Source organism: Pelagibius litoralis, assembly GCF_011683915.1.
In the GTDB taxonomy this organism is placed as follows: Bacteria; Pseudomonadota; Alphaproteobacteria; order Kiloniellales; family Kiloniellaceae; genus Pelagibius; species Pelagibius litoralis.
Map to the genome: position 1 here is coordinate 57,439 of NZ_JAAQPH010000021.1, position 45,324 is coordinate 102,762.

46 protein-coding genes and 1 pseudogene (1 of these 47 only partly in view) are annotated in these 45,324 nt (G+C 56.9%); 23 read left to right on the plus strand and 24 right to left on the minus strand.

The window, feature by feature from the left end; translation table 11 throughout:
• Window positions 1–872: the 5' portion of an aspartate:alanine exchanger family transporter gene (locus tag HBA54_RS22450; RefSeq protein WP_167228906.1), read on the minus strand. It extends 805 nt beyond the left edge of the window; only the first 872 of its 1,677 coding nucleotides appear in the window; it begins with the start codon at window positions 870–872; its stop codon lies beyond the left edge, outside the window.
• A gap of 250 nt (window positions 873–1,122) precedes the next feature.
• Complete coding sequence (locus HBA54_RS22455; RefSeq protein ID WP_167228908.1) at window positions 1,123–2,118, minus strand: hypothetical protein; 996 nt, start codon at window positions 2,116–2,118, stop codon at window positions 1,123–1,125.
• A gap of 285 nt (window positions 2,119–2,403) precedes the next feature.
• Between HBA54_RS22455 and HBA54_RS22460 the strand changes: the two are divergent.
• Window positions 2,404–2,786, plus strand: a pseudogene (locus tag HBA54_RS22460) (electron transfer flavoprotein subunit alpha/FixB family protein); the annotation flags it as partial.
• A 401-nt stretch (window positions 2,787–3,187) separates the two neighbouring features.
• Here the strand turns inward: HBA54_RS22460 and HBA54_RS22465 are convergent.
• Window positions 3,188–5,092, minus strand: coding sequence for a M2 family metallopeptidase (locus HBA54_RS22465; protein ID WP_167228910.1), 1,905 nt, complete (start codon window positions 5,090–5,092; stop codon window positions 3,188–3,190).
• A 970-nt stretch (window positions 5,093–6,062) separates the two neighbouring features.
• Here HBA54_RS22465 and HBA54_RS22470 point away from each other — a divergent pair.
• On the plus strand, window positions 6,063–6,569 hold the full coding sequence (locus HBA54_RS22470) for a hypothetical protein (RefSeq protein WP_167228913.1): 507 nt from the start codon (window positions 6,063–6,065) through the stop codon (window positions 6,567–6,569).
• Between the two features lie 1,008 nt (window positions 6,570–7,577).
• Here the strand turns inward: HBA54_RS22470 and HBA54_RS22475 are convergent.
• The 7 genes from HBA54_RS22475 to HBA54_RS28800 form a co-directional block, all read right to left on the minus strand.
• A complete protein-coding gene (locus HBA54_RS22475; protein WP_167228915.1) occupies window positions 7,578–8,309 on the minus strand; it encodes a 2OG-Fe(II) oxygenase in 732 nt (243 codons plus the stop codon).
• 83 nt (window positions 8,310–8,392) lie between these two features.
• On the minus strand, window positions 8,393–10,204 hold the full coding sequence (locus HBA54_RS22480; RefSeq protein WP_167228917.1) for an ABC transporter ATP-binding protein: 1,812 nt from the start codon (window positions 10,202–10,204) through the stop codon (window positions 8,393–8,395).
• Between the two features lie 3 nt (window positions 10,205–10,207).
• Window positions 10,208–11,512 (minus strand): glycosyltransferase family protein, encoded by a 1,305-nt coding sequence (locus tag HBA54_RS22485; protein ID WP_167228919.1) that lies wholly within the window; start codon window positions 11,510–11,512, stop codon window positions 10,208–10,210.
• A gap of 232 nt (window positions 11,513–11,744) precedes the next feature.
• The gene (locus tag HBA54_RS22490; protein ID WP_167228813.1) at window positions 11,745–12,314 is read right to left on the minus strand and encodes a glycine-rich domain-containing protein; all 570 of its coding nucleotides are present in this window, start codon (window positions 12,312–12,314) and stop codon (window positions 11,745–11,747) included.
• 127 nt (window positions 12,315–12,441) lie between these two features.
• Window positions 12,442–13,137 carry a GntR family transcriptional regulator gene (locus tag HBA54_RS22495; protein ID WP_167228921.1) on the minus strand — a complete coding sequence of 232 codons (696 nt, stop codon included), beginning with the start codon at window positions 13,135–13,137 and terminating at the stop codon, window positions 12,442–12,444.
• 592 nt (window positions 13,138–13,729) lie between these two features.
• A complete protein-coding gene (locus HBA54_RS28795) occupies window positions 13,730–14,068 on the minus strand; it encodes a nuclear transport factor 2 family protein (protein WP_205944841.1) in 339 nt (112 codons plus the stop codon).
• 138 nt (window positions 14,069–14,206) lie between these two features.
• On the minus strand, window positions 14,207–14,482 hold the full coding sequence (locus HBA54_RS28800; RefSeq protein WP_205944842.1) for a nuclear transport factor 2 family protein: 276 nt from the start codon (window positions 14,480–14,482) through the stop codon (window positions 14,207–14,209).
• A gap of 92 nt (window positions 14,483–14,574) precedes the next feature.
• On the opposite strand from HBA54_RS28800, the gene HBA54_RS22505 reads away from it, so the two are divergent.
• Window positions 14,575–14,940, plus strand: a complete 366-nt coding sequence (locus tag HBA54_RS22505; RefSeq protein WP_167228924.1) for a winged helix-turn-helix transcriptional regulator — start codon at window positions 14,575–14,577, stop codon at window positions 14,938–14,940.
• Here HBA54_RS22505 and HBA54_RS22510 read toward each other — a convergent pair.
• Window positions 14,937–15,800, minus strand: a complete 864-nt coding sequence (locus HBA54_RS22510) for an AraC family transcriptional regulator (protein WP_167228926.1) — start codon at window positions 15,798–15,800, stop codon at window positions 14,937–14,939. The two genes, HBA54_RS22505 and HBA54_RS22510, sit on opposite strands and share 4 nt — an antisense overlap.
• A 58-nt stretch (window positions 15,801–15,858) precedes the next feature.
• On the opposite strand from HBA54_RS22510, the gene HBA54_RS22515 reads away from it, so the two are divergent.
• The 12 genes from HBA54_RS22515 (at window position 15,859) to HBA54_RS22570 (ending at window position 27,071) form a co-directional block, all read left to right on the plus strand.
• Window positions 15,859–17,337 (plus strand): aldehyde dehydrogenase family protein, encoded by a 1,479-nt coding sequence (locus tag HBA54_RS22515; protein ID WP_205944843.1) that lies wholly within the window; start codon window positions 15,859–15,861, stop codon window positions 17,335–17,337.
• Between the two features lie 311 nt (window positions 17,338–17,648).
• On the plus strand, window positions 17,649–18,542 hold the full coding sequence (locus HBA54_RS22520; RefSeq protein WP_205944844.1) for a branched-chain amino acid ABC transporter permease: 894 nt from the start codon (window positions 17,649–17,651) through the stop codon (window positions 18,540–18,542).
• Between the two features lie 15 nt (window positions 18,543–18,557).
• Window positions 18,558–19,343, plus strand: a complete 786-nt coding sequence (locus HBA54_RS22525; protein ID WP_167228930.1) for a coniferyl-alcohol dehydrogenase — start codon at window positions 18,558–18,560, stop codon at window positions 19,341–19,343.
• A gap of 14 nt (window positions 19,344–19,357) precedes the next feature.
• Window positions 19,358–20,803: an aldehyde dehydrogenase gene (locus HBA54_RS22530; protein ID WP_167228932.1), complete on the plus strand. Its 1,446-nt coding sequence runs from the start codon at window positions 19,358–19,360 to the stop codon at window positions 20,801–20,803.
• Between the two features lie 8 nt (window positions 20,804–20,811).
• Window positions 20,812–21,195, plus strand: coding sequence for a nuclear transport factor 2 family protein (locus HBA54_RS22535; RefSeq protein ID WP_167228934.1), 384 nt, complete (start codon window positions 20,812–20,814; stop codon window positions 21,193–21,195).
• Between the two features lie 63 nt (window positions 21,196–21,258).
• Window positions 21,259–22,053, plus strand: coding sequence for an SDR family NAD(P)-dependent oxidoreductase (locus HBA54_RS22540; RefSeq protein WP_167228936.1), 795 nt, complete (start codon window positions 21,259–21,261; stop codon window positions 22,051–22,053).
• Window positions 22,054–22,126: 73 nt separating this feature from the next.
• The gene (gene pobA / locus HBA54_RS22545; protein ID WP_167228939.1) at window positions 22,127–23,296 is read left to right on the plus strand and encodes a 4-hydroxybenzoate 3-monooxygenase; all 1,170 of its coding nucleotides are present in this window, start codon (window positions 22,127–22,129) and stop codon (window positions 23,294–23,296) included.
• Between the two features lie 324 nt (window positions 23,297–23,620).
• On the plus strand, window positions 23,621–24,004 hold the full coding sequence (gene pcaC / locus HBA54_RS22550) for a 4-carboxymuconolactone decarboxylase (protein ID WP_167228941.1): 384 nt from the start codon (window positions 23,621–23,623) through the stop codon (window positions 24,002–24,004).
• On the plus strand, window positions 23,994–24,725 hold the full coding sequence (gene pcaH / locus HBA54_RS22555) for a protocatechuate 3,4-dioxygenase subunit beta (RefSeq protein ID WP_322096092.1): 732 nt from the start codon (window positions 23,994–23,996) through the stop codon (window positions 24,723–24,725). The genes pcaC and pcaH overlap by 11 nt, the downstream gene beginning before the upstream one ends.
• The gene (pcaG, locus tag HBA54_RS22560) at window positions 24,725–25,330 is read left to right on the plus strand and encodes a protocatechuate 3,4-dioxygenase subunit alpha (protein WP_167228943.1); all 606 of its coding nucleotides are present in this window, start codon (window positions 24,725–24,727) and stop codon (window positions 25,328–25,330) included. Before pcaH ends, pcaG begins: the two co-directional genes overlap by 1 nt.
• Window positions 25,323–26,177 (plus strand): 3-oxoadipate:acetyl-CoA acetyltransferase, encoded by an 855-nt coding sequence (locus HBA54_RS22565; protein WP_167228945.1) that lies wholly within the window; start codon window positions 25,323–25,325, stop codon window positions 26,175–26,177. The genes pcaG and HBA54_RS22565 overlap by 8 nt, the downstream gene beginning before the upstream one ends.
• A gap of 237 nt (window positions 26,178–26,414) precedes the next feature.
• Window positions 26,415–27,071, plus strand: a complete 657-nt coding sequence (locus tag HBA54_RS22570) for an IS6 family transposase (RefSeq protein ID WP_167228947.1) — start codon at window positions 26,415–26,417, stop codon at window positions 27,069–27,071.
• A 473-nt stretch (window positions 27,072–27,544) separates the two neighbouring features.
• Here the strand turns inward: HBA54_RS22570 and HBA54_RS22575 are convergent, their stop codons facing one another.
• Entirely contained in the window at window positions 27,545–28,180 is a 636-nt protein-coding gene (locus HBA54_RS22575; protein WP_167228949.1) for a TetR/AcrR family transcriptional regulator, read from the minus strand.
• 70 nt (window positions 28,181–28,250) lie between these two features.
• On the opposite strand from HBA54_RS22575, the gene HBA54_RS22580 reads away from it, so the two are divergent.
• From HBA54_RS22580 to HBA54_RS29940, 4 genes are read left to right on the plus strand one after another with little or no spacing between them, the layout of a single operon-like run.
• Window positions 28,251–28,787, plus strand: a complete 537-nt coding sequence (locus HBA54_RS22580; RefSeq protein WP_167228951.1) for a redoxin domain-containing protein — start codon at window positions 28,251–28,253, stop codon at window positions 28,785–28,787.
• A gap of 24 nt (window positions 28,788–28,811) precedes the next feature.
• Window positions 28,812–29,210, plus strand: coding sequence for a nuclear transport factor 2 family protein (locus HBA54_RS22585; RefSeq protein ID WP_167228953.1), 399 nt, complete (start codon window positions 28,812–28,814; stop codon window positions 29,208–29,210).
• 52 nt (window positions 29,211–29,262) lie between these two features.
• Window positions 29,263–29,712, plus strand: coding sequence for a YybH family protein (locus tag HBA54_RS22590; protein WP_167228955.1), 450 nt, complete (start codon window positions 29,263–29,265; stop codon window positions 29,710–29,712).
• A 30-nt stretch (window positions 29,713–29,742) separates the two neighbouring features.
• A complete protein-coding gene (locus tag HBA54_RS29940) occupies window positions 29,743–30,021 on the plus strand; it encodes a cytochrome b (RefSeq protein ID WP_367575719.1) in 279 nt (92 codons plus the stop codon).
• Here the strand turns inward: HBA54_RS29940 and HBA54_RS22600 are convergent.
• From HBA54_RS22600 to HBA54_RS22615, 4 genes are all read right to left on the minus strand, one after another.
• Window positions 29,995–30,399 (minus strand): hypothetical protein, encoded by a 405-nt coding sequence (locus tag HBA54_RS22600; RefSeq protein ID WP_167228960.1) that lies wholly within the window; start codon window positions 30,397–30,399, stop codon window positions 29,995–29,997. The two genes, HBA54_RS29940 and HBA54_RS22600, sit on opposite strands and share 27 nt — an antisense overlap.
• Window positions 30,400–30,437: 38 nt before the next feature.
• The gene (gene mscL / locus HBA54_RS22605) at window positions 30,438–30,881 is read right to left on the minus strand and encodes a large conductance mechanosensitive channel protein MscL (protein WP_167228962.1); all 444 of its coding nucleotides are present in this window, start codon (window positions 30,879–30,881) and stop codon (window positions 30,438–30,440) included.
• 124 nt (window positions 30,882–31,005) lie between these two features.
• A complete protein-coding gene (locus HBA54_RS22610; protein ID WP_205944845.1) occupies window positions 31,006–32,115 on the minus strand; it encodes a peptidoglycan-binding domain-containing protein in 1,110 nt (369 codons plus the stop codon).
• Window positions 32,116–32,170: 55 nt separating this feature from the next.
• The gene (locus HBA54_RS22615; protein WP_167228964.1) at window positions 32,171–32,578 is read right to left on the minus strand and encodes a DUF4332 domain-containing protein; all 408 of its coding nucleotides are present in this window, start codon (window positions 32,576–32,578) and stop codon (window positions 32,171–32,173) included.
• Between the two features lie 682 nt (window positions 32,579–33,260).
• Here HBA54_RS22615 and HBA54_RS22620 point away from each other — a divergent pair.
• On the plus strand, window positions 33,261–33,536 hold the full coding sequence (locus HBA54_RS22620; RefSeq protein WP_167228966.1) for a hypothetical protein: 276 nt from the start codon (window positions 33,261–33,263) through the stop codon (window positions 33,534–33,536).
• Window positions 33,537–33,614: 78 nt separating this feature from the next.
• Here HBA54_RS22620 and HBA54_RS22625 read toward each other — a convergent pair whose 3' ends face one another.
• From HBA54_RS22625 to HBA54_RS22650, 6 genes are all read right to left on the minus strand, one after another.
• Complete coding sequence (locus tag HBA54_RS22625) at window positions 33,615–35,045, minus strand: sigma-54-dependent transcriptional regulator (RefSeq protein WP_240932833.1); 1,431 nt, start codon at window positions 35,043–35,045, stop codon at window positions 33,615–33,617.
• A 23-nt stretch (window positions 35,046–35,068) separates the two neighbouring features.
• Entirely contained in the window at window positions 35,069–36,208 is a 1,140-nt protein-coding gene (locus HBA54_RS22630; protein ID WP_205944846.1) for a sensor histidine kinase, read from the minus strand.
• Between the two features lie 132 nt (window positions 36,209–36,340).
• Window positions 36,341–36,862 carry a Rab family GTPase gene (locus tag HBA54_RS22635; protein ID WP_167228970.1) on the minus strand — a complete coding sequence of 174 codons (522 nt, stop codon included), beginning with the start codon at window positions 36,860–36,862 and terminating at the stop codon, window positions 36,341–36,343.
• Window positions 36,863–36,869: 7 nt separating this feature from the next.
• Window positions 36,870–38,564: an OmpA family protein gene (locus HBA54_RS22640; protein WP_167228972.1), complete on the minus strand. Its 1,695-nt coding sequence runs from the start codon at window positions 38,562–38,564 to the stop codon at window positions 36,870–36,872.
• Window positions 38,551–39,129 (minus strand): hypothetical protein, encoded by a 579-nt coding sequence (locus HBA54_RS22645; protein ID WP_167228974.1) that lies wholly within the window; start codon window positions 39,127–39,129, stop codon window positions 38,551–38,553. The genes HBA54_RS22640 and HBA54_RS22645 overlap by 14 nt, the downstream gene beginning before the upstream one ends.
• 362 nt (window positions 39,130–39,491) lie before the next feature.
• Window positions 39,492–40,187: an IS6 family transposase gene (locus tag HBA54_RS22650; protein WP_167228976.1), complete on the minus strand. Its 696-nt coding sequence runs from the start codon at window positions 40,185–40,187 to the stop codon at window positions 39,492–39,494.
• Window positions 40,188–40,406: 219 nt separating this feature from the next.
• Here HBA54_RS22650 and HBA54_RS29750 point away from each other — a divergent pair, with 219 nt between their 5' ends.
• The 3 genes from HBA54_RS29750 to HBA54_RS29945 all read left to right on the plus strand — a co-directional run bounded on the left by HBA54_RS29750 (window position 40,407) and on the right by HBA54_RS29945 (window position 42,666).
• Complete coding sequence (locus tag HBA54_RS29750) at window positions 40,407–40,745, plus strand: tyrosine-type recombinase/integrase (protein WP_322096093.1); 339 nt, start codon at window positions 40,407–40,409, stop codon at window positions 40,743–40,745.
• Window positions 40,746–41,248: 503 nt separating this feature from the next.
• A complete protein-coding gene (locus HBA54_RS29250; protein WP_322096094.1) occupies window positions 41,249–41,917 on the plus strand; it encodes an alpha/beta hydrolase family protein in 669 nt (222 codons plus the stop codon).
• Between the two features lie 305 nt (window positions 41,918–42,222).
• A complete protein-coding gene (locus HBA54_RS29945) occupies window positions 42,223–42,666 on the plus strand; it encodes a GFA family protein (RefSeq protein ID WP_167228980.1) in 444 nt (147 codons plus the stop codon).
• Between the two features lie 227 nt (window positions 42,667–42,893).
• On the opposite strand, the gene HBA54_RS22670 is transcribed toward HBA54_RS29945, so the two are convergent.
• A complete protein-coding gene (locus HBA54_RS22670; RefSeq protein ID WP_167228982.1) occupies window positions 42,894–43,415 on the minus strand; it encodes a 2'-5' RNA ligase family protein in 522 nt (173 codons plus the stop codon).
• A gap of 133 nt (window positions 43,416–43,548) precedes the next feature.
• Complete coding sequence (locus HBA54_RS22675; RefSeq protein WP_167228984.1) at window positions 43,549–44,919, minus strand: transposase; 1,371 nt, start codon at window positions 44,917–44,919, stop codon at window positions 43,549–43,551.
• Window positions 44,920–45,324: the final 405 nt, after the last annotated feature.

Consider the following 45,324-nt stretch of genomic DNA (forward strand, 5'->3'; position numbering starts at 1 on the left):
GTCAGGTCCGGATCGTCGCGCATCTCCGCGTGCCGTTCGGGCGCGGCCAGGATCGCTATCTTGTCGCCAGCTTCGACCGTATCGTCCATGCTCAGCTCAATGATCTTCTCGCCACGCTTGACGCGCACAGCGGTGACACGCTGGTCTTCCGTCGCCTCCAAATGACGCCGCGTTTTACCGGCGATGCGCCCGCCTTCATTGACTTGATAGCCGCGCACCACCGGCAGGCCCTGCGGTGCCGTCTTCTTATCTTCGCTATAGCCCTTCTTGCGTGCGTAAGACTGGGCCTGGCCCGTCAGGTCGATACGTAGCAGCATGGGCATCAGCTTGACCGCCAGGATCAGCCCGACCATCCCAAAGACATAGGTGATGGCGTAGCCGACCGAGATGCTTTCCAGCAGCACGTCCGCCGACTCGCCCGGCGGTACGACGGCGACGCCGGTCTCCAGCACGCTCTGAGCGCCGACCAGGGTTGGGGTGCTGGTCAGCGCACCCGCCAGGATACCGGCGGCCAAGCCGTCGTCCAGGCCGAAGCCGGCGGCCAGCAGCTTGGCGGCGATGAACGCCGAGATGGCGACCACCAGCGCCAACCCGATATAGCGCGCGCCGTCTTCCATCAGTACATTGAAAAAGCGTGGACCCGCTTGCAGACCGACCAAATAGATGAACAACGTGAAGCCGACCGTGCCCAAGAAAGGATGTGGCGCTAGATCGTAGTGGCCGAACAGCAGCGCGATCAGCAACACGCCGCCCGTCGCACCCAGTTCGAAGCCTTTGATATTGATCTTACCGATCAGGTAGCCGAGCGCGATGACCAGAAATACGGTGAGCGTGGGACTGCTGAGTAACAGGCTGTAGGGATCGATTTCCAAGACGTGCTCCGCATACTGTTGGTAGCAAATGAGGCGGCGAAAGGCTCTAGCGCCGGCTCAGAAGCCCGTCCAGACCCGCGCGGTGCGAAACTTCCCGAACCGCAGAGCACTCCAGCACTCACCGTTCGCGACCAATCGTGGAGTTCGACCGGGCATCTCAAGCCGCTCTCCTCTTGGAAAAGGCGCGACACGTCGCTGCTGCCCGCCTCTCAGTCCTCAATCGTCTGTCGAACCCGATCAAAGTGCCTCGTCATGTCCCCTTCGTGCGTGACTGGCCTACCAAACGGGCCACACCGCTGAAAAATCCAGCGATCTGTTCCGTGAATACACGGTTGACACTGAACACCAGCACTCTGTCGCCGGCGGGAAGTGCCAAATCGATCACCTGGAGCGATTCGTAGGTATGACCTACATAGAATTGGCGCTGAATAGACAGCACAAAGTCTTCGCCGACCTGGATTACCTGATGGATCAGGATAAAGGCTGGCCGACCCTCCACAACCCGCTTTACCCAGTAAATCTTGCTGACGATGTCTGGGGCCCGACCTAGCGGGAATTCCTCAACAGCTTGGCGAAGGCCAGGAAAATAAGTTGCCAAAAAGCCCCTGGACTGTGCCTCGACGGTCCGTAGCTGCTTGGCCGGAGAGAGAGGGGCACCCCCGTGATCATAGGGCTTCATACCGTCGAGCCCCCGACCTTTGTACGCCAGATAGCGCTCAAAGAGGGTTTCGCGATAGGCAGCATTGACCAATTCAATCGTATTCGGATCGCCTACCTTGAGATCCTTTGCCACCTCCCTGATGGACGTTATCTCCGATGTTGAAAAGTTAAAGCTATCGTCTGCTTTCACGCGCAGAAGCTTATCAACTTCTTCCTTTTCGGCATCGTTATAGACGACCCGCGCAAAATCCTCCTTTGTTCCCGTCGTAACCTCTCCCCAATCCAGAGTAGCTGCATTCAGCGGAATGTTGCTTCCATTCTGCAATGTCGCCGCAAGTTCCGAGATGGACGTCTTGTTCGGCAGAGCCACGACGGCGAGGAGTTGATCATCTCGACTTCGCTCCACATCCGCAGAGATGATCTGCCCATCGAGAATCCTCTGCTTATCGGTCTCAGAATACCCCAGGTGTTGAAACAACTCGTCAATGCTGGGCGGCATAGCAGGCGCGCCAGGAACCTCTGTCACACCTTGCAGCAGTTGAACCGCAATCACAGCGACTGCCAGCCTGAACCTTCCAGCAGACATTGTCTCCTCCTATCGAACGACCGTGGATCCAAAGGTTCGCTCATTTTCACCAGGCTCCATGAAGGCTGTTCGCCTACGAACAACTGCGAAGCCGGCAAGAAAGCCGCCTCCCTTGGCCACTTCCGCATCCCCAAAGTGATAACTATGCTGACATCCATTTACATCTCAAACGACCGCAGGACGTTACTTGGTCATCAGAGAGGCCAGAACCAGCAGGACACATCCATAGACAATTCACTTGTTGGAGGGCGTGGCAAAGTGGGGGCGCTATGAGGGAGAGCGGTGCTTCCCAAAAGCGACCGTCCGGAACTTACTTCGGCCGGGATCGTTGTGTCTGGCGGCTGCGGCGTCGGTTCGGAAGAGAGCTTTAGCTTGTTCGAAAACTGACTGACAAGTTGGGTGCTGCGGTCGGTGCCTCGCGTGCTGCTGTGGATTCTGGCTATGCTCCGAGCGACTGGCAGGTTGACCAGACGGGCAAAGTCGTCGCACCTGACCTCTACATCGCATGCGGAATCTCAGGAGCCAATCAGCACCTGGCTGGTATGAACGATTCGAAAATTATCGTTGCGATTAACAAAGACGAAGAAGCGCCGATCTTCCAGATTGCCGATTACGGTCTCGTTGCGGACCTGTTCGATGCTGTGCCGGAGCTCACGGAGAAGCTTTGATCTGCGGGGTGTGATCTTTACAAAAGGAGCATTTTTCTAGTTGGAGGGCGGTCACGTAACTGGCAGGCGATGAAGTGAGGCGCACTGGATCGGTCTAGGGTCTGTATTCAATTAGGGGATTCCGGCTGATCGAAATTTATGATTCAAGTTTTCCGAGGATAGGAGGCTTGGATGGCAAGGAAGCTGTTTTGGTTGAGTGACGAGGAATGGGCGCGCATTGAGCCTTATCTTCCGCGCGGGCGTCGCGTGGCGCGGTGGATATCTTTGACTACCATCTCTGAGTGCGCTTTACGCGGCCCGGATTTCTGTCTCATCTTCATTCCTTGGCGGTTACGATGAGCCAGAAATCCTCCTATCTGCAAAACACCCTATCTGTCCAATAGGCGCTGACGCCGCACAACCTACCATCCGCATCGGCGGTCGGCGTTCTGTTCCTTCAACCAGTCCATCAACGGCTCGAAGTACTCAACCACGGCGCCGCCATCCATCTCGGGCGATCCAGTAAAGGTTTCAAGCGCTTCAGGCCAGGGTTTCTCTGCGCCCAGTTCCAACATGGCGTTGAACTTGGGGCCGACCGTGTTCTGCGCCCCGTAAATCGAGCAGCGATGCAGTGGGCCTTCCCAGCCGGCCATTTCGCAAGCGGTCTTGTGAAATTGGAACTGCAGGACATGGGCGATGAAATAGCGCGTATAGGAAACATTGTTCGGGATGTGGTATTTACCACCGGGATCAAAGTGATCGGCTGAGCGTGCTACCGGCGGGCGAATACCCTGATACTGGGTTCTGAGCGCCCACCAGCCGTCATTGTAGGTCTCCGGCGTCAGTTCGCCGGAAAACACCTGCCAACGCCATTTGTCCATCAACAGGCCGAACGGCATGAAGGCGATTTTATCAAGCGCCTGATTCATCAGCAGGCCGATATCCTTGGACGCGTCCGGAACCTCTTCCAGCAAGTCGATGCTCTGCAGGTATTCCGGCGTGATCGACAGCGCAATCATGTCGCCGATCGCTTCATGAAAGCCGCCATTGGCCCCGGTCTGGAAGATCGGCGATTTCGCCTTGTAAGCGCGCTGATAGTAGTTGTGGCCAAGCTCATGATGCACGGTTTGGAAGTCGTCGGCATTGACCTTGGTGCACATCTTGATCCGGATGTCGTCCTGGCCATCAAGGTTCCAGGCCGAGGCGTGGCAGACCACTTCCCGGTCGGCCGGCTTGGTGATCAGGGAACGCTCCCAGAACGTCTCCGGCAGCGGATCAAAGCCCAGCGAAGAAAAGAACGCCTCGCCGGTTTCGACCATCTTCCTGGCGTCATAACCCTTGTCGACCAGAAGCTCGGTCAGGTCGAAACCCGAATCCGCATCATCCGGCGCAACCAGATCATAAATATTGCCCCAGCTTTGCGCCCACATGTTGCCGAGCAAGTCCGCCCGGATCGGTTGATCGAGAGGAACGATCTCGTCGCCGTATTTCTCATTGAGCTTGGCGCGCACATGGCATTGCAACTCGTCGTAAAGCGGCTTTACCTGCCCCCAGAGCCGATCCGTTTCAACGGCAAACTCGGCAGGTGGAAGGTCGTACCGCGCCCGCCACATGGCGCCGACATCATCGAAGCCAAGCTCGCCCGCCCCTTCATTGGCGAGTGCCACCATGGCCGCATAGTCGGACTTCATCGAGCCGCCGTCATCGCGCGTTGCCACGGGCACGCTGCGCCACTTGGTCCAGATTTCTTGAAGACGTGCCGGGTCGCGCACCGTGCCCATCATTTCCTCAAGATCATTACGCCCAACCTGCTTGCCACCGAGTTCGATCTTGCCGGTCGCATAGGTGGAGGCCATGCGCGTATTGATTTCTGAAAGCTCCAGTGCCGCACCGGGGCGTTCCGGCGCCGGCAGGTTGACGCCAAGCTTGATCAGTTCAATCTTGCGTCGATCCTCCGCCGGCAGATCGACATCGTTGAACCGTTTCGCCTCGTTGGCGAACTTAACGCCCATCGCCGTGTTCTCAGCCTCAACCTTCGTCACCAGCCAATCGGTATCATAGGTGATGTTGGTTGCCCGGGACCAGGCGACACGCTCGCTGTATTCGCCGAATTCGCGCCTGAACTTTTCGACGCGTTCGATGAATTCACGTGCATCCGCGGCGGTCATCATGTCATCTTCTGCGCCCTGTGGCGCTTCAGCGACTACCCCTGCTCCCTCACCGCTGTTTGAAGCGCTTTGCGATTGTCCGGCGCAGACGGCAATCAGCGCAAGAGATGAGATTGCCACGACGACGTTCAGTTTCCGCAGGTGAACTGTGTTTCTCATGCCATCTCCCGAATTGAACTAGCCCCAGCCCGATTTTCTCTGATACGACGTCGCTATGTGATTGGCTTTGATGCCGTAGCCCATAAGGACCTGCAGACTGCCGTCCACTTGACGGCGACAGATGGCAGTTGGCCAAGTGTCTGGCGCAGCAGCATATCGAAGGCGTTGTAGATACAGCGTCGGTCGAGAGAACTCGTTGCGCTGGTTCAACTGACTGGAAGTCATTGCATTCGCAGTTCGCGTTGCCGATAGGGCAAACGAGAACTCTCTGCTCTATCTGTACTCCACCCAGCGGAACGGTGCTTGCTGCTCATGCGAGGCGCAAAGTCGTACTTCCACCGCTGGGAAGATATGCCACACGCAGCCATGCGTAACGTGTCAAAGGAATGGCTCGCAGAAGTTGAGTGCCGAATTGTTGGCCGGACATATCAGGTCGCCTCTGTCCCACCTGATGAGCTTTCAACACTGGTGGCATGATTGGACACCCTTTCTCGAACACTGGCCGTCGGCCCAACAGGAGCGGCCGAAAGCCGGACGCCTGCACGCGCGCCGACGGGGTGGATGATTGCGATTTGTCCCTTCGATTTAACTCCTTCGGGCCGATACATAGGAGCGGCTTGGTGACCACTAGACATTTCTCGGAGGCGTTGGCGCTATGGCGCCACCGTGATCGGGCAAGCGGCCCATGGAAACAAGGCTCCGACTGGCCGAACGATAGTGGGGCGATAGTGGTCGGCCATATGCTGAACAATCTCTGCTTACTGCGAAGGATTTTACGCAAAAAGTAGCCCGAGAGCTAGGCGGCGCGACGCTCGTAGCGATGATGCAGGCCACCGACCTGTGGGAAAGCAATGATCTTACCCGAATTAGGCGGACGAACCGAACGCGGTTCCGGACAGTCCTTCTCAAGCGATAAGTGCGTCCGGGATCGATGGTAATAGTCAACATAGGACCACAAGAGCTGTCGCAAGTGCCATTCACCGAGGACAATAATGTGATCGGTACATTCGCGCCGGATGGAGCCGATCACCCGTTCAACGTAGAGATTCTACCACGGCGATCTTGGGGCGGTGAGAACCTCTTTGATTCTCATGCCCCTAAGCCGAGAGACAAGGACGGCACCATAGGACCCCTCTCGATCTCGGATCAGATACTGTGGCGCGGTCTCCCAGGGGAAGGCTTCGCGGATTTGCTGCGCGGCCCAATTCGATGTGGGGTGCGCGGTGACGCCGAAATGCACGATGTGACGGCGCTCGTGTTGCTGAACGATGAACACGAACAAGAGCCGGAAGGTGGCCGTCAGTACGACGAAGAAATCGACAGATGCCAGACAGCCCACATGGTTCCGAAGGAATGTCCGCCAGGTCTGCGATGGCGACTTCGGGCGCCGGGCCATATACTTCGAGACCGCGGCCTGACTGATCTCGATCCCAAGCTTGAGAAGTTCGCCATGGACGCGCGGTGCACCCCACAGTGAGTTCTCGCGGCAAATTTGGTGTATAAAGCCTCGGACTTCGGCGGGACCCGGCGGTCGACCTCTCCTGCGGGGTCGTGATTTCCAAGTCCAGAAGGCGCGAAAGCCTCTGCGATGCCAAGCGATCACCGTTTCCGGCTTGATGACGACCACCGCATTGAGACAACGAGGCCAGAGACGATACAGCAGGATCCAGAGAGCCCGGCCTAGTCGTGTGAGTTGAACCCGAACCGGGCGGTTACGTTCAAGAACCTCCAGCTGATGCCGCAGGGCCATGATCTCAAGCTGCAGCGCAGCGCGGCTACGGACGTTGTTGAGAACGCAATCGATGAGATATCTTTCGCATGGCCTGACGCTAAGGGACATCATAGTGAAAGACTAGGGATTCTGCGCCGTACAATATCAATGGAAGGGACAGCGTTGCCAGACCAAACTCTTTACGAACTCCGCATTTCCAGAACGAAACGCTCTTTCGTGACGTTCGACAGCACCTTTGTCCATCTCCGCAGGATCACCCTCGGCATGAACGAAATGGGCACGGCAGATATCCTACGAGTCAGAACCTTCTGCCGCTGGTATAACTCTCCAGATCCATAGGGTCTGCCGACACCATCAGCCTCTATGACCTTTGAAAGATCAACTTTTCGAAGATTGTTCAAATACTTAAAGGCAACCATAAAATGTCGTTCATGACAGCGACAGGTCAGGACGCGTGACCATCCGTTCGGAGGTTCGAGTTGGTCAACCGCGCATCCTGTCGCAAATCCATCTTATAACTATGCTCATTTAAGGTGGTCTCGATCACCAAATCAGCATGGCCATACCGCCCCAACTTCGGCAGCCAGGCCTTCACTGCAACCTCCAAGATCTAAACCGTCTGAATGGCAATTTGAACTTTATCGCAAGCCGAATTTCGTGTCGGCCCTGACCGCACTTTCAGTGCCCAGCGCCGACAGGCTGGTCGTTGTCCGACTATAGCAGCCCGTTCACGATCTCCTCGACAGATTGATTTCATGCAGAACGTCGAAAGCGTTGTGCGGGAAGTCCGCTCATCGCCTCAATGACATTGAAGTCATAGGTTCTGATCCATCCCGCGATTGTTCCGCGGGCGCCGGACAAACCAGTTGTCGGGCATTCAACTTTAGCAACTTCATGATAGACGTTGCTTCTAAAAAAGACTATGCGATTACGCTTTGGGATCATTTCTAATCGGCTTGTTTTATCCAGCTTATTACTCTCCGGATCATCACGGTACAGATAGAGTTCTCCGCCACTGTAGCGCTTTGGCTCATCGTGGAAGTAGTAGACATAGCTTAGGCACCTCGACCTTGTGACCAAGCCTCTATTGTCCTTATGTATTTTAAAGTACTCACCATCACGATGGAATGTCATTTGGCATTCTATTTTCGATATTTCAAATTGAGCAACATCGAGTGACCAGCAGATCGTTTCGAAATTTTGATGCAGTAGATCGATTACTATCTTCCCGTAGGCCTTAAAAGGCTCATGGGATATGGATTTTCTGGTTTCCGTGACAATGCCGTCCAGTACCTTCGACGGTCGAAAAGCTTTCTCGTTGCGTTTTGCGTAGGCAAGGATCTTATCAACCGTAGTTGTCAGCAAGACGTCATCAATGTAACTGTAGGCGATCTCACCTGTACCAAACCGAACTGCAATAGGTCGGGCTGTTATTCCCGGCTCGCCGGGTACGGAGCGGCTAGTTAAAATTCGATCATTCGACATGTAGCATTCTCCTTTCGGCGAATTGACTTAGTCATGGCCCACTACTGCGTCGGCGACGCTGAATCTTGCCTCGTAAACACTGCTCATCCCTCCCTTTGCATTGCATCCAAGAGTGCGCGGTATCGCCCTCCTTCGCCGTAGAGTCTTTTCGGTGCTCCCTGCTCCACTATCACCCCGTCCTGCACTACGAACACACGGTCAACAAAGGAAACGGTATTGAGCCGATGCGTTATGAAAATCTTTGTTGCGTTGGGGTCGATGGCTTGAATATCAGCAAGGATGGCCGCTTCCGTCAGGGGGTCGAGACCCGATGTTGCTTCGTCGAAGATGTAGAGATCAGGCTTCCGTAAAAGTGCTCGGGCCAAGCCGATCCGCTGCCGTTCTCCTCCTGAGAGTTTGAGGCCACGTTCGCCGACCTGCGTCTCAATACCATTTGGAAGCCGATCAAGTAGTTCGGTCAACTGCACTTGATGCAGTGCGCGTTTCAGATCGGCGCGCGTCGCCTTGGGCTGCGCAAAGAGTAGGTTGTTTTCGAGCGTATCATGGAACAGAACAGTGTCTTGCGGGACGAGGGCCGTGCAGGCTAGAAGCTCACCGGGCGGCATTTGGTTCTTTGGCGTTTCACCAAATTGAATTGCTCCAGACGTCAAATCGATCAATCCAAGTATTGATCGGACAATTGTCGACTTTCCTGATCCGGTAGGACCAACAAACGCAACTGTCGAACCGGCATGGATCTCAAACGAGACTTCCCGCAAGATAGTCCGTCCGCCCAGTTCAACAGTGACTTTGTCAAAGACAATGTTGCTAACCGTGCCCTTGACAATAGTCGGTTCATCCGCCACTTGAGCGGGCTGCGTAGGAGGAAGCGATAAAACCTCGATCACGCCATCCAGCATGGCAAGTCCTGATTTTACATCCCGGTATTGCCGGCTCAGATTTGCCAAAGGTGCTATGGTTTGGAGGAAATACATCTGTACTAGAACCATAGTGCCAATCGACAAGTTGCCCTCGCTTACGCCACGAATGGTGTAAGCGAGCGCAACAGACAGCCCAGTTACCATGATCGTTACCTGTGCCGCACCCAGCAGAAAACGGACAGTCAAGAAACGACCGAAGAGTTTTTCCGCGATCGACAAGTCGGCATCATACTTGTCGACAAGCGTAGCTTCGCGATTAAACGCTTTGGCAATCTCGATATTAAGTAGGATATCGGTCAGAAGGCCTCGACCTTCGATCAGAGCCTTCTGGGCCCGGCGCTGAAACCGTCCTGCCCGCTGCACGCCCAAAAACACGGCCGACAGATAGATGACAACCATCACGCTCATGATCAATGCAATGGGCAGCGGCAGAAAGATAATGGTGTTCAGAATAACAAAGATCGTCTGGAGCAAAGTTGGGACGAGCGCTGTCAGCGCATTGAAGACGATCAGGTTTATGCCACTTTGACCCTGGTTGAGTTGCTCGACAAGCTTTCCAGTAGATTTTTCTAGATGATACTGAAAGGGTAAAGAAAGAACATGATCAAGGAAGTGGACATTGGCTTGCTTTTGAATACGCTGATGAATAGGGCCAACGATGACCCACAGAAGCTCGCGGACAAAGTTGCTGAGCCAAAACACAAATAGGAAACCGACGATCAGCCAGAGCGCTTTTGGGGTCAGCGTCGTCTGAAACTCAAAAGCATCAATGAAGGATGAGAAAAGTAGCGGCGGCAAGGTCGTGCCGTAGGACAAACCAATCACAAGAACGAATGTCAGTAGCACCAAGGCCCGACCGTTACGGCTGAGACTCGACCAACTAAGAATGCACAAAAAACGGATGCGGCTCCAATCGGAGGGCGATGTGTGCCTCTTGAACTGTTTGCTCTTGGCCATCCCATCGTCGGGGTTCATCCGTTACTCCAATGCACCCAACCGTTTAAAGGCCGCAGCAACTAAGGATATCGGATCCCGCCTGCCGCCCAACGATTTTTCCAAGACACGAGAGAGAACCTTCCCATTGTAGGCGAGCTGTCGCCGATGATTCCGCTGCCGCAGTAGTTGGAGGAGAGCCTTTCTGAGCTCGTCAATGTCGGAGGGGTCCGTCACCATCTCGCAGTTTTTACCCTTCACAAGGTGTTCGTTGAGCCCTGATTTCTTTGCGCTCTCGGCAGAGCATAGGATGCTGCTACCAGCCCTCAGACCCTCACGCAGCAATCTGGGTTGATGAATACAAACAGGAAAGCAGTGGTCGAGGATGCATAGGATGTCGCACATGCCGAGCAAGGAGGGCATCATCAGCGGATGCACAATCGGCATCAATAAAGTGCGATCTAGCAAGCATTCCGCCTCACCATTCAATGCGTCAAGGATCGGATTCAGATGTTGCTCATCGCCTGAAACGCAGAGCAGAAACCGAAACGCGATATCCGGTTCCATTCGTTGGATTTGTGACAACGCCTCCACGAGGAAATGGTGACCTTTGCTCACGTGGGCCTTGCCAAAGATAGCGATAACTGGAAGCTCTGAAGTAAATGTCGTCTGAGGCGGCTGGTAGTCGCGAAAGAGATTCCGGATTTCGGTGCCGCTGTCCGCATAGAAGCTGCGATAATCGAAGCTGGCGACGATTTCGTCCATCTCTTCACGCTCAACAACGATTCTTTGCCGCGCAAGCGCATTTGGCTGTGACTGTAGGAGCTGGCAGGATCGCGCGCCCATACGGTTCAACAAGCGCGTCGCATCATCTCCTGCGCTAACAATACAGGCTGCGCGCGGAATGATCGCCTCATAGCAAGATCGCAGATCGCGATACCTCGATAGCCGAGCGAGATCAGTTCCGGCATGGATCAGGCCAAAGGGTTTGTTGTCCAGCAGGCACGCAAAGGCGGCGGCGAGGCCGTAGGGATACAAGTACCAACCAACGACAAGATCAACGCTCTCCGAGCGCAACATCGAATGGGTTAGACCGGTCAACTGCGCACAATGAGGGGCGGCCCAGGGAATGAACGCACGCTCCGCGACAGGCTCTGACGCGACGAGTCGCAGCTTGCCACCAGCATCAAAGTTTTTAGGTGGATCAATTGCTACTCTGTTTGTCGGTACTGCAGCGGCCGAGTTGGTAACGACAATAACCTCGTGCCCATTATCTAACGCGTCTAGAGCAGAAAAATAAGCGATAGTGCTGACACCGCCCTGAAGCGGTGGGAATTTTCCGACGACCAAGATTCTCATCCGACCCATCGATTTGCCGAAAACTTGCAATCCAAAAAAAGTCGATGCGGCGTGATGCAATCTAGACGAAACAGGGAGAGGCCAAGAACCGATAGCCTTGGTTCTTTCCCGGCGACCGCTCACTACCCGGTACCACCGATCCGGTCAGGTATCGGTGGTACCCGCTTGTCTTGATTGCTGTTTCTCCCGCTCCAAAGCGCTACTTTTTAAAAGGCTGCCGGTATCAGACAGGGTCTGGATCTGAGGGATCGGGATCGTCGGGGCCGCCGGGGTCCGTACCACAAGCACGGCAAAGGCTCATGGTGGCTGCTGGGAAGCTCCTGATATCCGGCCAAACGTGTGCCGGCGGCTTTTCTCCGAACAACACGGTGTAGTCTGTAAGAAACTTCCCATACCACTCCACCGTGTCGTTTGACTCGACGTTGTCACCCTTTGCGTTGGCGTCGTACATTCGTTCGGGAAAATGGTGGAGATACCGTCCAACACACTGCTGGCAGAACACATGATACTCCCTGGTATAGAGGATGAACTCATGCCAGAGATCGTCCACCGGACCCGCCATTCCGTAGTCGTATTGTGGGTTGAGCGTTGTGAGCACAAAATATCGTTTCAGCTCTTTTTCGTATTCTTGCGCCACATCCGAAGCGATGTCGTGTTTCTCCGCGAACTTCGCCACCACATGGGACATAGGGTATTCCATGATGTGCTGCACCACATCGTTGATTGATCGCGATACACCGGCCTGAGCTGGCTGGGCCTGTCTCGCTACTGTTTGAGTTGCGTTTGCTACCACTTGTAGACCCTCCATTATTTGTTTGAAATGGAAGACTAGATAAAGCAGGACAGGTATAAATATTAAACGATATTCTTATAATATATTCTCGATATATATGACAAATATATGTAACGTATAAATCAATCTAGGGCAGAATAAATATTTGATTATTATCGTTTATTCTATAAATTACTTCTTTGTAGAGATCCACAGCCGCGGCGCATCGCCGCTTGAATGAGCTGTCGATCACCGCAAGGGCAGCGTCTTTTTCGCGCGCCCTGAGTGCATCGGTGAACAATCGCCGTTCGATGCTGTGATCCCGGTAGTCAAACCTGATCGAGAAATCAATGCACCGCACCAAATGCATTTGATCAATTCCAACTCTTATCACATTAGTGATTTGGTAATTATTTATTATCTCGAGTATTTTTTTGTAGAAATCCTCAAGCTCTTCAGAGTAAATAGTATTTTCATCCTTATTTTCGCAGTCAATTCTCTTTAAATAAAAAGATTCTGTTATAGCTGACAGCCGTTCCTCGTCATCAATATTAGTGATTTTTTCAACAGCATAGCGTAGCGCAAAATTCAGTAACTCATAATGAGAGAGGATGCCGTCAATCGTAATGGGATTGACGAAGAAGCCTCGGTTCGGGTGATGATCGATGAGTCCTTCGGCAAAGAGGCGCATTAAAACCTCCCGCAATGGAGTTGGACTAATACCCAATCCTTGCGCGGTCGGATGTATCGCGATGACCTCTCCCGGATGGTATTGAAACTTTCGGATCCGCTGCCGGATTGTGTGATAAACTATTTGATGGCAACTCGGCATCGGATGCTCCATCAAAACTAAGCGTTACCGCAGTAGTCGCACATTTTTTTGTGTCGTTTTAGAAATCACGAACGCTAGGCAAATCAACTGTTCTGCCGCAAGCATTGGGCGGAAGCTGATTACAGCGCATGCATATGTCGGACAAGCCTTGGAGTAACTTATGCATCCCCATGGCGACTGATATCCGGCGCTCCCACAACCAAGGTGAGAGCAACAGTCTCGACATTAAGAGTTACCAAGCTCCGTGTTGCTTAAGCGGCTCTCCAATCGCGCAAAAAGCACTTATGCACCATAAATTGTAATCGATGATCAACAGGCATGGTGAACGAATATCGTGACATCAAAATGGCCTGCCCCCTTTGACCGGCTCCAGATGCTGAGTTAGAGAGATTTGGCAGTGAGCTTGCCCCCAACGTTGGGGGCAAGCTCAAGCGACTAAGAGTCTAAACTAAGGCGTGGCACCATCCGTGGGGGCGGGTCATGGCCGGTTTGAGCCCAAACTCCCTAGACCGCGAAACGCAATCAAGTCCGCTTTGCCGATTCTGACCACAGTTGCTCCCAATGAAGTGGAGGTGCGCCCTCTGCACACCTCCGAAGCAAGCTGTCAGAATTTGCCGTTTTCGTGGGCCATTTCTGTCGGAATCTCCGAGATTACGTCCCAGTGCTCGACGATCTTGCGGTTTTCCACCCGGAAGAGATCAAAGAAGGCCGTCGGCGTTCCGCCAAATGTCCTCTCCGATCCGGTGAAGGCAAAATTACCCTGCGCCACCACCAGCGGCGTCTCATTGTACACCATCTCAATGCCCTGATCGGCTAGCGACTCCAACGCCGCACCTAGGCCGTTGAGATTGTCGGCGATCTGTGGGTTGTACTGTGCATAGGAATCGGCGGAGATGAAGTCAGTGATGTTAGCCGTATCGCCACCTTGAAGTACCGTTGTCACAAAATCGATGACAAGCTTCTTGTTGTCTTCGGTCTTATCCAGGTCCGCAACCTCGGTCGGCCCGATGGATTCGGGCCGGCCAATGGCCGGAGATTATCCCAGTGCTCGGCGACCTTGCTGTCTTCCACGCGAAACAAGTCAAATGCTACAAGCGTTTTTACCGCCAAACAGTTGGGCGTTACGGTAGGTCGAGTGGACGACGACCATGTCGCCTTCGGCGATCACTCGGTGCGGCTCGATCATGATACCGCTCTCCTTCAATGCGGGAATGAGTTCGATGATCGGTGCGGCACCGGTGGGTACGGCCGGGTTGTGTTGAATGTAGTCGGGCTTCATCAGTTCGCTGGCGGCGTCGGCATTGAAATTGATGAAGACCGCAGTGGCAAAAGCCAGAACGACTTCCGCAGAAGTCATGGATTATTCTTTCATCGGCGATTGATCCTGGGGTGCAGATTTAGTATCAAATTTGCACCAAGTATCAATTACGCACTATAAAGGAACCTGGTATGCCGCAGGTAACTGCGGCGACGAAAGAGGATGGGCAGCTCTGCCCGGTCCAGAATGTGCTGGCAAAGGTTACCGGCAAATGGCAGTGCCTGATCGTTCTTGCCTTGGAAGATGGCCCTCAGCGTTTTGGTCAAATCAAGCGCCTGATCGGTGACATCACGCAAAGGGTTCTGACCGAAAACCTTCAAACCCTTGAGCGTGACGGTTATCTGACCCGAACCGTGCATCCCGGACCTCCAGTCGCTGTGTCCTACGAGTTGACGGATCTTGGGCAGGAACTGGTTGGAGTGCTCAAACCACTGGTGATCTGGGCATCCGAGCGGTTCGACCGGATCATTGCTGCGCGGGAACAGTACTACGCCTAAGGCCAATCCGAGAAACCGCGGCGCAGTTCATTCAGATCGTCGCCGCCCAGGCGGGAGACGATTGCGCGATAGGCACCCGGCGACATGTCCGTCCGTCGTTTGAAGAAATGGCTGAAGCGCGATCCATCCGCAAAGCCAAGATCGGCGGCAATCTTTTTCAGAGGGTGGCCTGAGTTCTCCAGGCGCGCTTTGGCCTCCGCAATCAAGCGCTCATGGACCAGCTCCGCCGGCGTGCGCCCTGTCACGCGTTTGCAGATGCGGTGCAGGCGGTCATATTCCACACCCAATTCATTAGCGTAAGCGGAGATCTGCCAATGGTCTCGATAATGCAACTCCACCAAATGCCGGAACCGACGCAATATGTTGGCTTGCTCAACTCCTTTTTCCATCGGCTCGGGATTGTGAACCCGTAACGCGGTGATCAGCAGAAGACGCAGATAGGCCGAGAGCGTCATGGGCGAGCGGAGCTCTGCCGTCTCCATCTCATGACCAAACCAGCTAAACATCTTCTCGACCTGCGGGATCTTGGGCTTCTCCTCGAGCTGCGCGTTAAACGCCCGTTCTACCAACATCCGCAGATGCACTGACTCGGCGCGTGCTCCGATTGCGTCGAGGAGGATCGTGTCGCTGAGCCCCAAAAGCCGTGCCCCTGACCCAGCATCCAGTTTGAGCTGCGGGCGGGACGAGCCGGGCCAGAAACAAAGCGCGGGACCGGTGATCTTTTCCTCCGCTTCACCCCAAAGAAGCACTCCCTGATGCAGAAACAAGAGCGTTGCAAAACGGTCAGGGAATCGCACCCGCAAGGTGCGTTGATGTAAGGCCTCGCGTTCATCCTGAACGATCGCATAGTCGTCATTCATGCCAATTCTGCCAGATCTGAACAATAAATATCAAGATATATGCATTTCATGCGCATATATGAGCAAGCTATCGTTAAACAAGGGAGGCCGAGCTTGCTCGGACAAAAAAAGAAAAATGAATGCGCTGGTATCGAATGACCGTCTTCAAGACGATCATCTCATCTTGAGAGAAAGCCCCGCGACCGGAGAGGTCGTAAGCCGCGAGCATTCCCATGATCGCGACCAGTGTCTGCGCTTTGCTGCCAGGGCGGCGGCCGCCTTTCCGAGATGGTCGGCAACCCCAGCCGTCGAGCGCGCCGAGCACTTGGTCGCAGTGGCAGCTCTGTTGGAAGAACGCGCGGACAGCTTCCGTTTGGCCATGATCGAAGAAACCGGCGCGCCGGTGAAGTGGGCCACACACAACATCACTTTTGCGGCTCGCCTCCTGCGCGGGGTCGCAAGCTATGCCGGTCTCCTCGATCAGCCAGAAATCATTCACGATGAAAACGGCTTTGTAAGCCGGGTCGAACGCGCGCCCTGTGGGGTCTGCCTTGGGATCACGCCTTGGAATGCGCCATTGATCTTGGGGATGCGGGCGATAGCAGCGCCGCTCCTTTGCGGCAACACCGTTCTCCTGAAGGGTAACGAATTTGCTCCGCGCACTTTCCGGCTGTTGGGCGAGGCGGTGCGCGATGCCGGGATTGGCGAAGATGTGGCCCGTGTACTGATCTGCCCGGAAGATGAGAGCGAGGCCATCGTTGATGCCTTGATCGAAACACCGGTCGTGCGGCGCATCAATTTCACCGGATCAACCCGCGTTGGAAGACGCGTTGCAGAACTCTGCGCGCGGCATCTCAAGCGCCCCTTGCTGGAGTTGGGCGGACAAGCCCCGATGCTGGTTCTTCAAAATGCAGACCTCGATCTGGCTGCGAAAGCCGCCGCGAGCGGCGGCTATCTGAACCAGGGCCAGGTCTGCATGTCGACCGAACGGATTATCGTCGACGATGTCGTGGCTGATGATCTGATCGAGCGGATCGACGCGCTACGAACAGGCCTTACCCTTGGGGATCCGACAGACCCGACGAGTGATCTTGGCCCGGTAATCAACATCTCGGCTGCCGAACGTTTGTCGGGCTTGGTGAGCGATGCGATTTCCAAAGGTGCGCGGCTCGTCGGCGGCGGCACGATGGGCGATGCGTTCTTCCAGCCGACCCTCCTCGACCGGGTAGAGCCCGATATGCGGCTCTACAACGAAGAAGCCTTTGGTCCGATTCTGTCGGTCACGCGGGTCCGCAATGGCGAGGAGGCCGTGACCGTCGCCAATGATAGCGAGTATGGCCTAGCGGCCTCTGTTTACTGCCGGGACGTGCGCCGCGCGGAAAGTGTTGCGCGCCAGATCCATACCGGTATCTGCCACATCAACCGTTCAACCGTCGACGATGACCCACACGCGCCTTTCGGTGGCGTGAAGTCCAGTGGGTATGGCCGGTTTGGCGGGCGTTGGGCGCTCGATGAATTCACTGAACTGCGCTGGATCTCTTGTACTGCAGGCTCGTGAAATAAAGCTCAAAGGGAGGACTCAGATATGACGCTGGAATTGACGCAACGCTCGGTCCTACTCGGAACCGGGGCGGCTCTCGGAACCTTTGCGTTAGGCCGGGCCCAAGTCCTGGCAGACGCCGCCGTGCCACTGAAAATCGGCTTCATCAGCCCGGTCTCGGGCCCCTTGCAGGCTTTGGCGAAACAGATGGCTATGTACTCGCAAAGGCCAGAGAGGCGCTTGCTGATGGCGTCGCAATGAATGGCACTGGCTATACCGTTGAAATCCTTGACCGCGACACGCAATCCGACCCGGCCCGCGCCGGGCAGTTGGCGCGCGACCTTACGGGGCGCGCCGTGACGCTTCTTGTCTACATTCTGCTCGCGGTCATGTGGAATGCACTGGCTGACTTCGCCGGGCTCGTTTCCATCGGTCAGACGCTGTTCTTCGGTCTGGCCGCCTATACCACGATCCGGTTGGCCGATGTGGGGTTGGATCCCTATCTCGCCATCCTCGCGTCCGTCGCCACCGGTGCGGGGCTTGGTTATGTGACGTCGCTATTCATGCTGTCGCTGAAGGGCGGAGAGTTCGCAATTGGCATGTGGGTGCTATCCTCGCTGGCGCACCTCTGCGTGAACCTCGACCCCCTTATTCAAGGCGAGACCGGCACCTCGCTGATCTCACTCAACGCCTATCCCATCGAGACGCGCTCGAGCCTGACGCTCTGGCTCGCCCTGGGACTGACGGCGGCCGTCTTGCTGACGCTTTTTACGCTCCTGCGCAGCCCTACACGTGCCGCGGTCAATGCCATCCGGGATGACGAACTTGGTGCGAAATCCATCGGCATCGATGTCATGCGCACAAAGCGTATCATCTTTGTCCTCGCCGCCGCAGGCACCGCCGCTGCCGGAGCGCTGTGGCTCGCCTCGAATCTCAACTTCCAGCCGCGCGTCTTCTTCGGCGTCCATTGGACGGCTTACATGATCTTCATGGTCTTGGTCGGCGGACTTGGTCGCATCGAGGGCGCAATAATCGGCGCCATCCTCTTCTTCGTCATTGAAACCTTCTTCGCTACCTATGGCGCCTGGTATCTCGTCGGGCTCGGCGCGGTCGCGGTCTTCGTTGCGCTCATTTTGCCGAAGGGCCTTTGGGGCTGGATCGGACCGCGCCTGCCGGGAGAGGCCATCCCCACCGGCTATATCGTCGAAAAATCAAAAGCCTAAAGGGAGGAAACCCAAATGCTGCTGGGCAAGAACATCGTCGTGACCGGTACGGCATCCGGGATCGGCAAACGCACTGCGGAACTGGCGGCATCCATGGGAGCCAATGTGTTTTCCGTGGACCGCAATACGCCTGAGAATCCGGTCGGGCATTTCACTCCGGCAGATCTCGGCTCGCCAGAAGGCGTACAGGCGCTCATCGACCAGTTGCCGTCAGGCATCGACGCGTTGGCCAATGTGGCTGGTCTTTCGGGGACACCCGGGGCCGTGCTGACGATCGCGGTGAATTTCCTGGGGTTGCGCGGGCTTTCGATCGGATTGGCGCCGAAGATGAACCAGTGCGGGTCGGTCATCAATGTGGCGTCTATCGCGGGCTTTGGTTGGCGTCCCAACGTGGAAAAGACGAAGAAGGCCGTCGCCGTTGAGGGCTTCCCCAACCCGGAGCAGTTCTGTAAGGACCATGGCGTCACGGAAGAGAACAGCTATCCGACCTCCAAGGAGTTCCTGCTCCTCTGGACTTACAAGGCTGCCCACGATCCAGTCTTCAAGGATCGCAACATCCGCGTGAATGCGGTGAGCCCCGGGCCAGTCGAAACACCAATCCTCAAGCAGTTCCGCGATGTCCTGGGCGACGAGCGGGTGGATAGTGACATAGCCCGCGTGGGTCGCGCCGGCACCGCGGACGATGTCGCGCCGTCGATCCTCTTCCTCGCCTCGGACGGGGCACGTTGGGTCAACGGAACAAACCTTGCCTGCGACGGCGGGCTTGAGGCCTCTGTGCTCGCGGAAGCCATGGAATTCTAAGGGAGAAACGCAAAATGACGATGCATATGCTAATCGGTGGCGAGAGCACGACGGCCGTCGGGAACAAAACCTTCGACCGACATGATCCTGTGACGGGCGAGGTCGCGACAACCGCTGCGGCAGCGTCGGTCGAGGATGCGCTGAAGGCCGCCCAAACAGCCGGCGCAGCCTATCTGGAATGGTCGAAGACCGGACCGGGGGTACGACGCGGGTTGCTGCTGAAGGCGGCCGATGCGCTGGAGGCACGGGTGGAAGAAATCATCGGGCTGATGATCAAAGAGACCGGCGCCACCGGACCCTGGGCCGAATTCAACTGCACGCTGGCCGCTGGCATGCTGCGAGAAGCCGCCTCGATGACAACGCAGATTACGGGCGAGGTCATCCCGGCGAACAAGCCAGACACGCTCGCCATGGCACAGCGCAGGTCACTGGGTGTGTGTCTCGGCATCGCACCCTGGAACGCGCCGGTGATTCTGGGAGTGCGCGCGGTGGCCATAGCAATTGCCTGCGGCAATACCGCGATCCTCAAAGCGTCGGAGCTATGTCCGGCGACGCATCTGGCCATCGGTCAGGCGTTTCGCGATGCGGGCTTTCCAGATGGCGTGATGAACGTCGTCACTAACGCGCCGGAGGATGCGGCGGATGTAGTGAACGCGCTCATTGCAGCTCCGGAAGTACGGCACGTAAATTTCACTGGGTCGACCAATGTGGGCCGGATCATCGCGCAGGAAGCGGCGAAGTATCTGAAGCCCGTCCTCCTCGAACTCGGTGGCAAGGCTCCGATGATCGTCCTCGAAGATGCGGACCTCGAAGGCGCTGTGAACGGTGCAGCCTTCGGCGCATTCATGAACCAGGGTCAGATCTGCATGTCAACCGAGCGCTTTATCGTCCACGAGGGCATTGCAGACAAGTTTGTCGAAGCCTTCGCGGCCAAGGCAAATGCGCTGCTTGCGGGCAATCCGCGGAACAAGGTCGTTCTCGGCTCGCTCGTCACTATGGATGCGGCCGAGAAGATGGACGCGCTCATAGGCGATGCCACCGCCAAGGGGGGCAAAGTTGTCGCGGGCGGCACTCGCGACGGTACTATCGTCGATGCAACGCTGATCGACGGTGTCTCGCCCGAGATGCGCATCTATCAAGAAGAAAGCTTCGGCCCTGTCAAATGCATCATTCGTGTCGCTTCTGACGAAGAAGCAGTCCGGGTGGCAAATGACACCGACTATGGGCTCTCGGCCGCGATCTATTCCTCTAACATCCAGCGTGCACTGAGGGTTGCAGATCAGATCGAAAGCGGCATTTGCCATATCAACGGCCCTACGGTGAGCGATGAGGCGCAGATGCCCTTTGGCGGCGTCAAAGACTCGGGCTACGGACGCTTCGGCGGCAAGGCGGCAGTCGAGGCTTTCACCTCTACACGCTGGGTCACGATCGAAGATCCTGGCCAGCACTACCCATTCTGAGGTCAGCCATGCCGGATTTAGAACGAAACAAGCGCAACGCAATCGCGTTCTACGAACAGATGTTCAATGCCTGCGATCCGCGCGGCGCCGTGGGGACCTACGTTGGGGCAGAGTATATTCAGCACAACCCCCATGTGGTCTCAGGCAAGCAAGGCTTCATCGACTATTTCGAGCGCATGGCCGCCGAGTACCCGGGCAAGAAGGTCATCGTGAAGCGCGCCTTCGCAGAAGGCGATCACGTCATCCTCCATTGCCACCAGATCTGGCCAGGCGACCTTGAGTACGCGGGCATCGACATTTTCCGCCTCGATGAAGCAGGAAGGATCGTAGAGCACTGGGACATCTTGCAGGAGATGCCGAAGACAAGTGCCCACCAAAACGGGATGTTCTGAAATGACCCGAAGCTCGCATCCCAACCACTCATAACGTGCCGTTTACAAAGGAAAGACCACACAATGGTTGATCGACTTAACGGGAAAGTTGTGCTGTTGACGGGCGCAGGTGGAGGCCTTGGGGCCGCACAGGCGCGTCTCATGGCGAAGGAAGGGGCGACTGTAATGCTCGCCAACCTGCCAGAAGATCCCATCATTGCGGAAGGCAAGCCACCCACGGAGCTCTGGGACAACGCACAGACCGTCGTAAAGGAAATCCGCGACGCCGGTGGCAAGGCGGACGTGGTCGCGCTGGACGTGACGAAAGAGAACCAGTGGGAGACGGCGGTGAGAAAGACCGTCGATACCTTCGGCAAACTCGACGTGCTGGTAAACAATGCGGGCATTTACTACCACGCAGGTCTTCTCGACCACACCGTCGACAAGTTCCACCAGATCGTGAATGTCAACCAGCTAGGTGTTCTTCTCGGTATGCGGGCAGCGGTGCCTGCGATGAAGGGCGCAGGCGGCGGGTCGATCATCAACTTCGCTTCGATATACGGCATCTCGGGCGCCGGCGTCTCCACGGCCTACCAATCCACCAAGGGTGCGGTGCGGCTGATGACGAAATCGGCGGCGTTGGAATTCGTGGGCGATAACATCCGCATCAACGCGATCTGCCCGGGCATGTTCGATACCAACCTCTTCGAGAGCTCGGTGCCCAGAGAAGCCTGGAGCCCACTGGTTGACTTGGTGCCCATGAAGCGTTTCGGCAAGCCGGATGAGATCGCCTACGGCGTTGTCTTCCTCGCTTCCGACGAGTCGTCATTTATGACTGGCGCCGATCTGGTGATCGACGGAGGCTACACCTGCCCGTGACGGCCCATCTCTCGACACTTCCCGGCCCCATCGGTCCGGGGCAGGGTCGGCAATCGCAAAAGGAACGGCAGACATGAGGACGCAGGTTGTAATTGTCGGTGGCGGTCCTTCGGGGCTGTTGCTCAGCCTGCTTCTGGACAAACACGGCATTGACAGCGTCATCTTGGAGCGCAAGACGAAGGACCACGTCCTAAGCCGAATCCGGGCGGGTGTACTGGAGCGCGGCCTGGTCGGCCTTCTGCGGGAGGTGGGCTGCGCCAGCCGTTTGGAGCGTGAGGGCTACGTACACGATGGAACCATCCTGTCGTTCGAGGATGAGCGCATCGGAATAACCTTCACTGACCACGTGGATGAAACCGTGGTTGTCTATGGCCAGACCGAAGTGACGCGAGACCTTTACGAGGCGCGCGAAGCCGCCGGCGGCAAAATCGAATTCAACGTCGAAGATGTCATGCTGGACGATGTCAGGACGGACAGCCCATTCGTCACTTATTGCGTGGCGGAAGAGGGTCGGCGAATCGACTGCGACTTCATCGCGGGGTGCGACGGCTTCCATGGGGTGAGCCGCAAGTCCATCCCTGCGGAAGTACGGCAGGAGTTCGAGAAGGTCTACCCTTTCGGCTGGCTCGGTATCCTGTCCAAAACGCCGCCGGTGGAGGACAAACTGATCTATGCCTCGTCCAAACGCGGCTTTGCCCTGTGCTCCATGCGTAACGAGAACCTGAGTCGCTACTACATTCAGTGCGATCTGGACGACAGAATCGAGGACTGGTCGGATGACGCCTTCTGGGACGAGCTGAGGCGCCGCATCCCGAAAGACGCCGCCGACAAGCTTGTCACCGGTCCGTCGATCGAGAAATCCATCGCGCCGCTCCGCTCCTTCGTGTGTGAGCCGATGCAATGGGGCAAGCTGTTCCTCTGCGGCGATGCGGCTCACATTGTGCCGCCAACAGGGGCCAAGGGCCTGAACACCGCCGCCTCGGACGTCCATTACCTCTACAATGCGCTTGTGCAGTTCTATCTAGATGGCGATCGCACGGGCATTGATGGCTACTCGGAAAAGGCGCTTGGACGGGTCTGGAAAGCCGAGAGATTCAGCTGGTGGATGACCAGCCTTCTACACCGCTTCCCCCATCAAGGGCCGTTCGACCTCAAGATGCAGCAGGCCGAGATCAGTTTCCTGAAGTCCAACCGCGAGGCGCAAAGCGTGCTAGCCCAAAATTACGTTGGGCTGCCGTACTGATGTACGTGGAAAGACCGGATCAGGAACGGCCGCACTGGCGTCAGGACGGGGATCCTGACGGAATGCCCGATGTGCTTGCTAACTCGCTGGGAACTGACCTTCGGCCTTGGAACAGTGTCCTCCCCCATCTGCCTGAGTGCCTACACCTGATCCGGTTCGATGCGCGGGGTCACAGGCGCTCCGCCTGTTTGTCTCCGCCTCATTCGCTTGAGGGCCCTTGCGAGGGTACTGAAGCGCTGCGCGATCGGTTGGGGCTCGGGTCCTGTGTCGAAGCGTTCGAGACCTTCGCCCGGTTGGTCACACCTGACTTCAAGGGGGCCGCACATGCCTGATCGCAGCACCGAGGGTATGAAAGTGCGCCGCGCTGTTCTCGGCGACGCCCACGTGGGTCGCCCCGAGGCTGCGAAAACACCCTTGGACGAAGCGTTCCAAACGCTCATCACCGAAAGCGCCTGGGGCACCGTATGGGCGAGCGACGGGATCACGCGGCGCGAGCGATCGATGCTCACATTGGCCCTACTGGCCGCACTTGGGAACTTTGAGGAAATACCGATGCATATCCGCGCTACGATAAACACGGGCGCCAGCAAACAGGACGTGATGGAGGCGTTCCAGCACGTCGCCATCTATGCTGGCATTCCGCGCGCGAACCATGCTCTGAAGCTCGCGAAACAAACCTATACCGAGATTGAGGCCAATGATGCTTAAGCCCGCCGAATTCTACCAACGCGACCGCAACTGGCACCCGCACGCCTTTGCGCCGGACTACAAGACATCCGTCACGCGCTCACCGCAACGGGCGCTGATCAGTCTGGAACAGGGACCGAGCGAGATCACCGGCCCGACCTTCGGCCACAATGACGTCGACCCTATCGACCGAGACCTCCTGTCGAACTACGCCGCCAAGGGGCAAAGCCCGATCGGCGAGCGGATGATCCTGCACGGACGCGTTCTGGACGAAAACGCACGGGCATTACCGGACACGCTGGTTGAGATTTGGCAAGCTAACGCGGGCGGCCGATACCGGCACAGAAAGGACACCTATCTTGCGCCGATCGACCCTAACTTCGGCGGCTGTGGTCGCACACTCACGGATGAAAATGGTTATTACTCGTTCCGCACAGTGAAGCCCGGCGCCTATCCGTGGCGGAACACGGTCAACGACTGGCGTCCGGCGCACATCCATTTCTCGATCTTCGGGCACAGCTTTTGCCAGCGGCTCATCACGCAGTGCTATTTCGAGGGCGACCCCCTGATCGTCCGATGCCCCATCGTCAATGCGATTCCCGACGCAAAGGCGATCGATCAACTCACTGCCGCGCTGGACCTGAACGCGACCATCCCGCTCGACACCATCGCCTACAAATTCGACATCGTTCTGCGCGGTCGGCGGTCGACACTGTTTGAAAACCGACTGGAGGGGAATTGATGGCACAGAAGCTCGGCCACTTGAAGGAAAGCCCTTCGCAGACAGCAGGGCCATATGTCCACATTGGCCTCGCTCCCAAGGCGGCGGGGTTCGATATCTTTGAGCATGAACTCGGGTGGGATATCGCTGGGGCAAGTGCAGCGGGTGAACGCATCCGGATCGAAGGACTGGTGATCGACGGAACAGGGTCGCCCGTCAAGGATGTACTCCTAGAGGCCTGGCAGGCCAATGCGGCCGGTGTCTATCCCGGTGCTGGCGAGGTAGAGGACGGGTTTCGCGGTTGGGGCCGTGTCATTACCGATTTCGAGACTGGACTCTGGGGATTTGAAACGGTGAAGCCTGGGTCAGTGATGGGGCGGGATGGTCGGATGATGGCTCCGCATATCAACCTCTGGATTGTGGCGCGCGGAATCAACGTCGGGCTGAACACGCGACTTTATTTCTCCGACGACCCCGACGCAAATGCCGCCGATCCGGTCATCAACCTGATTGAATGGGAGAATCGACGCGCCACGCTGATTGCTGAACGCCAGGAGAGCGAACCGCTCTATCGCTTCGACATCCGGCTTCAGGGCGAAAATGAAACAGTGTTCTTCGATGTCTGAATCAAGAAAGAAACCCTGCATTATCTGTGTGGCGATCAACGGTTCACTGCCGACCAAGGCCAATAACCCTGCTGTTCCTATTACCGTAGACGAGCAAGTCGAAAGCACCCAAGAGGCGTTTGAGGCCGGTGCGAGCATCGCCCATTGCCACGTCCGCAACGATGACGAAACGCCAAGCTCGGACCCAGAGAAGTTTGGCCGCCTTAAAGAAGGCCTAGAGAAACACTGCCCAGGGATGATAATCCAATTCTCAACCGGTGGTCGCTCAGGGGCGGGCAAAACTCGTGGCGGGATGCTGCCGCTCGCCCCGGACATGGCGTCACTCGCGGTCGGGTCGAACAACTTTCCGACACGGGTCTATGAAAATCCGCCCGATCTGGTTGACTGGCTGGCCAGCGAGATGCTGGCCTATTCCATAAAACCGGAAATTGAGGCCTTTGACCTAAGCCATATCCATCAGGCGGTCGCGATGAACCGGGATGGCCGCATTGCAGGGCGGTTGTACATTCAGTTCGTTATGGGTGTAAAAAATGCGATACCTGTGGACCGCGACGTCTTTGAGTACTACGTCAAGACCGTCCATCGCCTTACACCCAGTGCGGAATGGTGCGCCGCAGGTATCGGCCGGCATCAGATCACCCTGAACGAATGGAGTGTCGCAGCAGGGGGGCACGCACGCACAGGCCTTGAAGACAATGTCCGCTTCGACCGCGACACCCTTGCACCGTCAAACGCGGCGCTGGTTAAACGTGTCGCCGCCATCTGCGAGGCGCATGAGCGCCCCGTCGCAACATGGCAAAAAGCGCGAGAAATCCTAGGACTGTGGCCGGTGCGGCTCGTTGCCTAGCGATGGCTTCGGGCGTCTTTTCGCATCCTTGGCTGAGCGGTCATTTTGGTGACGATGAACTCATAGGTCATCTTTCGGCTGAGATGATGCTTTCCAATATGTTGCGATTCGAAGCGGCATATGCTCGAGCGCTTGGCGCAGCCGCGCGGGTCGACCCCGCACTTGCGAAACACTGCGCCAAGGCTCTGTCACAGGAACGAGCTGGCCGGATCGATGACAGCCCGTTAGCTTTGTCTCATGTCTAAGGTCTCATATGCCCGTCATCATTCTCCACCGAGTGTCATCCGCTATGCCGTCTGGTTATACCTGCGGTTCAACTTGAGTCTCAGGGACGTCGAGGACTTGCTGGCTGAGCCTGGCTTGGACATCTGCTACGAGACCGTCCGCCGTTGGGTCGTGAAATTCGGAACGGCCTACGCCAGGAATTTGCGCCGGCGCCGGCCAACGGCAAGTGATCGCCGGATGTATTTGTGGCGCGCTGTCGATGCTGAAGGCGAGGTACTCGACATCTTGCTCCAGCCGCGGCGAGACAAGCGTGCTGCCAAGAAACTGATTCGGAAACTGCTTAGGAAGCAGGGCATTTCACCAACTGCAGTCGTGACTGACAAGCTACGTTCCTATGGCGCGGCGTTGGGAGATCTCGGACTTAAAGAACGCCACGAGACAGGCGGCCGACTGAATAATCGTGCTGAGAATTCCCATCCGCCGGTGCGGCGGCGAGAGCGATCGTGGATCGGCTTTAAGCGGCCAGGATCGACGCAACGATTTCTCTCTACCCACGCCGTCGTCTACAACTGCTTCAACCTCCAACGCCACCTCTTCTCCAGACGCACACTCAAAACCTTCCGAGATGTGACATTCACCGAATGGCGGATCGCTACCCAGGCTGCGTGACACAGACGTATTCTCCCGAACCCCTTTATTCACTTCGCGAAGATGTGACAGTGCCGTCTCATATGCTGCATCCTCAAAACTGGAAAGCCAGAATAAATCACGCTCTATCGACCAGCATTGAAAAGTCGGTGCAAGCCACAGCCTCAGCGCCACTATCGCAGAGGTGACGACTTGTGGGAATGCACAGCAGGGGTGCTGAACGCCGTGCTCAAAATCGGTGACCGTCGGTCGGCCCAACCCGGCGACCGCGGCGAGGCCATCTTTGGGACAAGTCGAGCAGATTACGCCCTGCCCGGCCGAAATCGGGAGATACCCGCAATGGGTCGCCTTGGGCCAAAGCTCTGGGTCCCGGATTGGCCAGGAGCGGTCGCTCGTCGGGTTTACAGCGAAGGGCCGGTTTGAGCCCAAACTGCATTATGCTGCAGCGTGCGCAGATGTCTGCTTCTCGACATCGGCATCTTTCTCGCAAGCGGCTAGTGCCGTGGCGCTGAAGGTGATTGAGCCGGTGCCACCACAGCGGCGACGTTTTTCTCGATGTCGGCTATAAGCTCGCGTTCGGTGAATCCAGCGCGTGCTCTGAAGACCAGTCCTTGCCGCAAATCAAAGAGCAACTTTGCTCGCGCCCTGCACGGGAAGTCGACTGGCAAGGTCCCTTGTGACGCTTCCAATTCGAAGCGTGCGGCAATTCGGTCGTCAGTGGCTTTGATGGCTTCACGCAACAACTCCGCCGTCCCGTCTATATGCCCCGCACTTGTCGCAACGCAGGAAGCCAGAAAGCAGCCCTTTGCACCGCTTCCATGATGCGTTGAATAGTCGATGGCCGCCTCGAAAAATGCGCGCACGGCCTTCCGGATGTCGGACTCTGTTTCCAGGGCAACCAACGGCGCGCAGGCATCCTCATTCGCGTAACGGTTGATGGCCTCAAGATAGAGCCCATGCTTGTCGCCGAATTCGGCGTAGAGGCTGGGGCTGTTGATCCCCATAGCGTCGGTTAGCAGCTTCATCGACGCGCCCTCATAGCCCTGTTTCCAGAACACACCGATGGCCTGCAGCAGCGCTTGATCACGATCAAACGTTTTAGGGCGGCCTACTTTTTTTGTGTCGTTCATTACAAAACCCTTGACTTGCCGTTTTCGATGTATTTTATAACGATCATCACAAAACATAAAGAGATTAAGAATGACCTCACAGAAACTCCCTGCTGGGTTGCAGTTCCCGGGTCTGGTTGTCCCGCGTCTCGGCGGTGGATCGATCGCCTTGGGAAAACCAGAAGATGGCTTGGATTGGCAGATGGTCGTCGTCTATCGCGGCAAGCATTGTCCGATGTGCACGACGTATCTCAAGGAACTTGCAGCGCTTCGGGATGACTACCGCGCCGTTGGTGTTGACGTTGTCGCTGTGTCCGCTGATCCGCAAGACAAGGCCAGCGATCAGATGGTGTTGGTCGATCCAAACTATGCTGTTGGCTATGACCTGAGCGTCGAACAGATGCACACTTTGGGTCTCTATGTGTCGAATCCGCGCTCTGAACAGGAAACAGATCGCCCCTTTGCGGAGCCGGGTATTTTTGTTGTCAACGCCGAGAACAGGGTACAGGTCACCGACATCTCAAACGCGCCATTTGCGCGGCCCGATCTGAAGACACTGCTTGGTGGCCTTCGGTTCATCCGTAGCCCCGAAAACAACTACCCCATCCGGGGCACTCTGGCCGCATAACCTCTTCCATGAAAGGAAAGACCAATGGCACGTGATAACGCACGTGAAGCTGAGGTTCGTCAGGCAATTCACGACCTCATCCAAACCGCGACCTCTTACGATGTGGACGTGTTGGATCGCATCTATCACGACAGTCTGCATGTCGTGATGATCGACACGGATCACAATGTGAGTACGGCTGACAAAGCTGCATTCAAAGGCCTCTTCTCCTCCAAGCGAGATGCCGGCGATCCGCCGATGAACACTTGGGCAAAATACCATCGCATCGATGTCGATGGGACTAACGCCCATGTTCTTTTGTCGCGCAAGAACGATCTGAGCGGCACGAATATGGACCTCATCCTGAGTATCGATCTCATCCACGAAGATGGGCGCTGGCAGGTAACCCGTGAAGTAATTTTCCTACGCCCCGAAGACGTCTGACCCCCAGAAGACCAACTCTCAAAATCGCTAACCTGAGTGAAAGGACAAGACGATGCGCTTGCTCTCCTCCCTCTCGGCCATTGCCTTTGCAGCCCTGGCCACGACATCCTCTTTCGCTGAAAACAGCGACATTCAACAGGAACTGACCGCTTACAATGATCGCTTCAATGAGATCGTTGCAAACTACGATCTTGAAGCCTTTCTGGCACTCTACAACGATGCGCCGCTCTGGGTCGCACCGGAAAAACCGCCTGTCGCCGGTCTCGACGTTCCTGCTGGTACCTTCAGGTTTATCGTCGAGAACGAAGGTGTCTTCTCACACAGCTTTGACCACTTCTTTGTCTCTGATGACGGCACTCAAGCCGTGATGATCGGTGATTATGATCTCAATGTCGAAAAAGTCGGCGTCGCTGCGAAGGGCACGTATCTCTTTGTACTCGCACGTAATGGGACCCAATGGGACATCGTCGTCGATATGTATAACCAGCACAGCGCTGAATGATCACTCCCGCCGCGATGTCGTATCCTCCCGATGGTATCGCGGCTTATTGTAAAGGAGCTAGATGTGACAACATATGATCGCATCTCTCGGTTCAACCATTGGACTGCTGCAATCCTGTTTCTGACGATGCTGGGATTTGGTTTCTATCTCGCCTATGGCGGTCTTGAGATGCCGCAAAAACTACCGTTGATCGTGAACCACAAGGCAATGGGCGTTCTGCTACTTGTTTGGGGTATCTGGCGCGTCGGTTACCGGTTTCGCCCAAGTCCCTCGACGTTACAGCTATGCGATTTCACCATCCAACCATAGTAGTGCTTCCCGAGCGGTGTCTGTAGTGAAGACTTTGGCGCCCTGTTGCATGGCGAAGTTACACATCGCTGCTTCGTAGCAGTCGACGGGATCGTTCACCATCGCCAATCTAGCTTCATGCAAACAGAGTAACCTGCCAAGTTTCCTGCCAAATACGCGGACCTGATTCATGCAGAGATCTTGTGGATGGCTCCTCTTGACAATCAAGATGGTTTGCACGCCGCCCATTAAGCTCTCGACAATAAGGTCATAAACGTCATCGTCGATGACCTCAGTTGCCTTCTCTCCGAACTCGATGAAAAGTCGCCTGTCCAAAACTGACGACGTGAAAGTGCCTTCTTTGCTCGGTTCCAAAGTATCATCTCGCTCTTCAATCATCTGCGCGAGCTTGGAGCCGCGCGCAGATGATCGGTTACTTACGCAGACGCCAGTTCGGCTGTACAATGCCCGCAGCGCGTCGCCTTGATCGGAATCGTCGAAAGGCAGTGCGGGCAATCCTTCGTCGTTGACTCTGCAGGCGCCACTTCCTCTTGCCTCTTCATCTGGTTCATCTGGCGGATCACCATGAAGATCGCGAAGGCGACGATCAGGAAATCGAGCACGGTGTTGATGAAGACGCCGTAGTTTATGGTCGCCGCGCCGGCTTCCTGCGCTGCCGCCAGGGTTTCATAGCTTTGGCCTGTGAGGTTGATGAACAGCTTGCTGAAGTTCACGCCGCCCATAAGCAGGCCGATTGGCGGCATGATGATGTCCTTCACGAGGGAACTGACGATCTTTCCGAAAGCTGCCCCGATAATGATACCCACCGCCATGTCGACCACGTTGCCGCGCATGGCGAAATCCTTGAACTCCTTAAGCACCCCTAATTCTCCTTGCTGAGAGCATCATGCAGTTTCATGGAAGCTGCATAAGCGCGCTCCGGGCGACGGCGGCCTCAAATCCTGAAGCCGCCGTCTTGCCGTAGCCGTTATTGCTGTACTTCGTTCAACCCGTAGTGCCGCTGAGGCTCACGCCCAGCGCCTTGAGAGTTTCCATCGTGAGCTGGCCGCTGGCCAAGCCCTTGGCTTTTTGGAAGGACTGAACGGCGGACATGGTATCCGAACCGATCACACCGTCGAGCCGACCGGGGTTGTATCCCTTGCTCAGCAGGGCGTTTTGAATACGCGTTACGATTCCTGGCGTCACGTTCGTCTCGCAGAGAATGGGACGCCATTCCAAGTTGCCCTCGGTGACTTTCTCCGTCTTGGACACCGTCTGGTACTGCGCCGGAATCGCAAGGCGCTTCTCCTTGGAGGGTTCGAGCAGTTTGCGAACCCTCACCGTATCGTACTGTGCGGGAACTTTGACCATCCGCGTAGTAGCCGGCGTGGCGACAACCTGCTTGGTCACGGTCTTGTATTGGGCAGGAACCACCGAGCTCCGGCTTCCCGCTGCCGTCTTCAGCACCTGCTTGGAAACGGTCCTGTATTCAGCCGGCACCTCGACAAGGCACATGATCTCGCCCGTCGCCTCGTTGATCCGCTCGATCGGGCCACGCCCCTTCTTCCAGGTCGTATAGGCCGGCTTGACGAGCACCCTTTCGCTCACGGTCTCATAGATCGCGGGAACGGACTCCATCTGCGTCGAGGCCTCACTCACGAGAACTCTTTCCTGAACAGTCTTGTATGTCGCCGGAACGACCTCCACCCGCTCGCTGGCTTCCTTGACCAGGACCTGTTCCTCGACCCAGCCGTATTTGGCAGGAATGATATCAATGCGTTCGGAGGCCTCCGCCGCGAGGATACGCTCCGAACTTTTTCGGTATTGCGGCGGTACGAAGACCCGGGCGTAGCATTCTCCTGCACTTGCCTTCGGCGGAAGATCCAGATCGCCGGACTTTGCGTATTCCACCTTCGGTCCCTGTTGCTTCAGGCCGGCAAGCTGCTCCTCAAGCGCGGCATTCCTTTCCAGCGAGCTGCCAAGCTCCTGTTTCGAAGTCTCGAGCTCACTTCGCAACGTCGCGACGTCGGGGCTGGTCGTGGCGCTGCAGGCACCCAGCAGTAGCACGCTGCTACCGATGATCATGTGTTTCACGTTTCTCATTTTCTCCTCCATGTGATTCTCGTGCGACTTTCTCCCGCGGTACGAACTACCGCCGGATAGCTGATGCCTAGTGGGCAATAACTGGCCTTAGGTCTTTGGCTCTTTCAATCCAGCTTCGGATCTGGGCCGACGATGGCAGCGTGCGGCTGCGTCGTTGGCGGGCATTGGTCTGCCGCATCGCAACGGCAAGGTTCTCTACGTTCCAACGCCTGAGTTGCTTCACTGAGCCAATGCCGGCCGCCCCGAGCAAATCGGAGTATCGTCTACCGATCCCCTTGATACGCATGAGGTCGACCAGATTGGTCCATTTGAGAAGCAACGGTTCGCTGACACCGGAAGCAGCCGCCATGGCGTTGCGCGCCTGATCTCTGCTGCAAACCTTCAACAGGTCCGTTGTGGTGACGATTCCGCAAAGCTCCAGCTTGCGGCCGTAATACGGACCGATCTCCTCAAGCTCTTGAACCCTATAGCTCATTTACGCTCTCCTACTCTTTTCCGTTCTCGCTTCCTGCCGAGCGCCCCACTGCGGATCGCTGATCCGGAAGGCCGACCATGCAGGCAGCGCACTGCCTTGCGGCGAAGAGTCCGATCACGAGTAAGACGCTTGGTCGATGTCGGGATCGCGCCATATGACGATCCTCCATCGCCGGGAAAATGCCCCAGCCAGATGCAACGCCTCGCATCGAAGACTCTCTACCCTCTCACCGGGATTGCGATCTGCGCCGCGTTTTCCGGTATCGCCATATCGGCAAGTTCCGTGCCAGGCGGTGGATCGCGTGCGGACAGCCCGCGCGAACATCGGCTCAATCTAGGATTTCAGGGGCTTCGTGCGCTCATTCTCGCCAGCACTGCAGTTCCCAGCAATGGGTGCGACCGCCGCCTCCAAGCGTCGGGAACCGGTGGAGCAGCCTTCCATTCTCATTTTGAGACACACTTTGGGACTCAATTTGCAGCAACCGGCCAAGCCGACCACCAAAGCTGCCAAGCGAACAGGATGAAGCCAGACGGACACCGCGCCGCTTGTCTGTTGGGCCACACCTGCATCTGGCACAGGAATTGCTCTTTCGAGAAGATTGGCTCATTAAGGAAGCAAGACTGGCTCATTAAGGAAGCGACGCAATCAACCAGAACAGGCCACAAGGCATAGGCGGCAGCCAATGAAGAGCAGGACGGCGAAGACCGTAGTCATCAGGGAGGAAAAGCATGTGGATAGCATCCAGGCACGGTTGAAGTACTTTGTCATACCCCCAGCCACGCTACTGGCGCCGCAGGTTAAAGCGCTGTCGACCTGGGTGCGTCGTGAGGCAACGATCATTCGAAGAGAACAGCTGGACCGAGCGTTCTTCGCGATTAGCCACGGCTTCGACTATGAAAGAGAGCCCGAACAGGACGACGACACTACCGAGGGCGCCAAGGTACGCAAAGGCAAGTGACCCTTGGCTGCCCTGCCTGCCCTGCTTCAGCGTTATCCGCGGTGGCGGGCAAGCCTCAGCCTTTGCGCTAGCAAGCTATTATGAATTCCAAGCCTTGCGCTTACGGTAGATGGTGGCCGGCGCGATCCCAAGCAGCACCGATGCGGTACGCACATCGCCGCCGCAAAGGTTAATTGCCCGCTCAATCGTTTCGCGCTCGACCTCATCAAGGGGGCGAATGGTCTGTGCCAAGGTCCCCAGATCGGACTCCGGAGGCATTGCGTTACCCCCATTCGAGACGCCGGGCACCGGCATTTCCTGCACCGTCGCCTCGCTGTCTTCGAAAGACCGTCTGTTGCCATTTTGAACGACACTGTCTGGCAACATCTCCGGTGAAAGCTGTTCTCCCTGATGTAACACGACCGCCTGACGAAGAGCGTTCTGCAGTTCCCGAACATTCCCCGGCCAGGAGTGGGCGGTGATCAAGGCCCTTGCCTCATCGTCAAAGCCGCAGAATGCCTTTCCCTCCCGTTCGGCATAGTTTTTCAGCAGAATGTCGGCAATCTCCAAAACATCCTCCGCGCGTTCGCGTAAAGGCGGCAAACGGATGGGTACGACATGAAGGCGGTAGTAAAGGTCTTCTCGAAAGCGGCCCGCAGCCACCTCTTTAAAGGGATCGCGATTGGTTGCGCAAACGAAACGAATGTCCACTTCGACCGGCCGGGCCCCCCCGACCTTCGTGAAGCTGCCGCTCTGAATGAACCGCAAAAGCTTCGATTGCAGGGCCATATCCATTTCGCAGATCTCGTCGAGGAACATCGTGCCGCCATCGGCCAAGCTGGCGGCGCCCTCGCGATCCAGATGGGCACCGGTAAAGGCCCCTTTCACATGGCCAAAGATCTCACTTTCCATGAGATCCTTTGGGATTGCCGCGCAATTAATCGGCACCAGCGCTTTCGCCCGGCGCTTGCTCAGCCGGTGAATGGCCTGCGCACAGAGCTCCTTGCCTGTTCCACTCTCGCCGGTGACGAAAACAGTCGCGTCGCTTGCCGCAGCACTCTCGATGGCGCGATAGACAGCCTGCATCGCCAAGCTGGACCCGACAAAGCCTTCAAACGCCCTGCGGTCGATCCTGTCCCGATAGGTCTCGACCGTTCGGATCAACTGCTGCTTTTCGAGAACGTTCTTGAGCGTCACTTTGAGACGGTCTGCACTAAACGGTTTTACGAGGAAGTCGCTCGCGCCGGCCTGCATCGCTTCGACCGCCGTACGCATGGAGCCGTGCGCCGTGATCACGATGACCGGACAGGCGACACCGCTCGCCGTAAGTTTCTCCAGAACTTCCATGCCGTTCATATCCGGAAGCCTGAGATCCAGCACGACGGCATCCGGCAGTTCATTGCCGATCGCTTCGAGCGCCTCGCCCCCCTTCTCGAGATGCTGAACGATGTAAGGCTCGTCCCGCAGGAACCCTTTGTATGTTCTGGCCAGCGCCACCGTATCTTCCACGAGGAGAATCTTGTACTCCAAAGATCTCAGCCCTTCGCGATGGTCTAGCGCACGACACGCGCCATGGGAAAAGTAAGGGTAACGCAGGTCCCAGCTTTGGGAACACTCTCAATTTCGACGTGACCCTGGTGGAGCTTGACCATGGTCTTGACCAGATGAAGGCCCAGACCCGTGCCTCCTATGCTGTTTCCGGAACTGGTTAGTTGAACGAAGGGCTCGTTCAAGCGGGCCAGGTCCTGCACCGCAATGCCGATGCCGTTGTCCTTCACCTTGAGAACGAGGCCATCGTCGCCGGTGTGCGCATGAACGATTATTTCACCACCGTCCGGGGTAAACTTGCTGGCGTTGCTTAGCAAATTCAGCATCACCTGCTTCAACCGCCGACGATCTGCATGCAGTAGTATAGGGGGCGATTCCATTCGTTGGACGAAGCTCAACCGCTTGGCAAAGGGCAGCGCCTTGGCAAGCGCCAGCGTCTCGGCAACCAGATCCGCAAGATCGACCTCCTCTTCCACCAGGTCCATGCGTCCTGCCTCGGCTTTGGAGAGATCCAATAGGTCGTTGATCAGGTCCATCAGATAATGGCCGTTGTCATAGATATCCTTGACGTAGAGAGCAAAATCTTCTCGTGGATGATCGCGCTCTGCACCGCTGCTGAGGATCTCCGCGTTGCCGATAATCACGTTCAATGGCGTTCGGAGTTCGTGACTCACGTTCGCCAGGAACGCCGACTTCGTCCGGCTAGCGGCCTCTGCCTCGAGGGTTGCCTGGCGAAGCGCCCGTTCGGCCAACGCAAGTTCGTTACGCTGCTGTAGGACGCGTTGTTCCAGCGTCGCCATATCCGTAGCATCTTGTATATAGAGCACGACACCGTGCTCTCCCTTCTTCGGAAAGGCCTGTATCGAAAGCACATTCGACGGCGGGCCTTTGGCATCTATCAAGCCCAGGTTCGGCAGATCGAAACCTTTTTCCTCGCCACGGCTGACGGCATCCAGCATATCCTCGTAACCGATCAAGAAGGGCATCGCCTCACAGGCGTCGCAGTCCAGCGGAACCCAGGTTGCCAAAACGCCAAAGCAGGCCTCCACCTGCCGTCTCTTGTCCAAAAGCACAACCCCGAGCTTGCCGGAAGAGAGCAGTTGATCGATTGCCGGTTGGAGCGCGGGCGGTGACAAGTCGGTCATATCAAGCATAAACGCCCAAATGAATTGTCTGAAACAGCACCGATCCCATCCTTGTTTGCTGCACGCAATTCAGTACTCCGGCTGGTTGGTTTCGCTTCTTCATGCTTCTAGGCAATTTTCGCGCCAAGTGTCCTAGGCTCCGATCTCGAGAATTCTACTGGCAAGCACGTGAAAGAGCTCGGGCACCGCCGCCCCGGTTGCTGCAGAGGTATGCAAAGCACGGCCGCCGAACTGATCCGTGAGCACCCGACCATCCGGCGCGCTTTCGACCGAATCCAGCAGGTCGACTTTGTTGAGCGCAAATACAACCGGACGGCCCGGCTGAACCTTCAGAAAATGCTCCGCATGCGCGGCCATCGACTCCAGTGCATCGGGCCGGGTGACATCGCCTACAACCAAGGCGCCAGCCGCGCCGCGAAGGTAGGTGTTCAGGAGCTCGACCTTTTGCTGGCTTCCTTCGATGTCCCAGAGAATTTGACTAACCGTTTCGAGGCCACCATCCAGCGTTTCCACTTGGTCGACATACTTGTAAACGTTCACCCCCAGTGTGGCTTGGTAGTCTTCGGTGAACTCTTTGAGCACATAGCGGCGTACCAGCGAGGACTTGCCGACCGCAAAGGCGCCAACGATACAGATCTTCTTGCTGATGGTCATTTGCCGCCTAGCCCTCGTCCGGTAAGACGACCTCGAACTCCACACGTCGGTTCTCACTGTCGACGCCGCTGGAACTGCTGAGCGGCCGCTCAGCTGCACGACCGACGGTAAGCAGCCGGCTCTCAGGCAAGCCCAGCCCAGATAGAAGACGCGAGATGTCCCTTGCGCGGTCTTGCGAAACCCGGAGATTTTGCGCCGGGCTGCCGGCACTGTCGGAGTATCCGACCACACGTAGGCGCAGCGCCGCCGGTGCCCTCCCCATTAGTCCCGCAAGCGCGCGAAGCTTCGCTTGCGCGCGGTCTGGGTTCCTTAAGGTGGTTCCCGCAGAGAAAAAGACCGCCTCCCGCGAAACCCAAACCTGAAGCCGGTCGGTTTCGCTCGGTCTTGCCAGCTCAAGCGGCACAAGTCGATCGTCCAGAATGCTTAAGCGATCGTCGACCCGCGTCAACTCTTCTTCCTGTAGATCCGCCAGCCGCTGGTCCACTGTTTCTAGTGCCTGACGAAGACCAGACACATCGGTCGTTGGCAGAACGGCAATGGTAAATGCGGTCTCGATCTCCGGCAGCGCTTCGGAAAGAGCCCGTACTAGCCCAGCCCGCGCAGCCTCGTCCGGCAGAAAGCCCGTGACATGAAGCCTTTCCGTATCCGGGTCCAGACGCGCGTTGACCGGATAGCCTTGCAAGACAGCTGTCCTCGCGATCGCATCATGCGCTGTGATCTCAATATCCGAGAATCGCCACGCTTGATAGCCGTGATAGCCGAACCAACCGACAAGAATGACGGCGACAAGCCCGGCCACGGCTGGCCCCTTGTAGGAGCGACCGCGAAATTTGTTCCGGCGGGCCTCGTCCAAGGCGCCGAAGCGGCGCTGCAGGTCTTCGATCAGGGCCTTACGGTCGGCATTATCAAGTGCGCCGTCATAGCCGCGCAGGACGTCGCCCCAGGTCTCGACGAAACTACAGAACAGGGCCTCAAGCGCCGCCTCAAAAGCTGCGGGTGCCGAACCCTTCGCCTGCACGGCCAGAATGATCGCCGGCGAAGTTCTCAGGAAAAGCTCCGAGGTGCCGAAACTCAGCGTCCTCAACTCGTCTGAGCTCGAGTTCCCCATCGCATCACGCGTGAAAGTCATAATCGCGGTCAGCATACCGCCGACAAGCTCACTATCGATTCCCTCGAGCGTTTCCTCAACGTTTCTTGCACGGGCAATCAACAAGCCGGTCTGGCGATGAATGATCAGCAGATCCTGGAATTCGAAGGGTGGATTGCCTTGTAGCTGCAGCTCGGCCTCGGAGCGGCCGGTGGCCTTAGCGCGGAGGCGGGTCTTCCAGCGCTCCAGAGAGAAACCCTCATCGAGCTTCTCGTTGAGGGTTTCCATCATCTCACGAAAAGCATTACCGACCGCTGCGGCGACAAGCCGCCCGGTGATCGGATAGAGTGCGTCAACCATCATGTCAGATGAATTGCGGATCTCTTCGCGCATTGAGGTCAGAACCAGGGGTGCCATCACCTTTGCCAAGCGGTCATGGTCCTCTACGCCGGCATCCCGCAGTACATCAAGAATCACCGCGCGGACGCTCTGACGCAACGCCGGGCTGTCCCCGACCCTGGTCTCAAGCTGCCCACAGCGATCCTTGAGTTCCTCAAGCAGATCAAGCTCGGCCTCCAGAAGAAGCCGCTTGATCTCCTCCTCAGGCTTTCTCATCCGGCTGGCCGTTCAGCAGACCACTGAGGGACTTCTCGATCTTGCTGAGGGTTGGGTCTCCTTTCAGACGCATGCCTACTTCTATCAGCTGGTCGCCCAGATTGAGATTGCCTGCTTTGTCGCGATCCAAGCGATCGACGGCGTTGGCCAGCTCGTCTCGAACTGCTTCGAGATCCCTTTCAAAGCGTTCGCCCTGCTCTTGTATATCCCTGCTAAGGCGATCATCCAAACCATTGATCATCTCGGTCAGCTCCCGGCCACCGGCGGCAATCTCTTCCCTCGCCGTGGACTCTACTTGGCCGAGTTTCTGTATAAGCTGATCCAGGCGAGCGTTCAGATCAGTTGACAGTTTGTCCATCTTTCTGTCGAAGGTCGCCTGTGCCTTCTCCAAACGCTGGGCCGCTTCAGTGCTCTTCCGCTCGATCAGGTTCTCCAGTCGCGTGTTGCGGCTTTCCTGATCACGTTGTGCGGCGCCGAACAGAATCTCTCGGATCTGGTCGATGTTTCCGCTGTTTCCGAGCTCGCTTTCAATGGACTTGTCCGCTTTTATCGTGGGCTTTGCCATCTCCACCCTTTCTTTTAAAAAAACAGGAAACAACACCAGACAGCCAATTGAAACAGCTAAAAATCTGCTGGGAAGGGCAAAGCTCGAAATAGCTCTCCCAATCGCTCCTTACCCTAACGCAAAACGATACGGCCTCTCCTCCAAACCCACAAACTCAATATACGCGAACATCAAATTGTATTATTAATCTTAAGGTAGATGTCACGGACCCACTCCAGATCGAGTCCGATACTCGCCGGAGCGCCAGGTATACTGGCAATCGTGCCTTGGGCTTTGTCACAAACCGGAGTGTACCAGAGGAGCTGATCTGGTGCCGTCAGACAAACTTGACCTAGCCAGCGAAGCATGGAGACCTCTGGCACTCAGCTCGCCAGAAGACGCCACTCGGCCAGGGCGGCGTACCGGGTCTGCTTGAAGATTTCGCGGCGATTGAGATGACGATCGTGGTTGAAATGGTTGCAAATCGAAGCGTGGACAGAAGCGAACTTCTGTAGGGTATTGATGTCCCGAAACCGAGCCATGGCACCTTCGCGTCGTCGGAACGGTTGATGGGAGTTCTCAGCCCGATTGTTGAGCCAGCGACCACACACATGGCGTCCCACGAGCCCAAGGGCCTTGATCGCAGCGCCATAAGATCGCAGCCGGTCGGTCACCAGCATCCACGGCCGGCCATAGCGTTTCATCGTCCGCTTCAAAAACGTCAGCGCAGCTTTGCGGTCCCGACGTCTGCTAGCGAAGACCTCGAGCACCTCGCCCTCGTGATCGACAGCACGCCAAAGATAGTGCGTCTCGCCGTTGATCCGCACGAACACTTCGTCCAGGTGCCAACGCCAGTGCGAAAACGATCTGTGGTGAAGGCGCCGTCTCCTGATCTCAGCTGCGAACATCGGGCCGAAGCGGTTCCACCAGAACCGGACAGTTTCATGGCAGATGCCGATACCGCGCTCGAAGAGCAGGTCTTCGACCTGCCTGAGCGACAAGAGATAGCGGACATAAAGCATCACCGCGAGGCGGATCACTTCGGGTGTGCTGTTGAAATAGCGGAAGGGATTTTGCATGGCCGGAGGCTACGAGAGCCATATCACCAGCTCAAGCTGTTTTGCTCTGACACTGCCCCCATGAGCGAACCAAGCTCCTTTTCCGGGAAAAGGAGCTGACACATGAGTACTTTCCTATGCGGCCAGTCCGGCAAGGTTCCTTAGAACAAAGGCAGGCTGACCGGCTAGAAGCCACCGCTCAAACGTAAGGAGATCTGGGCCATTCGAGTACGGTTACAGCTGGCCGACCGGACAAGAGATCTTGCCCTCTTCAATCTAGCAATAGATAGCAAGCTACGGAGCTGCGATCTTGTGCGGCTGCGTGTCACGGACCTTGCCCACGGAGGGCGGGTCGCGCCGCGGGCAACGATTGTTCAGAGGAAGACGGGCCGGCCGGTTCAGTTTGAGATCACGGAGCCGACCCGGGATGCGGTGGTGGCTTGGATCGAACGCGCACGACTGACAGCCGATGATTTCCTCTTTCCGAGCCGCATGCGGCGGTCTCCGCATCTCTCCACCCGCCAGTATTCTCGAATTGTGAAGTCTTGGACCGCGAGTATCGGCCTTGACCCTCATTAGTACGGTACTCATTCGTTGCGGCGGACAAAGGCCACCCTGATTTATAGGCGGACCAAGAATCTCCGGGCGGTGCAGTTGCTGCTATGCCACACCAAACTGGAGAGCACCGTTAGGTACCTCGGCATTGAGGTCGATGATGCCCTTGAAATAGCGGAGCAAACAGAGGTCTGATGCGGTGCAGTGGGAGGCGGCCGTCAAAGACGGTCGCTTCCCGGCCAGGAACGGCCATTTTTGACGGGTGCCACAATGACCACATTGAGCCCTCACAGCCCAATGCTGCGGCGTAAACGAAGGTCAGCCTTCGCGCCTACTGTGGAATATCGCTTCACGGCACTATGCTTGGGTGGCTCCAGAACCGGCAGTCAGCGAAGGACGCAGGAATCTGAGTGACGATTCCCGAACCAAGGACGATCCGTCTTCGAGACCACCGTAGCGGGGTTGTCGAACTGTTCGTTGCCGAGCCCGACGATCAGCGGGGTGAGCGTAGGCCGGCGCTGCTGATCGTGCACGGTCACCAGTTCCCCGAACGTCCCGGCGGGCGCGGACGGCTGACGCCTCCGCTGATCGAGCGGCTGACGGGACGGGGCTGGATCGCGGCGGCGGTCTCGCAACCAGGTTACGGTGGCAGTTCGGGTCCGCCCGACTGTTGCGGACCGCGGACCCAGGCTGCCTTGCGCATCGCGTTCCGGCACCTGGTCGAGCGCGGAGCGGACCCCACACGGTCCATCGTCTGGGGCATCAGTCGCGGCGCAGTCGCCGCATCATGCGCATTCGTGGATGGGGCGCCCGAGCCAGGCGTGCTAGTTCTGCAAAGCGGCACGTATGACATGGAGGGGTGGGTATCGTGGGTTCGCGCCGGTGCGCCCGGAGGCAATGCTGAGCTGGCGAACGCAATCCTAGCGAACCAGGAGCGAGAGGCGGGTCGGAACCTCGACGCCTTGCGCGCTCGCTCAGGGGTCGTTCAAGCGCCGCGCGGACGCTGCGACGTTCTGATCGTCCACGGGGCACGGGATCCGCAGGCTCCGTCTGAGGATCGCGCGCGCATGCTTGCGGCGTTGCAACTGGCGGGACGGCGCGTGGAAACCGCAGTCATGCCGGAGGGCGAGCATGCACTGCCGCCACGATTCGCCATGGAGGCGCTTGCGGAACACTGGCCGCACCTGGCGCCATAACCGACCCGCGCTGCACCCGAATGGCAGCTTGGTCCGCTTTAGCCGTTGTTCAGATGCCTGTGGTCAACGACCGCTTCGGGTCGCTTGCGCCATCTACATTGGCCAGGAGCGGTCATGTTTTGGAACCCCGCTTTCGGCCTCCATGGCGGTCAATAGTCGAGTTGGCTGCCTGGGCGGCAGGTTTGGGATCAGAAAGCAGCCGATCGCACAACCAGGCACACCTCGCGGCCTTCACCCCCCAACCACTCGTCGCAAACTGTGCTATGGACTGAGACGTAGTACCTACTAGAAGTTGGAGAAAGAGAATGCATCCTCCTTTCGACGGCGGTTGCCAATGCGGGGCCGTCCGTTACCGGGTAACAAGCGAGGCGGTGGTGATTTATGCCTGTCACTGCACAATCTGCCAAACTCAGTCGGGAAGCGCCTTTGGGATGGCGATGCGGGTTCCTACCGAAGATTTTCACTTGTTGAAAGGCGAGCTAAAATGCTTCGAGCGAAGGGCTGATAGCGGTCAGACCTTCACAAATTCATTTTGCCCGGACTGCGGCACGCGCATTCACCACAAAGCCGACAGAAGCCCTGACCAAGTAAGTCTGAAGCTAGGTACATTGGACGATACGAGCTGGCTTCGTCCGACACACCACGTCTTCGTTCGCAGCGCCCAGCCATGGGTGATCATTCCGCCTGACGCAGCAGCATTGGAGACCATGCCGGAAGACCGAAGCTGGTTGTCAGGGAAAAAGACGTAGTGTCCTCCGGCACTCAACAGCTTTGTTGCTCGCTGCATCTGGACGGCCGCTATGCGATCCCAATTCTGACGTTCGAACCTTCGATCATCAACGTCCCGTAAGGGTCGACTTGAGCCGCTTGTGGTGGCCTCGACTGGCCTTGCTCGACCCATCGCCGTCGGCGGCAAGGTTCGGCCAGAACCAGTCATTCGTCGAGTTTGCAGCGAATGGCTGGTCTGAGCCCAGAGTTACCCATCTAGGGTGACTGTTTCTAATGACCTAAGTTTGCCGGATCGGACAGCTACGACGTCAATTTTCTCGATCGTGCCAGCTATAGGCAACTCTCCAAGTGAAGAGAGTTTTGTCGCCTTCAAAGCTGACTGATCTTTATTGGTAGCGACGGTCATGTGCGGTTGGTAAGGGATACCTAATCTCAGCTGAGACCTGTACTTTGCTTGATAAAGCGCCTCGTGCAACGCAATGACCTGTTCTCGACCTTTACCGCAAAGCAGATAAATTTTATGAGTTTTTTCAATGGAGTCATAGTCCATTTCGAAGCGGTCTAGCGTTACTTGGAACTGAGGCATTGCCTCAACGACATCGCGGCAAAGGGTAACGATTTCTTGCGGTTCGACACCCTTCACACCAAACATCAGAGTTAAGTGGGGTGCCACCAGCTTAGCACGTTCAGGCTCATTTTGCGCACGGAACTGGTCGAGTACTTGTGTGGTGTGAATCTCAAATTTTGGATAGGTCAACACATAGATCATCAGTAAATGATGCCATAGGGCTAACACTTTTTGAAGGTACGGCTAAAGTCTGCTTTGTCCGGATAGTGTTGAAGAAGTCGGTGTCTGATGTGGATTAGCGTTTGGCCGAACCGAGGTGAATTGCCCTTGTTCTCTAGGTTTGCACCGGTTCCGGTACCAGCTTCGCCAGTTTTCTGAGGTTTTGGGCGGTTGCAGCGAGTTGGAACTGTTCGTTTGCGCCTTTGGGTCCACGGAGCCGCATCATACTCAGGCCGATGTATCGCTTGAGGTGGGCAAAGAGCATTTCGACTTTTCGTCGCTGGATAAACGATGTCATGTAGGCGTCAGTTTTGCGGATATCTCGGGCGATATCGCGCGCCGCTTCGTGCACTGATCGGAGCACTTTTCGGGCGGGCTGTGTCGGACAGCATTTGGCTTTCAAGGCGCAGCCATCGCAGTCTTGTTTGCTAGCCCGATATCGGATCAGACCGTCTTTGCTGACGTTGGTGGCGCGGGGTTTGGTGAAGTTGCGCCGCGACTTCTCCAGTGTCTTACCTGCCGGGCAAGTGTAGCGGTCGGCAAGAGGGTCGTAATTGAAGTCGTCCCGCGAGAATGTGCCATCTGTACGTTTGGATTTGTCCCAGACAGGGATGTGCGGGGCGATGCGACGTTCCTCAACCAACCAGCCCAGTATCTCCGCCGATCCGTAGCCGGTGTCTCCCACCAGTTTATCTGGCTTAAGGCCGAACCGGTCGTGCACTCGGTCGATCATACGCCGCGCGGCCAGCGTCTCTGCGGGTCGGATCGGAACGGTTGGTTCCACATCGACGATCACGGCAATATCCAGATCAACCATATAGTTGGTCGAGTACGCGAAGAACGCCGCACCACCGTCGGCTCCCGTCCAGCGTGCCGCCGGATCGACTGGCGAGATGTATTTGGGGACAGCCTTAGTGGATGCGCCAAAAGCGGCATCATCCAGCGTCTCGAGATACTCGTCCAAAGCACGGGATGTGAGCTCCAGAGGCAAGCCTTCCTTGCTGTCCACGCCGCGCGTCTGGTTGGCGTTGGCAGGGATCAGGCTCGCATCGACGCCGAAGCTGTCGCCGCCCACCAAACCCTCATCGATGCAGCATTGCAGAACCGTCTCGAACAGATGACGGAACACGCCGCTTTCTCGGAAGCGACCATGCCGGTTCTTTGAGAAAGTCGAATGGTCGGGCACAGGATCGGCCAGGTCTAATTTGCAAAACCATCTGTAGGCCAGGTTCACATGCACTTCTTCGCAAAGCCGACGCTCAGACCGGATGCCTTGGCAATAGCCAAGCAGCAACATCCGGATCATCAGTTCGGGATCAATCGAAGGGCGACCATGCGAGCTATAGGATGGCGCGAGGAGCGGGCGGACACTGGACAGGTCTAGGAAGCGATCAATTCCGCGTAGCGGATGATCCTTTGGTACAAACTCCTCGATCGAGAACTCGTAGAAAAGCGCGCCCTGCGCCACCTGTCTTGGTCCCATCATCGCTAAACCTCCACTCTCTTATCGAGTGAATCAGCGCCAAACCGTCCAATCAACAGACTTTTTCAACACTATCTCCGCATAGCGGCCGTTCGCGTCGTTTCAGCCGAACGGCCGCTCAGGGTCGAACTGAGACTATTGCGAGCGCCGTGTCAGCAGCTGGCTTCTGAGGCGTGTCTTAGGGCCGAGTCCGGTCAGAAATGGCCCTTGGTTTCCAGTGCCGGCCCCGGGGCCAATTTTATTGAGGCGGGGTCGTTTTATTACCCCTGCCTTGGCCCTGCCCGCCGCCTGTGGCATCCAACGCCGCTTTGCAAGCTGCCGAGACCTTGTCCTTGTTGGCCTCCAAGCAGGCACGGGCCTCACCGCTGCCATGGGTCTGGCCGGCGCAGTACGTTTCAAGGTCAGCCG

Coding starts and splice junctions, on each gene's coding strand:
- HBA54_RS29940 (WP_367575719.1), top strand. CDS start 29,743: ATGGTATCGCGGCTTATTGTAAAGGAGCTAGATGTGACAACATATGAT.
- HBA54_RS22585 (WP_167228953.1), top strand. CDS start 28,812: ATGGCACGTGATAACGCACGTGAAGCTGAGGTTCGTCAGGCAATTCAC.
- pcaH (WP_322096092.1), top strand. CDS start 23,994: ATGATGCTTAAGCCCGCCGAATTCTACCAACGCGACCGCAACTGGCAC.
- HBA54_RS22480 (WP_167228917.1), bottom strand. CDS start 10,204: ATGAACCCCGACGATGGGATGGCCAAGAGCAAACAGTTCAAGAGGCAC.
- HBA54_RS22515 (WP_205944843.1), top strand. CDS start 15,859: ATGAGCAAGCTATCGTTAAACAAGGGAGGCCGAGCTTGCTCGGACAAA.
- HBA54_RS29945 (WP_167228980.1), top strand. CDS start 42,223: ATGCATCCTCCTTTCGACGGCGGTTGCCAATGCGGGGCCGTCCGTTAC.
- HBA54_RS22580 (WP_167228951.1), top strand. CDS start 28,251: ATGACCTCACAGAAACTCCCTGCTGGGTTGCAGTTCCCGGGTCTGGTT.
- HBA54_RS22535 (WP_167228934.1), top strand. CDS start 20,812: ATGCCGGATTTAGAACGAAACAAGCGCAACGCAATCGCGTTCTACGAA.
- HBA54_RS22675 (WP_167228984.1), bottom strand. CDS start 44,919: ATGATGGGACCAAGACAGGTGGCGCAGGGCGCGCTTTTCTACGAGTTC.
- HBA54_RS22575 (WP_167228949.1), bottom strand. CDS start 28,180: ATGAACGACACAAAAAAAGTAGGCCGCCCTAAAACGTTTGATCGTGAT.
- HBA54_RS22570 (WP_167228947.1), top strand. CDS start 26,415: ATGTCTAAGGTCTCATATGCCCGTCATCATTCTCCACCGAGTGTCATC.
- HBA54_RS22565 (WP_167228945.1), top strand. CDS start 25,323: ATGTCTGAATCAAGAAAGAAACCCTGCATTATCTGTGTGGCGATCAAC.
- HBA54_RS22475 (WP_167228915.1), bottom strand. CDS start 8,309: ATGTCGAATGATCGAATTTTAACTAGCCGCTCCGTACCCGGCGAGCCG.
- HBA54_RS22645 (WP_167228974.1), bottom strand. CDS start 39,129: ATGGCAAAGCCCACGATAAAAGCGGACAAGTCCATTGAAAGCGAGCTC.
- pcaC (WP_167228941.1), top strand. CDS start 23,621: ATGCCTGATCGCAGCACCGAGGGTATGAAAGTGCGCCGCGCTGTTCTC.
- HBA54_RS22455 (WP_167228908.1), bottom strand. CDS start 2,118: ATGTCTGCTGGAAGGTTCAGGCTGGCAGTCGCTGTGATTGCGGTTCAA.
- HBA54_RS22495 (WP_167228921.1), bottom strand. CDS start 13,137: ATGGAGCATCCGATGCCGAGTTGCCATCAAATAGTTTATCACACAATC.
- HBA54_RS22505 (WP_167228924.1), top strand. CDS start 14,575: ATGCCGCAGGTAACTGCGGCGACGAAAGAGGATGGGCAGCTCTGCCCG.
- HBA54_RS22670 (WP_167228982.1), bottom strand. CDS start 43,415: ATGATCTATGTGTTGACCTATCCAAAATTTGAGATTCACACCACACAA.
- HBA54_RS22630 (WP_205944846.1), bottom strand. CDS start 36,208: ATGACCGACTTGTCACCGCCCGCGCTCCAACCGGCAATCGATCAACTG.
- pobA (WP_167228939.1), top strand. CDS start 22,127: ATGAGGACGCAGGTTGTAATTGTCGGTGGCGGTCCTTCGGGGCTGTTG.
- HBA54_RS22635 (WP_167228970.1), bottom strand. CDS start 36,862: ATGACCATCAGCAAGAAGATCTGTATCGTTGGCGCCTTTGCGGTCGGC.
- HBA54_RS22540 (WP_167228936.1), top strand. CDS start 21,259: ATGGTTGATCGACTTAACGGGAAAGTTGTGCTGTTGACGGGCGCAGGT.
- HBA54_RS22590 (WP_167228955.1), top strand. CDS start 29,263: ATGCGCTTGCTCTCCTCCCTCTCGGCCATTGCCTTTGCAGCCCTGGCC.
- HBA54_RS22610 (WP_205944845.1), bottom strand. CDS start 32,115: ATGGAGGAGAAAATGAGAAACGTGAAACACATGATCATCGGTAGCAGC.
- HBA54_RS22465 (WP_167228910.1), bottom strand. CDS start 5,092: ATGAGAAACACAGTTCACCTGCGGAAACTGAACGTCGTCGTGGCAATC.
- pcaG (WP_167228943.1), top strand. CDS start 24,725: ATGGCACAGAAGCTCGGCCACTTGAAGGAAAGCCCTTCGCAGACAGCA.
- HBA54_RS22530 (WP_167228932.1), top strand. CDS start 19,358: ATGACGATGCATATGCTAATCGGTGGCGAGAGCACGACGGCCGTCGGG.
- HBA54_RS28800 (WP_205944842.1), bottom strand. CDS start 14,482: ATGACTTCTGCGGAAGTCGTTCTGGCTTTTGCCACTGCGGTCTTCATC.
- HBA54_RS22600 (WP_167228960.1), bottom strand. CDS start 30,399: ATGATTGAAGAGCGAGATGATACTTTGGAACCGAGCAAAGAAGGCACT.
- HBA54_RS22615 (WP_167228964.1), bottom strand. CDS start 32,578: ATGAGCTATAGGGTTCAAGAGCTTGAGGAGATCGGTCCGTATTACGGC.
- HBA54_RS22650 (WP_167228976.1), bottom strand. CDS start 40,187: ATGCAAAATCCCTTCCGCTATTTCAACAGCACACCCGAAGTGATCCGC.
- HBA54_RS22510 (WP_167228926.1), bottom strand. CDS start 15,800: ATGAATGACGACTATGCGATCGTTCAGGATGAACGCGAGGCCTTACAT.
- HBA54_RS22640 (WP_167228972.1), bottom strand. CDS start 38,564: ATGAGAAAGCCTGAGGAGGAGATCAAGCGGCTTCTTCTGGAGGCCGAG.
- HBA54_RS22620 (WP_167228966.1), top strand. CDS start 33,261: ATGAAGAGCAGGACGGCGAAGACCGTAGTCATCAGGGAGGAAAAGCAT.
- HBA54_RS22525 (WP_167228930.1), top strand. CDS start 18,558: ATGCTGCTGGGCAAGAACATCGTCGTGACCGGTACGGCATCCGGGATC.